Genomic DNA, 57,671 nt, shown 5'->3' with positions numbered 1-57,671 from the left:
CGCCATGGATTGCGCAGCTATTCGGTGTCCGGCCGGGTCAGGAACCCCGGCATGAAGCTTGCGCCGGCCGGCGTCACGGTGCGCGAGTTGATCGACGAATTTTGTGGCGGCATGGCCGAGGGCCATACCTTCCACGCTTATCTTCCGGGCGGCGCATCCGGCGGCATCCTGCCGGCATCGATGGACAACATTCCGCTCGATTTCGGCACTTTGGAAAAATACGGCTGCTTTATCGGCTCCGCCGCGGTGATTATCATGTCGCAGCAGGACAGCGTGAAGGGTGCGGCGCTCAACCTGATGCGTTTCTTCGAAGACGAAAGCTGCGGCCAGTGCACGCCCTGCCGCGTCGGCACCCAGAAGGCGGCGCTATTGATGGAGAGGCCGGTCTGGAACCGCGAATTGCTCGACGAATTGAGCCAGGCGATGCGGGATGCGTCGATCTGCGGGCTCGGCCAGGCGGCCTCGAATCCGCTAACCTCAGTCATTAAATATTTCCCGGAAGAGTTCCTGCCCAAGGAACCTGCGGAATGACCAAGATTCAGTTCGAGCTCGACGGCAAGCAGGTCGAGGCCAACGCAGGCGAGACCATCTGGCAGGTGGCCAAGCGTCAGGGTCGTGAAATTCCGCACCTGTGCTATTCGCCGGAGCCCGACTACCGGCCCGACGGCAATTGCCGCGCCTGCATGGTCGAAGTCGAGGGCGAGCGCGTGCTGGCAGCTTCCTGCAAGCGGCTGCCTAGCGTCGGCATGAAGGTGAAATCGGCCAGCGCCCGCGCGGTGGCGGCGCAGAAAATGGTGATGGAGTTGCTGGTCGCCGACCAGCCGGCGCGCGAAACGTCGCACGATCCGGATTCGAAGTTCTGGCATTGGGCCGAAAAGGTCGAAGTGACCGAAAGCCGTTTCCCGGCAGCCGAGCGCTGGCAGGGCGATGCCAGCCATCCCGCAATGCGCGTCAATCTCGATTCCTGCATCCAGTGCGGCCTGTGCGTGCGCGCCTGCCGCGAAGTCCAGGTCAATGATGTCATCGGCATGGCCTATCGCAGCCACGAATCCAAGATCGTGTTTGATTTCGATGATCCGATGGGGGAATCGACCTGCGTGGCCTGCGGCGAATGCGTGCAGGCCTGCCCAACCGGCGCGCTGATGCCGGCGGTGATGCTTGATGAGAACCAGACCCGCGTCGTCTATGCGGACAGGAAGGTGGACTCGCTGTGCCCGTACTGCGGGGTCGGCTGTCAGGCCACCTACCAAGTCAAGGATGAGAAGATCATCTACGCCGAGGGCCGCGACGGGCCAGCCAATCACAACCGGCTCTGCGTCAAGGGGCGCTTTGGATTCGACTACATCCACCATCCGCATCGCCTGACCAAGCCGCTGGTGCGGCTGCCAAATGCCAAAAAGGATTCCAACGACCAGGTCGATCCGGCCAACCCGTTCACGCATTTCCGCGAAGCCTCCTGGGAAGAAGCGCTCGACATCGCCGCCAGGGGCCTCGTCAGGATCCGCGACGAGAAGGGCGTCAAGGCGCTCGCCGGCTTCGGCTCGGCCAAGGGCTCGAACGAGGAAGCCTATCTGTTCCAGAAGCTGGTGCGCACCGGCTTCGGCTCCAACAATGTCGATCACTGCACCCGGTTGTGCCACGCGTCGTCGGTGGCGGCGCTATTCGAAGGCCTGAGCTCGGGAGCGGTGTCTGCACCGTTCGCGGCCGCTGCGGATGCTGAAGTCATATGGGTGATAGGCGCTAATCCTACGGTAAACCATCCGGTCGCTGCGACTTTCATCAAGAACGCCGCCAAGCGTGGCGCGAAGCTGTTCGTGATGGACCCGCGCGGGCAGGCGCTGTCGCGCCATGCGACCCTGCATCTCCAGTTCAAGCCCGGCAGCGATGTCGCGATGCTAAACGCGATGATGAACACCATCATCACGGAAGGGCTGACCGACGATCAATATATTGCCGGCTATACCGAGGGCTACGCGGACCTGAAGGCCAAGATCACGGAATTCACGCCGGAGAAGATGGCGCCGATCTGCGGTATCCCCGCGGAGACGTTGCGCGAGGTTGCCCGCACCTATGCGCGCGCGCGGTCCTCCATCATCTTCTGGGGCATGGGCATCAGCCAGCATGTGCACGGCACCGACAATGCGCGCTGCCTGATCGCGCTCGCGCTGATCACGGGCCAAATCGGCCGTCCCGGCACCGGGCTGCATCCGCTGCGCGGCCAGAACAACGTGCAGGGCGCTTCCGATGCCGGGCTGATTCCGATGTTTCTGCCGGATTATCAGCCTGTCGGCCGCGACGACCTGCGTGGCGCCTTCGAGAAACTCTGGGGCCAGGAGCTAGATCCCGTACGCGGACTTACCGTGGTCGAGATCATGAACGCGATCCACGCCGGTGAGATTCACGGGATGTACGTCGAAGGCGAGAACCCCGCGATGTCCGATCCCGATCTGCAGCATGCGCGGCAGGCGCTCGCCAAGCTCGACCATCTGGTGGTCCAAGACCTTTTCGTCACCGAGACCGCCTTTCACGCCGACGTGATTCTGCCGGCCTCCGCTTTTGCGGAGAAGTCCGGCTCCTTCACCAACACCGATCGCCGGGTGCAGTTGGCGCGCGAGGTCATCAAGCCACCGGGCGACGCGCGGCAGGATCTCTGGATCATCCAGGAGATCGGCAAGCGCATGGGCCTGCCCTGGAACTACGCGGGACCCGGCGAGGTCTTCACCGAGATGGCGCAACTGATGCCGTCTCTCAAAAACATCACCTGGGAGCGGCTGGTGCGCGAAGGTGCGGTGACCTATCCGGTCGACGACCCTCATCTGCCCGGCAACGAGATCATCTTCACCACCGGTTTTCCGACCGAGAGCGGCCGCGGCAAGATCGTGCCGGCGCACGTGCTGCCGCCGGACGAATTGCCCGATGACGAATATCCGATGGTGTTCTCGACCGGGCGCGTGCTCGAACACTGGCACACCGGCTCGATGACGCGGCGTTCCCATGTGCTCGACCAGATCGAGCCCGAGGCGGTGGCGTTCATGGCGCCAAAGGACATGCGGCGGTTGAAGGTGTGGCCCGGTGATGTCATCCGGCTGGAGACCCGACGCGGCGCGGTCGAGGTCAAGGTGCGCTCCGACCGCGACGTGCCGGAGAACATGGTGTTCATGCCGTTCTGTTACGCCGAAGCGGCGGCCAACCTGCTGACCAATCCGGCGCTCGATCCGTTCGGGAAAATTCCTGAATTCAAGTTCTGCGCCGTCAAGGCCGAGCGCGCCGAGATTCGCAGCGCCGCGGAGTGAATGGGACCAGCTACAACTACATAATACCGATGTTCAGTTCGTGCCCGCAGCCTGCTGCGGGACCTTGCTTTGCGCGACAAAGGCTTCCAGCCGCGCGATATTTTCCAGCAGGCGCTGGCTGGTCAGGACCAGGAAGTAATAGCCGAATTGCGGGTTCTGGAAGTAGATCTCGAGCAGCTTCTCGTAAGTGATAGTCAATACATGCCCGTCCTCGATGCATTCGATTGTCGCGGTCCGGCGGTTGTCGGGCGTGAGGAAACCGAGTTCACCCATCAGACGTCCCGGCGGCAGTTCGACGCTGATTTCCTTCACAAGAAACTTTCCGGTGACGGTGAGCAGCATTTCGTCGGCGGCATCGCCCTTCTTCATCAAAGTATCGCCCTTGCGGTATTTTCGCTCCGTCATGAACGGTTTGAGCCATTCCATCGAGGTGTCGCCCTGCGTGGCGCTACGCGCCTTCTTGACGAGAACGAGCATTTGGCGCAGGCGAAAAGCGTTGATGGGGACCAGCAGGAGATACAACAGAAAGGTCGTGATGGTTCCGCTGAGCGCGCCGAAGACGGCGAAGAAGGCGCAGCCGATCATGTTCGCGACCCGTAGCGGCACCATGGTCTGCGTCAGCAGGGTGGCGACAAAGAAGACGGCACCAACCAGGGCACACATGTTGGCCAGGGTGATGTTTTGCAAAAAGATTTCCAGCAGGCGATTGAAGATAGCGTCGTAGGTGATGTTGTTGGGGTCGAGCCCCAACTGGACCAGTATCTTTGCGACCCTGAGGTTATCGGCCGCCGTGTCGAGAATGCGGTCGAGCGTGTTGGACAGGTCTGCGTCGATGAGCATTTCAGTTTCGCCACTTCGGTTGGTTATTTTGAACGACTATAAAGAATATATATAGCATGGGCGACCGGCGCGAGCACAACACCGCCCGCAGGGGCCTGGGCAAAAGGCCCCGCTACCCTGGCACGGTTTTGGCAGCCCTTATATGCCGCGGCTATGACAGGGAACGGGAGGTCGTCTCGATTTCCTATGCCTGAGCGTGCATCTCTGGGGTTCCTGGCGCTTGTCGGCGCCGGATTCCGGAAGATGAACGATGACCCTGTTCTGTTCGCACCAGGATCGGCCCCATCGCCCGGTCGGCTTGAACCGATCCCCGATCGCCCTTCCGTCGCGCCGGATGCTCACAAAGCAGCTGCGCGTTTTCGCCCGCCGGGCTATGGGGCGAATAGGCGCGGGGTTCAAAATTCTTCACCAGGCGATCGTCACCGCAAAGACGCGTCGAATCCAGCGCGAGCAGATGTTTGACGAAATCCCGCAGCAGCCGATGATATTGGGCGACAAGTGGGATTTCTAGGCAACCCGATGCCGCTTTGACAGCTCGACGGCCTCGCCCTCTCCATCCACTCACCGTTTGATTTTGATGACCTTATCGGCAGTTTCGCCCGAGGCATCTTTGCCGCGGCGGAGCAACGTCAAGAGTGAGAGTGCGGGAGATAGACGAGGATTTTTAGCGCCATCATGGCAGCGAGGGCGCAGGTCGCCGCTACGACGGTAAAAGCCGAAATACAGAATCGCTTGATCATCGCAAAGTGAGCCCGCGCGGCACCCGCTCCAGCCTTGTCTGGCGATGTCGCATCCAGAGCTTGCCGCGGGCGAGCCCGCTCGGCTGCCGCTGCGGCCTGTCGCACCCGGTTGCTGACAAACGTATCGAGCATCTCGCGGTAGGTGGCGAAAGCGGTCTGGATCCGGTTTCGGATTTGCTCCTTCCGGGCTTCGGTATTGAACGTGATCGCGGCCATAGCGGCCTCCTTACGACTCTAACGGCCATGATGTGCCGACGATGTCATAGGAATGCGAGATGGATGAGCGTTGCATCTCATAGGAGAGATATAAAGTTAGCCCGCAGCGAAACTTACGCCGTCCAATCCCGGTGGGGAGTTTATGCCGCGGCTATGAGGGACCGCGGCAGGGCGTCTCGATTTCATATACCGTCGTGCGCATCTTCGCGGCAACAGCTCGCGATCCGGGCTTATGGCGGAGATGAGAGATGGTTCACTTTCTTACCAGCGATGAAAAATACCGGGAGTTGATCTACGACGATGATTATCGATCCTATCTCGTCGGCCGGCGCAATTCACCCGGTGACTATCGGTTCGGCAGGGTGCACGGCAAGCGGATTCGTGTCCGCGCCCGCAACGCGTTGAAGCGCGTTAATGGCTACCTAAAGGAGATGATCGAGGCGATCGCAGATGCCAAGCTTCGCCGCCTGAAGCGCGAGCTCAAACTCCGCGGCATCCGGTTCGACCGGTCGCGCGATAGATGACGCGCAAATGAGGGCCGCAGCGTTGACCAGGAGGCGGCGGGCCGCCAATTCCAATCTAACCTTGCAGAAAGGTCTGATGCCAAGGTTTGCATCCATCACATCCTTCCTTGCTTCCAGCCTGCGCGATACCCTTAGCGTCGTGCTGACGTTTCTGGGCCCCTCCTGGGACGGGCCGCGCCGGAAATACCGGCCGGAAGACCATTATATGCGCGGACCCGGACCGAAATGGCGCGAGAAGCACCTTCCTGATCGGCCTCTGCCGGCAGCCGGTAAGTCGGCGCAACAACGCCCCCTAAACAAGCGCCGCTTAGAGCGCATGGTTGCTCCCGGAGGATAGCCCTCTCCATAGGCCGTTGTCGCGCTTGACAGGTTTGCTGGCCGAAGAGGTATTCGGTTGCTCGGGTTGCATGGCCGCCGCGAAGCTTCGCTTGAGGCGCTCGTCATCGATCCGCGCAAGGTATTGCCGCAAGATTGCAGCGTTAAGTTCGTCCGGCTGCAGAATGGCAGCGCATAGCCCGGCACTGGTTCGCTGAAAGAAGTCGAAATCCAGCTTGGCCTCGTTCTGTGGGCCAAGCCTGTCGATCTCGCTTGCGATCGCCATCACGGCCAGCCTGTCGGCATTGTCCAGCGTCAAGGCAAAGCGCAGAATTGCGAGCTGCCAGGCGCGCAGGGTCTTGGCGTGCCATTCTTTTCCAGCAACGCTAGAGATCATTCGAGATGCCTCTACGACGTAGCGGCCGAACCCGTTGGAAAGCGGCGATCGTGCCAGCTCTCGATCGGACAGGCCAGATCTTCGTCGCCGATCCCGGCGATCGCGCTCGCGACATCGGCTTTCGCCGCATCGGCAAGTTCGACAAGGGGCAGGCGCGTAGTTGGCGACATGAAGCCGAGCAAACAGAGCGCGTATTTCAGGGCTGCGGGATTCTCTTTGGAGAGCGCGGCCACCAGGGGCGCAATCCGATTTTGCAGATACCTCGCCGTCTGCAGCCGTCCCTGCCGGCAGCTCGAGAACATCGTCAGGCATAGCTCCGGTGCGATGTTCGAGACTGTGGAGATGCAGCCATCCCCGCCGTTGGCAATGAATGCCAGCGCCGTTGCGTCGTCCCCGGACAGCAGGCGGAATCCATTCGGCAGCAGCGGACGCAGCCGCATCGGGCGGGTAACATCGCCGGTCGCATCCCTCAATCCAATGAACCGGTTCGATCCGGCGAGCCGCGTCAGCGTATCGTCCGACAATTCGCGGATGGTCCGGGCTGGAATGTCGTGCAGGATAATAGGCAGGGTAGTGGAGGCGGCGATCGCTTCAAAGTGCGCGGAGATGCCGGATTGCATCGGTTTGTTGTAATAGGGCACGACCGAAAGCACCGCATCGGCGCCGGCGGTCTCGGCGCGCCGGGTCAGGTCGACGGCCTGGCTGGTTGAATTCGATCCGGCGCCGGCAATGACGCGGCCGCGACGACCTGCGAGCTCGACTGCGGTACGCACGAGGCTGTCGTGCTCGGCGGGTGTCAGCGTGGACGCTTCGCCGGCGGTTTCGCCGACGACGACGGCCGAGGCGCCAGCCTCGATCTGGCGTTCGCAGAGCTTTGCGAATGCAGCCAGATCAAGCGCGCCGCTTTCATCGAAGGGCGTGGGAAGGTCGGCTATGTAGCCCGCCAGCCAAGTAGCGGGACGTGCAAGATCGGATTTCACGCTGCGTTTTCCATCTGGCCAAAGCCCTGCCGATAGGCGGAGAGCACGAGTCCCTGCTGGCATCTGACACCCGCCTCGATCCGAAAGCCCATTCGTTCCAGCCTGGTGCGGATTTTCAGGCAAACGCCGCTTTCGCGGGAGTCGATCAGAATAGCGATGGCTGCGCTGGGACCGAGGAATTGCGAGATCTGGATCAGCGCCGCCTCGATCGCTTGAACGGAATCCTGGCTCTTGATCAGGCCAACCGCGTGTTGTCGCTTTGGAATGCGGCAGGTCGCTGTAGTAGCCACGCGAATGAACCCGCGCTGCCGCAGCGCCAGGTAAAGTTCCAGGCAGTCGCTGCCGGCGACGATGGCGCGGTGCAGATTGGAAAGACGGGTGAGCTCGATCATCGTATCGACGACCTGCTCCTGGTTTGAAACGGAATGAGGCTCACCCAACTGGCGCTCCTGAATGACGGGTGCTCGATTTGTCACGCGACGCGGCGAGTGTCGGCGGCGGGGAGCGGGATCTTGCCGCCCATGTCGAGTTCGGGTTCGCGCGCCAGCTCGATGATGGTTTCGGGGTGATGGCCGTTCTCGAACAGCGCGTATTTGACAGCTTGCGCGCGGTTCACGAACAAGCCGCCATAGAGACCGTTCTGTTCCTGGGCGACCCACAGGCCGCGGCTGTTCTTGCCAATAAAGACGACGGTAGATGCTGCGCTGCACGAGGGAGGTTCGACGAGCTTCACGTTGGTATTCCTTCTATGGGCGAGTTGCGCTCTGCTCGCGGTTCATCCGCCGAGAACGCCTGCTCGTGCCGCCAATATCTTCCTGGTCGGATATGAATTCGAGGGCGACAAGTCAGCGATCTAATAGGAGCCGCATAGGATCGCGCGAGGCTGTCTCAAACCGCAATGGAATGATTGAAGCCGCTGACCAGAGCAAACAATGCCGTGAACGCGACCATTTCGTCCCAGTGATTGAGAGCGGCGTGGAACGGAGGCTCGCGCCTGATCGTGCCGATGACGGCGCAGAGGATGATGGCCATCCAGAGCAGGGCGGCAAGGCTTCTGCCGAAGCCGATGGTGCCAAATGCGGCAAAAATGACCAGAATGCTCGTTCGCAGGCAAAAGCGAACGAGCGCCCGGATCGTTGCTGGTTGCAGCGGCAAATTCGGAAGCGGCGCCAAGACTCAAGACTCCGGCATCGGTTCGTTCGCAGCCTTACGCGAAATTGTCGCAGACGACCGGCTCGTAGAGCGTGCTCGCTTCGTGCGGCACGGCGGGGACGCTGGTCTTGCTCGACGGTGCGGTAGTGCGCTGGGCGTCAACAAACGCGCATAACAGCGCCAGCGGCAAATCCGTGTGGCGGGCTTCGATCGATTGATCGAGCCATTCCGGGAGCTCGCGCTCGCGCGACAGCGCGCAGTACCACTCGCCCTCGTCATAGGCGATGCGGCGAACCTGCCATTGCGGCAGTTCCAGATCGATCAACGCCAGCGCGGCGTCCGTCCAGGCGCCCGACCGGATCAATCGCTCGATCCGTGCCGTCTTTTCGGTCTGTCCCGCGGATGGAAAGCGCCGGCATATCTCGCCGATCACTTCCAGTATCAGCTCTGTCGTCGTGGCCTGCGCCTCGCGCAGCCGATTGCTGAGTTCTTCTCGACTGGGGTGTTCTGAAAGTAGCGGCATGGCGTCGTCTCGCATCGATGCAGCCGCGATCCGCGGCCGTACCCAGCAAGATGAGCAAAGCGTCATTTGAAAACGAGACGGGGCGGGGCCTCGAAATATAGGAATCTCATAAGCGCGGTGCGCCTCCTGAATGCCACCCCCCAAGGCCACTTCCCAGGCAAGGGCGACGAAGAGGTCGCAAGGCCGCGTCACTATGGGATTCCTATAACTTTGCCGTTGCTCCCGTCTCGAAAACAAATGCGTGGAATGGCACTTCACGCCAGCCGATACGGGTAAGGCCGGGATCGCAATTCGATCCGCATATTGATCCATCGCAAACTGCCTCCCCGAAAACACGCAAGGTTGCGCACGGACACGGCGCGACAAGGAGATCGTCATGTTGGACATCGTCATGCTGGCTCTCGCCTTCGGCTTGTTCGCGGCGGGTATCGGCTACGCCTATGCCTGCGAACGGCTTTAGAGGAGAGCAGCCATGATCTTCGATTACTCACTCGCCGGCCTCGTTTCCGCGGGCCTGCTGTTTTACCTGACCTACGCGCTGCTGCGGCCCGAGCGGTTCTGACCGCTTCAGGCATCGATCCCGCGTCTTCAAAAGGCACACCACCATGACCGCCATCGGCTGGATTCAAATCATTCTGTACTGCGCCATCATCGTCGCGCTGACAAAGCCGCTCGGCGGCTACATGACGCGCGTCTTCAACGGCGAGCGAACCTTTCTGTCGCCGGTGTTGCGGCCGGTCGAGGCCTCGCTCTACTGGGTCGGCGGCGTCGACGAGAAGCGCGAGCAGCATTGGCTGACCTATACGGTTGCGATGCTGCTGTTCCACGTCGGGGGCGTCGTCATCATCTATGCGCTGATGCGGCTGCAGGCGCTGTTGCCGTTCAACCCGGCGGAACAATCCGCGGTCGCCGAGGATCTCTCGTTCAACACCGCGATCAGTTTCATCACCAATACCAACTGGCAGAACTACGGCGGCGAAAGCACGCTGTCCTATCTGGTGCAGATGCTGGGCCTGACCCATCAGAACTTCCTGTCGGCGGCAACCGGCATCGCGCTGGCGGTAGCCCTGATCCGCGGCTTCTCACGCTCCTCGATGCGCACCATCGGCAACTTCTGGGTCGATGTAACGCGCTGCACGCTCTATGTGCTGATGCCGATCTGCGTGATTTACACGCTGTTTCTGGTCTGGCAGGGCATGCCACAGACGCTGGGGGCCTACGTCGATGCCACCACGCTGGAAGGCGCCAAGCAGACCATCGCGGTCGGGCCGGTTGCCTCGCAGGTCGCCATCAAGATGCTCGGCACCAATGGCGGCGGCTTCTTCAATGCCAACGCGGCGCATCCGTTCGAGAACCCGACGGCGCTGTCGAATTTCGTGCAAATGATTTCGATCTTCGCGCTCGGCGCCGCACTGACCAACGTCTTTGGCCGCATGGTCGGCAATCAAAAGCAGGGCTGGGCGATCCTGGGCGTGATGGGCGTGCTGTTCATATCAGGCGTCGCCGTCACCTATTGGGCGGAAGCCAACGGCACCACGGCGCTCGACGCGCTCGGTCTGACCGGCGGCAACATGGAAGGCAAGGAGGTCCGCTTCGGTATCGTTGCGTCCTCGCTGTTCGCCGTCATTACAACGGCGGCTTCCTGCGGCGCGGTCAACGCCATGCATGACAGCTTCACCGCGCTTGGCGGCATGATCCCGCTGATCAACATCCAACTCGGCGAGATCATCGTCGGCGGCGTCGGCGCCGGCCTCTACGGCATGCTGATCTTTGTCGTGATCTCGATCTTCGTCGCCGGGCTGATGGTCGGCCGCACCCCCGAATATGTCGGCAAGAAGATCGAGGCCCGCGAAGTCAAGATGGCGATGCTCGCGATCCTGGTGCTGCCGTTGATGTATCTCGGCTGGACCGCGGTCGCGGTGGTCTATCCGACCGCCGTGGCCTCGATGGCCAATGCCGGTCCGCACGGCTTCACCGAGGTGCTCTACGCCTATACGTCGCAAACCGGGAATAACGGCTCGGCGTTCGCCGGGCTCACCGGCAATATCCTGTTCTACAACGTGACGGGTGCCATCGCGATGTTCGTCGGCCGCTTCTTCATGATCGTTCCGGCGATGGCGATGGCGGGTTCCCTGGCCGGCAAAAAGTCGATCCCGCCGTCATCAGGCACGCTACCGACCACCGGCGGCCTGTTCGTCGGCCTCGTGGTCGGCGTCATCCTGATCATCGGCGGACTCACCTTCTTCCCGGCGCTGGCGCTGGGCCCGATCGTCGAGCATCTCGCCGGCAACGCCAATACCCTGTTCTGATCGAACTCATTTCGGAGTTACGTCCATGGAAGTCGTGCAAAAATTGAACAAGCGCATGCCGGTTTCGGCGATGCTCGATCCGAAGATCGTGATCCCCGCGATCGGTTCGGCTTTTGCCAAGCTCGATCCCAGGGTGATGATCAAGAGTCCCGTGATGTTCGTGGTCGAAGTCGTCGCCGCACTGACCACGGTGATCTTCCTGCGCGATCTCGTGACCGGCGGGGAGAATCTGGCCTTCACCTTCCAGATCATCCTGTGGCTGTGGTTCACTGTGCTGTTTGCGAACCTCGCCGAGGCGGTCGCGGAGGGCCGCGGCAAGGCGCAGGCCGAGTCGCTGCGGAAAACCCGCACCGAGAGCCATGCCAAACTGGTGACGGGTTCCGGCAAGTCCTACCGGCTGGTATCCGGGACCAGCCTCAAGGTTGGCGATATCGTTCTGGTCGAGGCCGGCGACAACATTCCCTCCGATGGCGAGGTGATCGAAGGTGTTGCGTCGGTCAATGAGGCCGCGATCACCGGCGAATCCGCGCCCGTGATCCGCGAATCCGGCGGCGACCGATCGGCGGTCACCGGCGGCACCCAGGTGCTTTCCGACTGGATCCGCGTCCGCATTACCGCAGCGCAAGGCTCGACCTTCATCGACCGCATGATCAAGCTGGTCGAGGGTGCTGAGCGGCAGAAGACGCCGAACGAGATCGCGCTCAATATCCTGCTGGCGGGCCTGACCATCATTTTCGTATTCGCGACCGTGACGATTCCAAGCTACGCCGCCTATGCCGGCGGTTCGGTTTCAGTGGTGGTGCTGGTGGCCCTGTTCGTGACGCTGATCCCGACCACCATCGGGGCGCTGCTGTCGGCGATCGGCATCGCCGGCATGGACCGGCTGGTGCGGTTCAACGTGCTTGCGATGTCGGGCCGGGCGGTTGAGGCCGCCGGCGACGTCGATACCTTGTTGCTCGACAAGACCGGCACCATCACGCTCGGCAACCGGCAGGCCACGGCTTTTCGGCCGGTGCGCGGCGTCACCGAGCAGGAATTGGCGGACGCGGCGCAACTGGCCTCGTTGGCCGACGAGACCCCCGAGGGACGCTCGATTGTCGTGCTCGCCAAGGAAAAATACGGCATCCGCAGCCGCGACATGGCCGAGTTGGCCGCCACCTTCATTCCGTTTACGGCGCAAACCCGCATGAGCGGCGTCGATGCCGGTGCGTCGTCGGTCCGCAAGGGCGCGGTCGATGCCATCCTCAACTACATCGGGGGTGAAGCGTCGCAAACCGTGGCTACCGGCAACACCGTTCGCGCGATTCAGACCAGCGCGACTTCCGACGTCGCGCGCGAGATTCAGGCGATCTCCGACGAGATCGCCAAGGCCGGCGGCACCCCGCTTGCCGTCGCCAAGGACGGCCGCCTGCTCGGCGTCGTTCAGCTCAAGGACATCGTCAAGGGCGGCATCCGCGAACGCTTCGCCGAACTGCGCCGCATGGGCATCCGCACGGTCATGATCACCGGTGACAATCCGATGACGGCGGCGGCGATTGCGGCCGAAGCCGGCGTCGACGACTTTCTTGCCCAGGCTACTCCCGAGGACAAGCTGAAACTGATCCGCGACGAACAGGCCAAGGGCAAGCTGGTCGCCATGTGTGGCGACGGCACCAACGACGCGCCAGCGCTCGCACAGGCCGATGTCGGCGTCGCCATGAACACCGGCACGCAGGCCGCCCGCGAGGCCGGCAATATGGTCGATCTCGACTCCAACCCGACCAAGCTGATCGAAGTCGTCGAAATCGGCAAGCAGCTATTGATGACCCGCGGCGCGCTTACCACGTTCTCGATCGCCAACGACGTGGCGAAGTACTTCGCCATCATCCCCGCGATCTTCCTGACATTCTATCCGCAGCTTGCCGTACTCAACATCATGCACCTGGCGAGCCCGCAAAGCGCCATCCTGTCGGCGATCGTCTTCAACGCGCTGATCATCATCGCGCTGATTCCGCTGGCCTTGAAGGGCGTGGCCTATCGCGCCATCGGAGCCGGCGCGCTGCTGCGCCGCAACTTGATGGTCTACGGCGTCGGCGGCATCATCATTCCGTTCATCGGCATCAAGGCCATCGACATTATCGTCAATGCCTTGCACCTGGCCTGAGGAGACATTCCATGCTTCGAGAAATTCGCCCCGCCATCCTCATCCTGATCGCCCTCACGCTGATCACGGGCCTCGCCTATCCCCTGGCCATGACCGCGATCGCCGGCGTGATCTTTCCAAAGCAGGCGCAGGGCAGCCTGATCGAGAAGAACGGCGTTGTAGTCGGCTCCGCCCTGATCGGGCAGGAGTTCAAGGACGACAAATACTTCCATAGCCGGCCCTCGGCGACGACGGCGCCGGACCCGGCCGATGCCACCAAGACCGTCCCGGCCCCATATAATGCGGCCAACTCGGGTGGTTCAAACCTTGGTCCGACCAGCAAGGCCCTGAACGACCGGATCAAGGAAGACGTCGACAAGTTGAAGGCCGAGAACCCGTCCGTGCCCGTCCCGGTCGATCTCGTCACCACCTCCGGCAGCGGCCTCGATCCCGATATTTCACCGGAAGCCGCGCTATTCCAGCTGCCGCGGGTCGCCAAGGCGCGCAACATGCCGGAGGACCGCGTCCGCCAACTGGTCACCCAGAACACGGCAGGCCGCCTTGCCGGATTGTTCGGCGAACCGCGCGTTAACGTCTTGGCACTGAATTTGGCGCTGGACGCCGCCGCATCGAAATAGCGCCGCTAGGCTGTCGGAGGTCCAGGGACTATATTGCCGTATGGCAAATCAAGGCCGCGATCCCCAGAAAAGACCCTCGCCGGATGCGCTGCTGGAGGCCGCGCGGCGGGAGCACGATCAGGCCGGCCGGCTCAAGATTTTCGTCGGCGCGGCCCCCGGCGTCGGCAAGACCTATGAGATGCTGCAGAGCGCGCATGCCAAGCTTAAGGCCGGCGTCGATGTCGTCGTCGGCGCCGTCGAGACCCACGGCCGGGCCGAGACAGAGGCGTTGCTGAAAGGTCTCGAAGTCCTGCCGCGCAAGCGGATCGACTACAAGGACCAGATCATCGAGGAAATGGATATCGACGCGCTGATCGCGCGCCATCCAAAGATCGCGCTGGTCGACGAACTCGCCCATACCAACGCGCCCGGCAGCCGCCATCCCAAGCGCTACCTCGACGTCGAGGAATTGCTGTCCCACGGCATCGACGTCTACACCGCGGTCAACATCCAGCACATCGAAAGCCTCAACGACGTGGTCGCGCAGATCACGCATGTGCGGGTGCGCGAGACCGTGCCGGATTCGGTATTCGACCGCGCCGACGCCATAGAGTTGATCGACCTCACGCCCGACGACCTCATTCAGCGATTGAAGGAGGGCAAGGTCTATGTCCCCAAGCAGGCCGAGCGGGCGCTGGAGCACTATTTCTCGCCGGGCAATCTGACCGCGTTGCGCGAGCTGGCGTTGCGGCGCACCGCCGAGCGCGTCGACGAGCAGCTGTTGACCCACATGCAGGCGAACGCGATTGCCGGCCCTTGGGCCGCGGGCGAGCGTATCCTGGTTTGCCTCAGTGAGGATCCGCGGGCGGCGGGGCTGGTACGCTACACCAAGCGGCTAGCGGATCGCCTGCACGCGCCCTGGACCGCCATCAGCATCGAGACGCGGCGGAGCCTGCAATTGACCGACGAGCAGCGCGACCGGCTTGCCGATACGTTGCGGCTGGCCGAGGCGCTGGGTGGCGAGGCGCTGACCATTCCCGGCGTCGGACGCCGCATCGCCGATGACGTGATCAGTTATGCGCAAGCCAACAACGTCACCCAGATCATCATCGGAAAGGCGACCCGCTCGTGGTGGTTCGAAATAATGCGCGGCTCGGTGGTGCATGACCTGGTGCGGCGCGCCGGCAATATCAGCGTCAACGTGATCGCCGGCGATGAACTGCCTGCCGGGGGCGTTGCCAAAACTGCGGTGCAGACGGCGGCGCGGCCGGAGCCTTTCGATCCCTGGCCATATCTGATGGCGCTTCTGATCGTGGCCATCGGTCTTGGCGCTGCCGAGCTGATCCAGCCGGTGTTCGGTATCGAGAATGTCGATCTGGTGTTCCTGACGGCCGTGGTGACCGTGGCGGTTCGCTTCGGTCTGTGGCCCTCGCTGCTGGCCAGCGTCGCGGCGTCGCTGTGTTACAATTTCTTCTTCTTGCCGCCGGTCTATACCTTCACGATTACCGACCCGACCAATATTGCGGCGTTCTTCTTTTTCATGCTGATCGCGATCCTGGTTTCCAACGTCGGCGCGCGCGTGCGCACCCAGGCCGTTACCGCGATCGGCCGGGTCCGGACTACGGAATCGCTTTACGCCTTCAGCCGCAAGCTCGCGGGCACGGCAACGCTGGACGACGTGCTATGGGCGACCGCCTACCAAACCGCGTTGATGCTGAAAGTCCGCGTGGTCCTGCTGCTGCTCGAGGACGGCGTTCTGACTGTGAAGGCGGGCTACCCGCCGGAAGATGAACTCGACAAGGCCGACCTCGCCGCGGCGAACTGGGCGTGGGGCAATGACCGTCCGGCCGGGCGTGGCTCCGATACGCTGCCGGGCGCCAAGCGCCTGTTCCTGCCGATGCGAACCGGACGCGGACCAATCGGCGTCATCGGTATCGATGACGACAAGTCGGGACCGTTGCTCACCCCGGATCAGCGCCGGCTGCTCGATGCCCTGATGGATCAGGGCGCGCTGGCGATCGAACGGGTGCAACTGGTCGAGGACATGGACCGCGTCAAACGCACGGTGGAATCCGACCGGTTGCGCGCTGCGCTCCTGACCTCGATCTCGCACGACCTCAAGACGCCGCTGGCTTCGGTGCTCGGTGCCGCCAGCACCATGCGCGATCTCTCCAGCGGCCTGACCGACACCGAAAAGCGCGACCTGTTGGCAACCGTGATCGACGAGTCGGAAAGGCTCAATCGCTTCATCGCCAATCTGCTCGATATGACCAAGCTGGAATCCGGCGCCATCGTGCCGAATACCGCGCGGCACGATCTCGGCGAGATCGTCGGCAGCGCGTTGCGGCGCGCCAGCAAGATTCTGGTTCATCACAAGGTCTCGCTCGAGCTTGCCGCCGATATTCCGATGCTGGAGATCGATGCGGTGTTGTTCGAGCAGGTGCTTTTCAATCTTTTGGATAATGCCGCCAAATATGCGCTGGCGGATACCACGATATCGATACGGAGCATGCGGAACAAGGATTCGGTTTCGCTGCAAATCATCGATGAAGGCGCGGGCATTCCGCCGCTGGAACTGGAGAGCGTGTTCGACAAGTTCTACCGCGCGCAAAAGGGCGATCACGTCCGCCCCGGCACCGGCCTCGGGCTTGCGATTTCCCGCGGTTTCGTCGAGGCCATGCATGGCACGATCACAGCCGCCAACCGTACCGATCGAAGCGGTGCGGTGCTGACCATCCGGTTGCCGATCCCGGCGGCATCCGCGGCACTGGACACCGCCGCATGAGCGCTGCCCCGATCAAGGTTCTGGTCATTGACGATGAGCCGCCGATCCGCAAATTACTGCGGATGGGACTAAGCACGCAGGGCTACGAAATACTGGAAGCTTCCAACGGCAAAATGGCTCTGGAATTGCTGGCCCAGGATCCTGCATTGATTATTCTCGATCTTGGCCTGCCGGATATCCAGGGCCATGAATTGCTGCGCATGATCCGCGGTCGCAACGACAGCGTCCCCGTCGTGGTGCTGTCGAGCCGCGGCGATGAGGCCGGCAAGGTCGAGGCACTCGATCTCGGGGCCGATGACTACCTCACCAAGCCGTTCGGGATGGACGAACTGCTGGCGCGGATGCGCGCGGCGTTGCGGCATCAATTGCAAGTCCACGGCGAACGCCCGGTGTTTCGGTCCGGCGATCTCTCGGTCGACCTGGTGCGTCGCATCGTCAAGGTCGGCGACAAGGACGTGAAACTGTCGCCCAAGGAATACGAATTGCTGCGGGTGCTGGTACAGCACGCCGGCAAGGTGCTGACCCACCGGTTTCTGCTCAAGGAACTGTGGGATGAACTGACCGACGCGCAATATCTGCGGGTCTATGTACGGCAACTCCGGCAGAAGATCGAAGCCGATCCGGAGCGCCCGCAATTCGTTTTGACGGAGACCGGAATCGGATATCGGCTGCGCGCGCCGGATTAGGGCTTCGCATCCGTCATCCTGAGCATGACGAGCGGCGTGTGACGCAAAAGTTGGAACTTTCCCAAGCCGCGAAGATTATTTTGCCGCAACTGGGAGAGTACTCATGGCACGGAAATATTCCAAAAAAGCGTCCGCCGATGTCGAGCGCGCAATGAAGAAACGCAACGCTGGGACCCTGAAAAGCGGCCGGGCCGGCCGGAAAGTCACTAGCCGCAAGCAGGCGATCGCGATCGGGCTTTCCGAGGCGAGGGCGAAGGGCAAGAAGGTCCCGAAGGCGAAGGGCAAGAAGGTCCCGAAGAAGGCAGCCAGCAAGCGCTAGGCGAAGAAGTGGTGAGACGATCCAATCGACTTTCGCCATGCCCGGGACCAGCCCGGGCATGGCGAGCGCTAACTCGCCTTTCGCGCTCGTGCCGCCGACCGATGCACCTTCTTCGCGGGACGATGTGTCGTCCGCCGGACTGGGGAATGAGGCCGCCGTTTGGCCGATACCTTGGCCTTCAGGCTTTGCTTGAGCGCATCCATCAGGTTGATGACGTTGTCAGGGCGCTCCTCGTGCTCGGCCGATTTGACCGGCTTGCCGGCGGCCTTGCGCCTGACCAGCGTCTTTAATGCATTCTCGTACTCGTCCCTGAATTTAGACGGATCGAAATGCGCAGCCTTGGTGTCGAGGATGTGGCTGGCGAGTTCGACCATGTCTTTCGATATTTTGGGATTCCTGATGTCGTCGAAATAGTCGTCTTCATTGCGCACCTCATACGGATATCGCAGCGTGGTGCCGAGCAGGCCCTTGCCGAGCGGCTCGATTGCAATGACGTGCTCGCGGTTGGTAAGGACGATGCGCGCCAAGGCGACGCGGTCCTGGTCCTTCATGGCGTCGCGGATGACCGCGAAGGCGTCCAGGCCAGCCTTGCCGTCGGGCGCGATATAATAGGGGTGGTTGAGATAGCGCTTGTCGATCTCATCCTTCGGCACGAAGCTGTCGATGTCGATGGTATGATTGCTTTCGATCTGGACCGCCTCGAGTTCGTCCTTATCGATCTCGACGTATTCGCCCTTTTTCAGTTCGTAGCCGCGGCCCTTCTGATCGCTTTCGACGACGTCGCCGGTCTCGGCGTCGACCATTTGCTGCTTCAGCCGATTGCCGGTTTCCCTGTTGATCATGTGGAAACGGGTTTTGTCGACACTGGTCGAGGCCGGATAGAGCAGGACAGGGCAGGATACGAGGGAAAGCTTCAAGGAGCCTTTCCAATAGGCGCGAACGGCCATTACAATCTCCGGCATGGTATGAGTTAAGGGAATCCGGGAACTTGAACGGATATTGAGGGTTTTGGTTCCGGGTTCGCTGTCGCGTGGGAAATGGCCGTGTCGTTGAGAAATCTCTCCACCTACCGGAAAAAGCGCGATTTCGAAAAGACCGCCGAGCCGAGCGGCGAGGCCGCGGTATCGCCCTCGGCACGGCGGCGCTTCGTGATCCAGAAGCACGATGCGACCCGACTGCACTACGACCTGCGGCTGGAATTCGACGGCGTGTTCAAGTCCTGGGCGGTCACCCGTGGCCCTTCGCTCGATCCGCACGACAAGCGGCTGGCGGTGGAAGTGGAAGGCCATCCGCTTGATTATGGGGATTTCGAAGGCACAATTCCCAAGGGAGAATACGGCGGCGGCACCGTGCAGCTTTGGGATCGCGGCTACTGGGAAGCCGACGATCCGGAGCGCGGTTTCAGGAAAGGCGACCTGAAATTCACGCTGCACGGAGAGAAGCTGCACGGCAGCTGGGTGCTGGTGCGGATGCGGCACGATCGCAATGGCGGCAAGCGCACCAACTGGCTCCTGATCAAGCATCGCGATGAATTCGCCCGAGAAGGCAAAGCCAACAACATCCTGGATGAAGACGAGTCCGTCGCATCGGGACGCACGATGAGCGCCATTGCCGAAGGTAAGGGCAACGCGCCGAAGCCGTTCATGACCAGGAAATCCGCCGGCGCGAGCGCCAAGGCGGTCTGGAATTCGAACCGCGGCGATGCGGCGGAAGCACGCGCGAACAACAAGGCGACCGCATCGCAACCCGCCCCGGCCGCCAAGGGCAAGAAGGTTTCGGCGATACCCGATTTCGTCGCGCCGCAGCTCTGCATATCGGTCGATCGTCCACCCGCCGGGGACGGCTGGTGCCATGAGATCAAGTTCGACGGCTACCGCGTGCAGTTGCGGGTCGAGGATGGCAAGGCCAGGCTGAAAACCCGGAAAGGACTTGACTGGACCGAGAAGTTTCAGGCCATCGCCAAGGAAGGCAACTCGCTTCCGGATGCCCTGATCGATGGCGAGATCGTCGCGCTCGACCACCACGGCACGCCGGACTTTTCGACGCTGCAGGCGGCGATCTCCGACGGCAAGACTGGCAATCTGATTTTCTACACGTTCGATCTGCTGTTCGCGGACGGAATGGACATTCGCTCGTTGCCGCTCCGCGAGCGCAAGCAGCGATTGAAGCAGTTGCTGGAAACGCGAAACGGGAAAAACGCCCGGCGCAAAGCGGGGTTGATCCGCTATGTCGAGCATTTCGAGACCGGCGGCGACGCCATTCTGCAATCGGCGTGCAAGTTGTCGCTGGAGGGCATCGTCTCCAAGAAGCTCAGCGCACCCTATCAATCCGGCCGTTCGGAGAACTGGACCAAAGCCAAATGCCGCGCCGGGCATGAGGTGGTGCTGGGCGGTTGGAAAACCACCGCCGGCAAGTTCCGTTCGCTGATGGCGGGCGTCTATCGCGGTGACCATCTGGCTTTCGTTGGGATCGTGGGCACTGGATTCGGACAGGATACGGTCAGGCGCATCATGCCGGCGCTGAAAGCGGCGGCCTCGGACAAGAGCCCGTTCGGCGGCAAGGACGCGCCGCGCAAGACATCCGACGTGCATTGGCTGAAGCCAGAACTCGTTGCGGAGATCGAATTCGCCGGCTGGACCGAGGGCGGCAACATAAGGCAGGCAGCATTCAAGGGATTGCGCCAGGACAAGCCAGCGGATGAAGTAAAGGCGGAGACACCGGTCATGACGAGGATCGCCAAACCAACCGCGAAGGTTGCGCGCCAGTCCGGCAAGTCGGCAAATGGCAAATCCGTCGCGGTGATGGGCGTGATCATTTCCAAGCCCGACAAGGAGCTGTGGCCCGACGGCGGTGACGGCAAAGGCGTGACCAAACTCGATCTCGCCCGCTATTTCGAAGCGGTGGGCGGCTGGATGATCGGTCATCTGAAGGGGAGGCCATGTTCGGTGGTCCGTGCGCCCGACGGCATCGGTGGCGAGAAATTCTTTCAGCGTCACGCCATGCCGGGCGTCTCGAACCTGCTTGAGCTGGTCAAGGTCTCCGGCGACCGCAAGCCTTATCTGCAGATCGATCGGGTCGAGGGACTGGCTGCGGTGGCGCAAATCGGCGGCCTTGAACTGCATCCATGGAATTGCGCGTCGGATAGGCCTGACGTGCCGGGAAGGCTGGTGTTCGATCTCGATCCCGCGCCCGAGGTTGGATTTGCCGATGTGGTCGAGGCCGCCAGGGACATGCGGGAGCGATTGGCGAGCCTCGGCATGGCGAGTTTCTGCAAAACCACCGGCGGCAAAGGGCTTCACGTGGTGACGCCGCTGCTCTACGGCGCCAGGGACAAAACGACCTGGAAAGAGGCCAAGGCCTTCGCGCAGGGCGTTTGCCAGTGGATGGCCCGCCAAGACCCCGAGCGCTATCTGCTCAACATGTCCAAGAAGTTACGCAAGGGAAAGATCTTCCTCGATTATCTTCGCAACGACCGCATGGCGACCGCCGTCGCCGTGCTATCGCCACGGGCGCGCGATGGCGCGCCGGTGTCGATGCCGCTGACATGGACCCAAGTGAAGGGCGATCTCGATCCGAAACGCTACACCGTCCGCACCGTGCCGGCGCTGCTGGCTAAAACCAAGGCGTGGGACGGCTATGACGAGGCGGCGTCGCCGATAAAGGCGGCGATCAAGAAGCTCGCTGGAAAGTAAGGTGGGTACGGCCCAAGCGTGGCTTTGCCCACCTTGCAATTTTTCGATCCAGCTGGAATTACAATTTCCCGAGGAGCAGCAGGATCAACAGGATCACAACAATGAGGCCGAGACCGCCGCCACCGTAGTAACCGGTGCCATAGAACGGTCCGCCGCCGATGCCGCTGAAACCGCCAAGCAGGGCGATAATGAGAATAATAAGAATGATGGTTCCGAGTGACATGTAATTTCTCCTCCAGCCCGGCAGCCGGCATGTATTGCTCTGCCTGTCCAGCCGTAAAAACGAACGGAAACCCATAAAGTTCCATTTTTGAAACATCATAAATTCAGCGAGCTCTTCTTTTCGAACGAGGTGCAATTACATGCAGTTGCGTCAGGGAAAGGTCCAAAGATGTCCGCGCCTCTCGTTGTTTCGATTCCGCATCGCCTCGGCCGTGAGGAAGCCACGCGCCGCCTGAAGGCGGGATTGACGCGCGCGGCCTCCAGCATCCCGGTGTTGAAAGTCGATGAGGAGAGATGGGAAGACAACCGCATGATCTTTCGCGTTCGCGCGTTGGGGCAGGCGGCGTCGGGCCATATCGATGTAGCGGACGATCATGTCCGGCTGGAAGTCACATTGCCCTGGCTGTTGCAACGGTTTGCGGAAGTAGCCCAGGTCGCGATCAAAAATCGCGGCAATCTGCTGCTGACCAAGCGTGGCTGACGATCAACTCCTGCGCGGGGAGGCGCGCTTAACCCTGGCCCTCAGCACGGCGACGAGCAGGTGATTGAAAATATCGGAGAGGCGTATCTCCGCGCTGCCGACCCCACCGCGGGAGCCCGCCACGGAATAGCCATCGACACGGATCGCGCCATCATAGCTCTCGGCGCGGGGCCACGCCCGGCCGCCTTGCGACAATGCCGCCAGTGATTTTGTAACGACTGTTATGGCGGCGTCACGGCCACGGCGCCGGGCGAAGGCGATGACATGGCCGCGATGCGGGCCGATAACATCGATCGGCTGATAGTCGCCATGCGTAAATACGTCAGCAAGCTCGGTGCGAAGTTTCAATAGATGCCTGGTCCAGGCCAGCTTGATACGGCCGTCAGGCCAATGTCGCGCCAGGTTTTCCCAATCAGGATCTCCCGCTGCCGCCAGTGCGGCGGCGCGCTGCGCAAAATCCACCGGCCGGCGGTTGTCGGGGTCGACCAGCGACAAATCCCAGAACTCCGTCCCTTGATAGAAATCGGGCACGCCGGGCATCGTCGCCTTGAGCGTGATCTGGCTGAGCGAATTCAGTGCGCCCAGCAGCGACGTTCGCTGCGCCAGCATCTCCAGCGATTCCAGGAATTCAGCCGAGGCCCGACGATCCAGAATCCGTTCCAGGAACGTCCGCAACCCTGACTCATAGGCTTCGTTGGGATTGAGCCAGCTGGTTTCCTGCTTGCCCTCGCGCGCTGCCTTTAACGCATAGGCCTGCATCCGCTCCAGAAACGCAGCGTCGCGTTCGCCTGACGGCCAGGCGCCGAGCAGGGTTTGGTACAGCATGTATTCAAACGTCGCCGACGGCGCGCGCATCCCGCTTTCGATCACCAGATGCGGAGCGTTCAGGATTTTCCACCGAGCGACGGCGCTGGTCCATTCGCCGGGAAGCTCCGTCAGCGCCATCAATCGGGCGCGGGCGTCTTCGCCGCGTTTGGTATCGTGTGTCGCGGTCGTGGTCATGCCATGCGGCCAATCCTTTGCGCGTGTCTTCATCGCCGCGTGAAAGGCTTCGACCGGAAGCGCTTTGGCCGAAGGATCGCCGCCGACCTCGTTGAGCGCGAGCAGGCGGTGGTAGCGATAGAAGGCGGTGTCTTCCAGCGACTTTGCCATCAGAGGCCCGGTGAACTGTTGCACCTTCAATGCGAATCGGCGCACGCGCGGCGCGCTGTGCAAGGCGCGGCCGGGCTTGATCAAATCCATCGTCAGGGTGTCGCGCAGGAAATCGAAAATGCCGTCGTCGGCGGCAAACCAGTCCGCGCGCGCCTTTTCGATCGTCTGACAAATCAGCGCATGGTCGTGTCCGGTCTGAACCGCTGCGGTCAAATAGGTGCGGTAGACCGGGAAATGCAGCACGTAGAGTTCGAGCGCCTGCCGCAGGCTATCGGCGGAATAGTCGCGGGTGGAGTAATGGCCGCCGGCGATCCGCGCCAAAAGGCGTCTGAGCACCGTGAATTCGCTGGTCAACAAGGTCTCGAGCACCCGGCGTTTGGCGTCCTTCAGGACAGGCTCCAGGGTCGGCGACAGATTGCTGATTTGCCGCCATACCTCGTCGAGTGGGCCGAGCCCGTCGCCGTCGACCAGGACCTGCGTGATGGCATTCAGCCACTCATAGCCGGTGGTGCCGTGGACCCCGCTAAAGGCATGCAGTTTTTCGTGCTCGCCAAGGATTTTCTCGACCACCGTGTAGAACGGTTTTGTCGTTCGGCCCTGGGCGTTCCGGATCAGGCGGCGCAGACGCTGGAAATATTGCGCGGGATCATGCAGGCCGTCGATGTGGTCGAGCCGCAGGCCCTGTATCGTACCTTCCGCCACCAGCCTTTTGACGAGGCGATGAACCGCGTCGAACGTTCCGGAATCCTCGACCCGCAATCCGGCGAGCGTATTGACGTCAAAGAAGCGCCGATAGTTGATGTCGCTGGAAGCGAGTCGCCAATGGCCGAGCTTGTAATGCTGCCGTTCCAGCAGATGGTGCAGCGTCAGGACCTGGGCGGCACGATCCGGTGCCGCCCGATAGGCGTCGAGCCCCCGTGCGATAATTTCCGCGCCGCCGGCAATGCTTTTCAGCTCGGCCTTGAGAGCGGGAGCCTCCTTGCGGTTGGGATGATGCAATCCCTTGTAACGCGACGCGAGGTCGAGCATCCGTTTTCCCGCCGTGCCATCGTCAGCGCTGGCTTCCTTGACAATGCTGCGCAATATCTCGCCGTAACGCTCGGGCGCGATCGGCAGGCGGTGCTCGAAATACCAGGCCGAAAAGCTGCCTTCACCGGCATCGTAGCGAAGCTCGATCTCCCCTTTTTCAAGCGCTTCGCCATAGGACGAGCCGAGGATCGGCAGCAGCACGCCGGGCCGGGTCCGGTACGGCAAGATGTCCCAGTCGATATCGAACGACACCGCATGCGGCGAGGCCGGACCCCATTCCAGCACGTCGAGCCACCACGGATTATCGGCGAAATGCACGCCAACGTGGTTGGGTACGAAATCGAGAATGAGGCCAAGGTCGTGCTGCTTTAGCGCTTGGCTCAACCGCTGCAGGCCGGCATCGCCGCCGAGCTCCGGATTGATCCGGGTGTGATCGACGACATCATAGCCATGGGTGCTTCCCTTGCGCGACTTCATGAAAGGCGAGGCATAGAGGTGGGTAATGCCAAGTGCTTTCAGGTAGGGGACGATCGCCGCCGCCGCGTCGAAATCGAAGTTCGCCGTAAGCTGGATGCGATAGGTCGCGACCGGAATAGCCGGAGACATCAGCGCGCTTCCAGACGCCAGAAGACCGACCATGGCGCGAGCGAGCGGCCGGCATCGCCGCCCCAGATGCTGATGCCCGACGTGTCGGTTTGATGCGTGCGCGCTTGCTCGGACAGATTGGCCAGCAGGCGAAGCGTGGCGTCGCCGCCCATCCGCCAATGGGCCGTCAGCAAGCCATTTTCCGCTGCATGGGCGTCGCCAAAGGTAGCGCCAGCAAGCCGCGGCACGATCTCGCGCTGGCGTATCGCAAGGAGTTCCCGCACCAGCATCAGCCGTTGGCGCCCCGCCGTCTCGTTGCGGGCATCCCAATCCAGCACCGCGGATTGAAACGTCGCGACATCCAGCGGGTCGGGGACCTCGTCACCGTATTTGGCATAGGCCCAGGCGTATTCCCTGCGTCGGCCGTTACGCACGGCTTGCGCGAGATCGCCTTCGAAATCGCAGAAGAACAGGAACGGCGCTTTCGAACCCCATTCTTCGCCCATGAACAGCATCGGGATCGCCGGCGCCAGCAGGGTAATGGCGAGGGCGGCTTCGATCGCCTTGGCGCTTGCACTGCCTTCGAGCCGGTCGCCGAGCGCGCGGTTGCCGATCTGGTCGTGGTTTTGCAGAAAATTGACAAAGGCGGTCGGAGAGAGCGCGCCGCTCGGTTCGCCGCGCAATTGCCCGCCGCGATATTCGGAGGCTTCGCCCTGGTAGACAAAGCCGGACGCCAGTGCCCGCGCCACATCTTGCAGCGGCGACTTCGCGTAGTCGCCATAATAGCCTTGCGTCTCTCCGGTCAGCAAAACGTGCCAGCCATGATGATAATCGTCGTTCCACTGCGCACGGTATTTGCCGCATGCCGGATCTTGTCCGGGATCCAGCAAGCTTGCGATATTATCACCGTTTTCGAGCACCAGATGGATGTGACGGCCGGTCGCCGTGGCAAGCTTGCCAACGGCATCGCTGAGATCGTGCAGCATCGGGATTTCACCCGGCTCAAAGATAGTGTTCACCGCATCCAGCCGCAGCCCGTCGAAGCGGTATTCTGTCAGCCAATACAGGGCATTCTCGATAGCGAAAGCGCGGACCTCTTGCACCCGATAATCGATCGCGCTGCCCCAGGGCGTCTGCGCATCGGTAAAGAAGCCCGGCGCATAGCGGCCGAGGTAGTTTCCTTCGGGGCCGAAGTGGTTGTAGACCACGTCGAGAAATACCGTCAGCCCGCGCAGATGCGCTTCGTCGATTAGGGCCTTGAGATCGTCGGGACTTCCATACGCGCTGTCGGGTGCATACCACAACACGCCGTCATAGCCCCAGTTGCGCCGGCCCGCGAAATCCGCAAGCGGCATCAATTCCAGCGCGGTGATTCCAGTGTCCACGAGATGATCGAGTCTTCCGATCATGGCGCGATAGGTGCCTTCCGGCGTGAAGGTGCCGACATGGGTTTCGATCAAGACGGTTTCCTGCCACGGACGCCCGCGCCAGCCCTCGGCGCGCCAGGGATAAGCGGCGTGATCGATCACTTCGCTTGGGCCTGAGACGTCTTCGGGCTGGAATGCCGAGGCCGGATCGGGCACATCGATCTCGTCGTCGATGCGGAATTGATAACGGGCGCCGGCCTTGACGCCGGCGATCTCGGCGGAAAACCAGTCGTCAGCACCACGCCGAAGGGCATAGGGCTTGTCCAGCAGCACTTCGACACGTTTTGCCGCCGGCGCCCATAGACGAAATGACGCTCCGGTTGTTGTCAGTCTTGCGCCAAATTGCCGTTCATTCATGCCGAGCCCGCAAAGGCAAGGACCGAGCGGGGAGGAGCCTTGGCATCGGCTCCCGACGCGAAGTCCGCGGTTGTCTGTTTGCTGTCCGCGGTATTCAATACTTGTTGCCAGGCTTTGTATTCCCGCATCTTCGGCAATTTGAACGCGATTGCTTCAGTGGCGGCGTTCAGTACGATGAAAATCGGCGCGTGACCTTGTTCGGCTGGACCCAGTACATACGACAGAAAGCGGCCTTCCGGAAAATTCCAGTCCTGCTCCTTCATCTCTTCGGCGGCCGGCGTCAGCCACAGCACGCCGTAGGATCCGTCCGCGCGCCGCCCATCGAGCCAGTGATGCGAGCGGATTTGTGCAAAGCGCCGCCGCAACCCGGTCATGTGGCCGACGAAGTCGGTGAGGTCGTCGCCCTCGCGGTTGAGCCCATCCCAGCCGATCCAGCCGATTTCGTTGTCCTGGCAATAGGCGTTGTTGTTGCCGTTTTGGGTGTTGCCGACTTCATCGCCGGCCAGGATCAGCGGCAGGCCCTGCGCCAGCAGTAGGCATGCGAACTGGTTTTTTCGAAGCTGGCGCCGCACCGCGACAATTTTTTCGTCGTCGGTCGGGCCTTCATGGCCGCAATTGTTGCTGTGGTTGTCGCTCGAGCCATCGCGATTGTCCTCGCCGTTGGCCTCGTTGTGCTTCTGGTTGTAGCTGAACAAATCCGCCAGCGTGAAGCCGTCATGCACCGTGATGTGATTGACGCCGGCGCGCTGGGTCCGGCCGTCGTGATTGAACACGTCGGAAGAGCCGGTCATGCGGCTCGACACTTCGCCAATCAGGCTGCCTTCGCCGCTCCAGTAGCGTCGCATCGCACTGCGATACTTGTCATTCCATTCCGACCATTGCGAGGGAAACGCGCCGACCTGGTAGCCGCCCATGCCGAGGTCCCAGGGCTCGGCGACCAGCTTCACCGAAGCGAGTACCGGATCCTGGCGGATCGCGGTGAGAAATGCGGAATTGCGGTCGAAGCCGCCCGGCCCGCGCGCCAGCGTGGTGGCGAGATCGAACCGGAAGCCGTCGACATGGCAGACTTCGACCCAGTAGCGCAGCGAATCCATCACCATCTGCAGCACGCGCGGATGGGTGAGATTGACCGAACTGCCGCAGCCGGTGAAATCATCGTAGAACCGCGGATTTTCCGGCTTCAGCCAGTAGTAGGAGGCGTTGTCGATGCCACGGAAGGACAGCGTCGGGCCCATATGGTTACCCTCGGCGGTGTGGTTATAGACGACGTCGAGCATCACTTCGATCCCGGCGTCGTGCAGCCGCGCCACCGTGGTGCGAAAGGCGTCGAGCGGATTGTCCTGCGAGTAGCGCGGCTCCGGCGCGAAAAACGACAGCGTATTGTAACCCCAGTAGTTCACCAGCTTCTGTTCGACGAGTCTTCGGTCGTCGACAAGCCCGTGAATCGGCAACAGCTCGATGGTGGTGACGCCGAGCCGCTTGAGATGCTCGATCATGGTCGGCGAGGACAGTCCGCCATAGGTACCGCGCAGGTTGGGCGGCACGTCTTCGCGTTTCTGCGTCAGGCCCTTGACGTGCGCCTCGTAGATAATGGTGTCTTCCCAGGGGATGTTCGGTCGCATTTCGCGGCGCCCCCAGTTGAAGGTCTCGTCGACGACGACGGCCTTGGGCATGCCGCGGGCATTGTCGCGCCGGTCGAACGAGAGGTCCTCGCGTGCGCTGCCGGTGCGATAGGCAAAATGTGCGTCGCTCCATACCAGTCGGCCGGCGAGGCGCTTGGCATAGGGATCGAGCAGCAGCTTGTTGGCGTTGAAGCGGTGGCCGCGGTCGGGCTCATAGGGCCCGTGAACGCGATAGCCGTAAAGCTGCCCCGGCGAAACGTCGTTGAGGTAGCCGTGCCAGACGTCCTCGGTGCGCTCGGGCAGTTCGATGCGCTCAAGTTCGCGACGCCCCTGGGGGTCGAACAGGCAAAGCTCGACCTTTTGCGCATTGGCGGAGAACAGCGCAAAATTGGTGCCCCGGCCGTCCCAGCTTGCACCGAGACGTGAAGACGTTCCGGCGGTCAGTCGCATGCTTAGCTTTCCGGTACGAGAAAAATCGCGGCCAGCGGCGGAACGGTGAGATTGAGTTCGGGCGCCGGACCTTCCAAGGTCCGGACCTGGCCGACATTGCCGACATTGGTGCCGCCGTAATGCGCGGAGTCCGAATTGAGAACCTCGCGCCAGGTGCCGGCGAACGGCGCCCGGACGCGATAATTGTAATACACGTTCGGTGAAAAATTCACGACGACGAGGCAGCGCGCGCGGGCATCTTTGCCCTTGCGGATCCAGGCGAAGACGTTGCCGCCGGCATCGTCGGTCACCAGCCACTCGAAGCCGGATGACTCGCAGTCCAACTGGTGCAGCGCCGGCAATTTGCGATAAAGCCCGTTGAGGTCGCGGATCAGCGACTGAATGCCGGCATATTTCTTTTGATCGAGCAGGTGCCAGTCGAGCGAACGGTCATGGCTCCATTCGCGTTCCTGGCCGAATTCGCAACCCATGAACATCAGCTTCTTGCCAGGGTGTCCGAACATGAAGCCGTAATAGGCGCGCAGGTTGGCGAAGCGTTGCCAGTTGTCGCCGGGCATCCGTCCCAGCAGCGAACGTTTGCCGTGGACCACTTCGTCGTGCGACAGCGGCAGGATGAAATTTTCCGAGAACGCGTAATGCAGACCGAACAGGATGTCGCCGTGATGAAATCTGCGGTGGATCGGATCCTTGCTGATGTAGTTCAGCGTGTCGTGCATCCAGCCCATGTTCCATTTGTAGCCAAAGCCGAGCCCGCCATATTCGACCGGGCGCGATACCTGAGGCCAGGCGGTGGATTCTTCCGCCGCCGTGGTGGCTTGCGGAAAGCGGGCGAACACTTCGGTGTTGAAACGGCGCAGGAAGTCGATGGCTTCAAGATTTTCGCGGCCGCCGTGCTTGTTCGGTATCCAGCCTCCCGCGGGCCGGCTGTAGTCGAGATACAGCATGGAGGCGACCGCATCGACGCGCAGGCCATCGATGCCATAGCGCTCCAGCCAGAACAGCGCGTTCGACACCAGGAAATTGACGACTTCGGTGCGCCCGTAATTGTAGATCAGCGTGCCCCAGTCGAGGTGACGGCCCTGCAGCGGGTTGGCGTGCTCGTAAAGCGAGGTGCCGTCGAAGTGACCGAGGCCATGCGGATCGTCAGGGAAATGTCCGGGTACCCAGTCCAGCATGACGCCGAGACCTTCGCGATGACAGGCATCGACCAATGCGGAAAAATCTTCCGGCGGCCCGAACCGGCTGGTCGGCGCATACATCCCGGTCGGCTGGTAGCCCCAGGAGCCGTCGAACGGATGCTCGCTGATGGGGAGAAATTCAACATGGGTAAAGCCGAGATCGCGGGCATAGCGCGGCAACTGCTCGGCGAGGTCGCGATAGGTGAGCCACTCGTTGTTGCCCTTGCGCCGCCACGAGCCGAGGTGGACCTCGTAGATCGAGACCGGCGCGCTCAGCGCATTGACGTCCGCAGGCGCCGGACGCGGATGCGGCAGCCTGGTCTCGTCGAAAACGATCGAAGCGGTGTTCGGACGCATTTCGGTGGCGAACGCCATCGGATCGGACTTCAGCGGCAAATGCTCGCCCCGTGGGCCGACAATATCGAATTTGTACCGATCGCCAGGGGTGGCGTGGGGCACAAACAGTTCCCAATAGCCCATACCGCGCACCCGCATCGGATGCCGCCGCGCATTCCAGAAATTGAAATCGCCGACGACGCTGACCCGCCGCGCATTGGGCGCGAACACCACGAAAGCCACGCCGTCGACGCCGTCCAGCGTCATCGGGTGCGCGCCGAGCTTGTCGTAAATCCGCTGATGGGTTCCTTCACCGAGCAGATACAGGTCGAAGTCGCTCAAAACAGGCGGAAAGCGGTAGGGGTCGTCGAGATCGACCACGGTATCGCCGAAGCGGGCACGCAGCTGATAGCGTTTGGCGCCGTTCGGGAGCGCGCCGGCAAACAACCCGGCATCATGAATCCTCACCAATGCGGCCGCCTTGCCGTGCTCGTCGATCGCATCGACCTTCGAGGCCTCCGGCAGGAATGCGCGCACCACGGTCCTGCCGCCCTCGGTGTGGAGACCGAGATAATGAAAGGGGTCGGCGTGGCGGCCCTCCACAATCGCATAGGCCTCCGCGGATAGTTTGGTCATGCGGCCTCGTTTGGTCGCTGGGACAATATTCGAAGCATCCTCGTCAGCGGGACGCGCGGCCATTCAGGCAGGTGGGTCAACTCGTATTCGACCTCATGAAGCGTTTTTTCAAGCAGAAAGAAATTGAGCATCTGCCTGGCGGCCTGCGGATCGGCCGGCCACAGCGCTGAATTTGCCATGGCCTCGCGATAGGCTGCGAGGAACGCCATCACCGAGCGATCGCGCCAACCCGCCAGCGCCCCGGCCAATCTGCCTTGCTCGTCGGGCGCCACCTTGAGGGCGCGCTCGAACGCGGCCGTGACCGAATGGTCGATCGAACGGATCAGGCTGGCGACGTCGCGCGCCGCGGGGGCCTTGCGCCGCCGCTCGGCCAGCGGCCGGCTGGGTTCACCTCCGAAATCGATGATGAAGATGTCATCCTTGACGATCAGCATCCGCCTCAGATGGAAGTCGCCATGGCAGCGGATGTTGAGGCCTCCGATGTCAGGCGGAAGCAGCGTATTGAAGCGATCAAGCAACGTCGCGTGCTGCGCCAGCACTTGATCGATCAGCAGGCGATCGGCTTGCCCGATCATGTTCCGCCGCTGCTTCAATGCGTCGAAGGCCTGGTCAGCGCGGGCGGTTGCGTCTTCGATCCAGAGACGCACGTCGGCGGGTTGGGTCGGTTCCGGCCTGAAATCGGCGAATTCGTCGCTGCCGGCGAGCGCAAGATGCATCTCGGCGACGCGCCTTCCGGTTTGCGACATGTAGCGAAGATAGGAGGTCTGCTGCTCGCTTTCGCCGGCGCGGTCGCCTGTTCCCAACAGGCGTTGTTCTTCGACAAACCGGTCGAGATAGGCGGACGTCACGGTCCAGGCGTCGCCCTGATTTTCGACAAGCGCATGCAAGACGGCGATAGCGCTCCGCATCTCGCCTTCGACCAGTTCGACGGTTCCGAGCAGCGCCGGCGTATTGGCAAAGCCTGCGGTCTCGGTCAGAAACCGACCGATCTCGATCTCGGGATTGATGCCGGGTTCAAGCTTTCGATAGAGCTTCGTGACATAGTCATTGTCGACCAGCGCCGTGGTATTTGGCTTTTCGGCTTCGATGGCGCGAATATGCTCGGGTGGCTTGATCGGCTTGTCCGGAAACCCGGCGGTCGGCCTGAATTCAAGGCGCGCGCCCTGTTCTTCGACGGTCAAGGTTTCGCGGAGATTGCGCAGCAGCAGCGAAATGAAGATCGGGTCGGTCGCAACATCCAGCAGCGTGCCTTCCCGCGCGCCCTGGCGTACGGCTGCAAACGCGCGGGGATTATAGCGTTCGCGGTCGAACCGCACCCATTCGATCCGCATCGGCAGCACGTAGCGCGCGGCTGTGCCGTGTTTTGTCGTCGCTTCGAAGAAAGCGAGCCAGGGACGGTTGTCGCCGATATCGCAGAACGGAATCGCCGAGGTCAGCACCGGGTGAATTTCCCGTGCCGAACGTTCCGGATACCAGTGGGTTCGCGCCAAGAACTCCGGCAATACATCGCGTTCGAACACACCGCGGGTACGCGCCAGCGACATCCAGGTCGCGCCCAGCGGCACCACCAGGGTCTCGAATTCGGGAACGGCCGTCGGCTCGACGCGCTCCGACTCGAGGGGCCTGCGAAGCTGAAACCAGTAGAAACCATAGGGCGCCAGCGTGATCATATAGGGCAGTTCACCGATCGCCGGGAAACGGGTGCGGCCCAGCATCTCCAGAGGAATGCGATCCTTCCAGGCGGAAAGATCGAGTTCGGTGGCTTGCGCCGATCGCGACAGGTTGGCGACGCAGAGAATGACCTCGTCGCCATACTGCCTGACATAAGCGAGTACCGAGCGGTTGACCGGCCGGATGAAGGTCATCGAACCGCGGCCGAACGCCAATGTGGATTTGCGCACTGCGATCAGGCGTTTGGTCGCGCTCAGCAGCGAGGAGAGGCTGTGCGACTGGGCCTCGACGTTGACCGCCTCGTAGCCATAGACCGGATCCATGATGGTCGGCGCGTAAAGCCGCGCCGGATCGGCGCGGGAGAACCCGCCATTGCGGTCGGGCGTCCATTGCATCGGTGTCCGCACGCCGTTGCGGTCACCGAGATAGATATTGTCGCCCATTCCGATTTCGTCGCCGTAATAGATGATCGGCGTTCCCGGAAACGACAGCAGCAGCGAATTCATCAGTTCGATCTTGCGCCGGTCGTTGTCCATCAGCGGCGCCAGCCGCCGGCGAATGCCGACATTGATGCGGGCGCGGGGATCGTTGGCGTAGGTCGACCACAGATAGTCGCGCTCGACGTCGGTGACCATTTCGAGCGTCAGTTCGTCATGGTTGCGCAGAAACAGCGCCCACTGGCAATTGTTCGGGATATCCGGCGTTTGGCGCAGGATGTCGGTAATCGGAAAGCGATCCTCCTGCGCGATCGCCATGTAAATCCGCGGCATCAGCGGGAAGTGATAGGCCATATGACATTCGTCACCGCTGCCGAAATATTCCTGCACATCTTCCGGCCATTGATTGGCCTCCGCCAGCAGCACCTTGCCCTTGGCGTAGGCGTCGAGCTCGGCGCGCAGCTTCCTGACGATGGCGTGGGTTTCCGGCAGGTTTTCATTGTTGGTGCCGTCGCGCTCGCACAGATAGGGGATGGCATCGAGACGGAAGCCATCGACGCCGGTGTCGAGCCAGCGCTTCATGACTTGCACCAGCGCGCTGACCACGCGCGGGTTGTCAAAATTAAGGTCCGGCTGATGCGAGAAGAAGCGATGCCAGTAAAACTGGCCGGCTTCCGGGTCCCAGGTCCAGTTCGATTTCTCGGTGTCGGTGAAGATGATCCGGGTGCCCGGATATTTCTGGTCGGTGTCGCTCCACACATACCAGTTGCGTGCGCTGGAGTTCGGCACGCTGCGGCGGGCGCGCTTGAACCAGTCGTGCTGGTCGGAGGTGTGATTGACGACGAGTTCGGTGATGACCCGCATGCCGCGCCGCTTGGCTTCGACGATGAAGCGCTTGAAATCCTTCATGGTCCCGAAATCGGGATTGATGGCGCCGTAGTCGGCGATGTCGTAGCCGTCATCGCGGCCGGGCGACGGATAAAACGGCAGCAGCCATAGCGCGGTGACGCCGAGGTCCTGCAGGTAGCCGAGTTTTTCGGTCAAGCCGGCGAAATCGCCGATCCCGTCATTGTTGCTGTCGGCGAAAGCTTTGACGTGGAGCTGATAGATGATGGCATCCTTGTACCAAAGCTCGCCGCCGTCGAGGGCGGTGACCGGCAACTCGGTTGCATCGTCGATGGATGACATCAGGTGCATCACGCCCTCACGTCAGACCGCGAAAGAGCATGGTAGGTAGGGCCCCGCCGAAGACGGCGCTATCGACAGTTCGAGTGGTTTTGTTCACGGTGATGCCATTGGCGTCGAAATGGCGTCCCATTTCGTTTGCGGGAAAGGAGACGTTCCGGGCATATATACAAAGCCGTTCGGCAGGCGTTGGTTCCCGGGGGAACGCCGCGGACGGCAGCGAGTTAAACACAGCTATCCTATTCCTGCATTTAGAGAATTTCGTGACGTTCCCCAACCGTTGCGTGCAAATGGCGTGCCGAATGGACCTTTTCACCAAAGCCAAAGAACTGGGCATCCAGACCGAGTTTATCGATGGTCAGGGCCACCGCCACGTCACAGACGCCGCGGCGTTAAAAATCATCCTGGACGCCCTGCCGGTCCGGATACCGCACCGGTTTCTCGAGGGGGCGGTGGTGGTCCGGTCGGGCCAGCCCTCGCGCATCGAGCTCAAGGCTGCCACGTTCCCGTTACGCTGGAAAATCGTGACGGGTCTTGAGGTTATCGCGCAAGGCGAGACCCGCGACCGCGTCATCGTCTGGCCATCCGATTTACCCGTCGGCACCTACCGGCTGCACCTGACCGATGCTTCCGCCTTGACGGAAGAAGCGCCGTTACTGGTTGCGCCACCAAAGGCCTTCGGCGGCGATTTCGACCGCTGCTGGCTGTTGGCGGTCCAGCTCTATGGCGTCCGGTCGGCGCGCAACTGGGGGATCGGGGATTTCACCGATCTCGAAGGGCTGATCGAACTGGCCTCCGATCTGGGAGCCGAGGGCGTCGGTCTCAACCCGCTGCACGCGTTATTCGACGACCGGCCGGGCGATTGCAGCCCCTATTCGCCGAACAGCCGGCTGTTTCTCAACCCGCTCTTTATCGACGTCGAAAAACTAAAGGAGTTTCTGCCCGGCGGATTCGCTGAAGACAGCGACACCATCGCCCGGCTGCGACAAAGCGATATCGTCGATTATGTCGCCGTCGCCGGGCTGAAATGGCGCGCGCTGCGATTGGCGTTCGATGCCTTCAGGGCCAAGCCCAAAGCCAGGGACCGTGCCGCTTTCGCCAGATTTCGCACCGAGCGTGCGCCGCTGCTGTCGCGGTTCGCCTGCTTCGAGATGCTTCGGCACAAGTTCGACAAGCCGTGGTGGGAATGGCCGGACCAATGGCGGCAGCCCGACGAGGCCAGATGCGCGGAGTTGCGTCAGGGCCCGGACGCGGCCGAGATCGAATTCGTCGAATTCGTGCAATGGATCGCCGACCGGCAATTGCAGGCCTGCCAGAACCTCGCGACCAGCCTTGGCATGAAGGTCGGTCTTTATCTCGACGTGGCCGTTGGCGTGCAGTCCGATGGGTTCGACGCCTGGAACGAGCAGACAGCGATTTCCCGTTACCTCGGCGTCGGCGCGCCGCCGGACCCGCTGAACACCGCAGGCCAAAGCTGGGGCCTTGCCGGCTTCAACGCCGCCGGGCTGGAAATGAAATCCTTCGAGCCCTATCGGGAAATGCTGCGGGCTTCGATGCGCTACGCCGGTGCGATCCGGCTCGATCATGTGCTCGGCCTGAAGCGGCTTTATCTCGTGCCGCACGGGTTTGCCGCCAACAACGGCGTCTATGTACAGATGCCGTTCGAGCCGCTGCTGGCGGCGACCGCGCAGGAAAGCGTGGCGCGGCGCTGCGTGGTGATCGGTGAAGATCTCGGCACGGTGCCGGAGGGCTTTCGCGAGCAAATGGCCGATTGGGGCATCTGGTCGTACAAGGTGATGATGTTCGAGCGCGACGACAGCGGTGTGTTTCGCGGCATCGATTATTATGCGCCTAACGCCCTCGTCACCTTCAATACCCATGATCTGTCGACCTATGCCGGCTGGCGCTCGTTCAGCGATCTCAAATTGAAACGCTCGCTCGGCATCGATCCCGGCGAAAGCGACGACGCGCGCTGGCACGCCCTGGCCATGCTGTCCGACGCGCTGCGCCATCATGCGATCGACCGTCACGATCTCTATGCGGTCGCAAGCTTTCTGGCGAAGACCCGTTCGCGCCTGATGGCGATCTCGCTGGAGGATCTGCTGGACGTGATCGATCAGCCCAACATTCCCGGCACCGTGAACGAGCATCCGAACTGGCGGCAGCGGCTTCCAATTGCGCTCGACAAGATCGCATCGTCGATCGACGTTGCCGCGCTCAAGGCAGCGACGGTGGAACGAACCCGCGCCAAGACACGGCGTGCGGATATTTTCAGCGAGTGATGGAAATTTGCCCGGCAGAATCGAAGACTATGGGCTGATCGGCGACTGCGAGACCGCGGCATTGGTCGGCCGCGACGGCTCGATCGACTGGCTGTGCTGGCCTGCATTCGACTCCGACGCCTGTTTCGCAAGTCTGCTTGGCACGCGCGAACACGGTCGGTGGCTGATCGCGCCTGCGGAAGAGATGAAACAAACGTCCCGCCGTTATCTGGGCGATACGCTGATCCTGGAGACGCGCTTTGAAACGGCGAAAGGGGCGATCACCCTGGTCGATTTCATGCCGCCGCGCGGCAACGCCTCCGACATCGTACGGCTGGTGCGCGGCGTCAGCGGCCGGGTAAAGTTGCGGATGGAGTTGATCATCCGCTTCGGCTTCGGCACCGATATTCCCTGGGTCAGGAAAACCGAGGACGGCGCGCTGCTAGCCATTTGCGGGCCGGACATGACGGTGCTGCGAACGCCCGTGGAGACCCGCGGCGAGGACCTGACCACCGTGGCCGATTTCGAGGTCGGCGAAGGCGAAACCGTTCCCTTCGTGCTCACTTATGGGCCTTCGCACCTGCCGGTACCCGACGCCATCGATCCTCTCCAGGCGTTGAAGGAGACCGAGGACTTCTGGAGCGGCTGGAGTAGTCAATGCATGTATCAGGGCGAGTGCCGCGACTTGGTGATGCGATCGCTGATCACGTTGAAGGCGCTGACCTATGCGCCGACCGGCGGCATCGTCGCCGCACCCACGACCTCGCTGCCGGAAAAGCTCGGCGGCGCGAGAAACTGGGATTATCGTTTCTGCTGGTTGCGCGACGCCACCTTTACGCTGTTGGCGCTGGTGAATTCCGGCTACACCGAGGAGGCGTCGGCCTGGCTGAGCTGGTTGCTGCGCGCCGCGGCCGGTTATCCGGCAAATATGCAGATCATGTACGGCATCATGGGACAGCGGCGTCTGCTGGAATGGGAAGCGGACTGGCTGCCCGGCTACGAGGGCGCACAGCCCGTCAGGGTCGGCAACGCCGCGCACGCCCAGCTGCAACTCGATGTCTATGGAGAGCTGGTTGACGCGTTTTACCAGTCGCGAGTCGCGGGGCTCGAACTCGACGAAGACAACTGGCGGCTGGGACTCGCGGTGATCGAGCATCTGGCGGAAATATGGGACCGGCCGGATCACGGCATCTGGGAGCGCCGCGGCGACCCCCGACATTATGTCCTGTCGAAAGTGATGACCTGGGTCGCGTTCGACCGCGGTATTAAAAGCGCCGAGAAGTTCGGGTTCGACGCGCCGCTCGACCGTTGGCGGAATTTACGCGATTCCGTTTGCCGCGACGTCTGCGAAAGAGGATTTGACCGCGAGCAGAATGCCTTCGTCGAGTCTTATGGATCGCAAGTGCTCGACGCCAGCATCCTGCTGTTGCCCGCAGTCGGTTTTCTGCCCGCTTCCGACCCGCGGGTCCGCGGCACGATTGCCGCCATTGAAAGACACATGATGCGGGACGGGTTTGTGCTGCGGCACGATCCGCGCGAGGTTACCGACGAAATTCAGCCGATCGAAGGCGCGTTTCTCGCCTGCAGCCTCTGGCTCGCCGACGCCTGGGTGCTGGCTGGCGAAATCGAAAAAGCTCAGGCGCTGTTCGACCGTGTCGTCGGTGTCGCCAACGATCTTGGCCTGCTGGCCGAGGAGTACGATTCCGGCGCGGGCCGCCAGACCGGCAATTTCCCGCAGGCGCTGACCCATATCGCGCTGATCAATACCGCGCATAATCTCTGCGAGGCGACCAGGACGGTCGAGAAGCCGGTCGTGCAGCGGTCGAAGTAACCAACTCCTGTCGTCCCGCGGGTGCTCGGCTTGGCCGGAACGATGAGGCACTATTATCCTGATTATCCAGCCGCGTTAATCTTCAAAATCATCTCGATCGCGCCTGCAAAACCCTCATCCTCATTCGAGGTCGTGACTTGCGTCGCCTGTTTCTTGACGTCGTCGGTGGCATTGCCCATCGCGATCGAGAAGCCGCTGGTTCTGAACATCGCGAGGTCGTTCTGCATGTCGCCGATAGTGGCGACCGCGTCGGTCGGGATGCCCTGACGCTTGGCCATCGCCTGCACGAAGGTGCCCTTGTCGCATCCGGGCGGCGTGACATCGAGATAGTAGGTCTGCGACCGGACCGCGGTCGCTTGCGTGCCTAGGGCTTTCTGCATCGCGGCTTCGCAACGCTGCAGCAGCGCCGCATCCGAACTGGCGCCCACGATCTTGCAAGCGGCCGACACATAGGGTGTAAAATCCCGGACAATGGTCGGATCGGTCCGGATCGCCCGCTTTTCATTCGGAACGTATTCGCCGTCGCCGTTGCGGGTGAACCAGCAATCGTTGGTGAACAGCCAGATATCGACGCCGAATTCCTTCAATACATCGAGGCTGCGCTCCGCCGCCGACACCGGGATCAAATGTTGTTCGATCGGATTTAGTTGCGGGTCGACAATCGAGCTTCCGTTGAAAGGTCCGACCGGCAGCGTGATTCCGAGCGGCTCGATCAAAAAACGCATGCCGATCGCCGGGCGGCTGGAAGTGATGGTGAAACTGATGCCGGCGTCGCGCAGCCGCCGCACCGCGCCGATGGCGCGGTCGGTCAGGGTCTTGTCCTTGGTCACCAGCGTGCCGTCGACATCGGAAACCACAAGCGCGATGCGGGTCATGCGCGAACCCTGCCGGTAGATTGGCCGTCGTCCGGACTTAAGCCGAGTTGGCCGATGATGTTATCGACGATGGCGTCAACGGGCGCGTCAATCGACACCGTCACCGGATTTTCTCGGGAGTCCGGCGGCTCGAGCGTCTTGAATTGGCTGGCCAATAGTCCCGGCGGCATGAAATGTCCCTTTCGTTCGGCGAGACGCTTTGCGATCAACGGCTCGGTGCCCTCGAGATAGATGATACGGACATCGGTTCGTCCATGCACGAGAACATCGCGATAGGTTCGTTTCAGCGCGGAGCAGGCGATCACGGCGTGTTCGCCGGCCTTGCAAACCCTGTCGATCTCGTCGGCGATCGCCCGCAGCCAGGGCCAGCGATCCTCGTCGGTCAAGGGTTGACCGGCGCTCATCTTGGCGACGTTGCTGGCGGGATGAAATCTGTCGCCATCCTCGTAGGTCCAGCGCAAACGTTGGGCCAGCCTTTCGGCAATGGTGCTCTTGCCGGAGCCGGACACGCCCATCACCACCAGCGCGCACGGGATTGTACCGACGTCATCGCCCACGGAAATTCTCCGGCAGCGCCGCCGCATCCACCAGCCAGACCGTCTCGCCGCTGGAGCGTGCGCGGTTCGCGGGCAGGTTCTCGCCCGCCAGCACGCGCGTCAAGATCGCGCGCTTGTCCGAGCCGCTGGCTTCGAACAGCATCTCCCGGCAGGAGTTCAGTGCCGGCAGCGTCAGGGTGACGCGCGGCACGAATGGCTCGACATGGGCCTCGGGGACACCGACCACCCAGCGTTTGGTTTCCTCCATTGCGGGATAACCCGGAAATAGCGAGGCGGTATGGCCATCGGGGCCGACGCCCATCAGCACGACATCGAACAGCGGGCGGGCGGAATCCAGCGCGTTCGCACCGTAGAACAATTGCAACTCGCGTTCATAACGGCTTGCCGCTTGCTGGGGATCGGCAGTGTCGGTCGGAATCGGATGGATGTTGCCAGCCGGCGCGTAGCGATCCAGGAAGATCCGCCGTGCCGCGCCCATATTGTTGAGCGGGTCATTCGCCGGGACAAAGCGCTCGTCGCCGATAAACCAGTGCACCCGGTCCCACGGGATCCGGCTTCGACAGGCATCGGTTGCAAGCAGTTGATAGAGTTGTCTCGGGCTCGATCCCCCGGTCAGGCAGATCGCCACGCGTCCACGATTGGCCGCGATTCTTGTCATAATACGTTCGGCAGCGCTGTTGGCGAGCGCGACCGAATCGGAAACCGTGATCAACTCGAAGTTTGCTTGATTGTCCGAAGCCATCTTAGCCGAGCTTCCGCCAGCTTCGGCCGTCGCGCTTCAGCAGTTCGTCGGCTTGCGCAGGGCCTTCGCTGCCGGCCTGGTAAGTCTCAAGGTCCCTATCGCCCGCCTGCTTCCACGCGTCCAGGAACGGCTGCACGGCCTGCCAGCCGGCCTCCACGCTGTCGGCACGCTGAAACAGGATGTTGTCGCCGATCATGCAGTCGTAGATCAGCGTCTCGTATCCGGTGGCCGGCGCCGCCTTGAAATAATCCTTGTAGCGGAATTTCATCTCGACGCCGTCGATGTTGATCGACGGTCCCGGCACCTTGGTATTGAACTGTAGCGTGATGCCCTCGGTCGGCTCGATGCTGATGACGAGATAATTCTGCGACAGCCGATCCACCGGCGTGTCACGGAACATCGCGAACGGAGCCTGCTTGAATTTGATTGCAACTTCGGTGCGCTTGATCCCGAGCGCCTTGCCGGTGCGCAGGTAGAAGGGCACGCCGGCCCAGCGCCAGTTGTCGATGGTGAGCTTGAGCGCAGCATAGGTTTCGGTTGTGCTGTCGGGTTTGACATCCTCGGTCTTGCGATAATCCGCGATCTCGGTGTCGCCGACCTTGCCGCCGCGATATTGGCCGCGGACGGAATTCTTTAAAGCATCCGCTTCGCTCTGGGTCTGGATCGCCGCCAGCACTTCGGCCTTTTCGGAGCGCACCGCATGCGCATCGAACCGGGCCGGCGGCTCCATCGCGACCAGCGACAGCAGTTGAAACAGGTGGTTCGGCACCATGTCGCGCAACGCGCCGGTCACGTCATAGAAGCTGCCGCGGTGGCCGACGCCGAGCTTCTCGTCGACGGTGATCTGGATGTGGTCGATGTGATTTCGGTTCCAGATCGGTTCGAACATGCCGTTGGCAAAGCGCAGCACCAGGATGTTCTGGACCGTTTCCTTGCCGAGGTAGTGATCGATCCGGTAGATCTGATGTTCATCGAGGATCTTCAATAACTCGCCGTTGAGGGTCCTTGCAGAAGCAAGATCGGTTCCGAACGGTTTTTCGACCACCAGCCGCCGCCATGCGTTGTCTTCTTCCTTGAGCAGGCCGGTGCGTCCGAGCTGGCGGCTGATCGTCGGAAAAGCGCCGGGCGGCGTCGCCAGATAAAACAGCCGGTTGCCGCCGGTGTTTCGCGCGGCTTCCAGCTTTTCGAGCTGCGCTTTCATCTGGTCGAACGAGGCCGGGTCTTTCGGATCGGCCTCAAAGCAGCTGACGCATTCCAGCAAACGGCTGGCTATGCTGTCGTCGACGGGACGGGTGGCGAATTCGCGCAAACCCTTCATCAGGCTGTCGCGTAGTGCATCACCGGTCATACCTTGGCGGGCGATGCCGACGATGCAGAAGTTGTCGGGTAACAGGCTGGTAGCGGCCAGGTTATAGAGCGCGGGGAAGACAAGCCGATGCGCGAGATCGCCGGTGACGCCGAAAATGACAAATGAACAGGAGTCCGGCTTCTTTTGCTTCGCTGGAGCGTCGGTCATCGACACTAGGCTTTCGGCTTGACAATGTCGGGTGCGTTCGGCCGCGCCGGATCCGGATGCTGGGCCGGCTCCTTATGGCCGCCGAAACCGGCGCGCATGGCGGAAAGAATCTTTTCGGCGAAGGTGTGCTCCTTGCGGGAGCGGAAGCGGGCATACAGCGCCGCCGTCAATACTTCGGCGGGTACGGCCTCGTCGATGGCCGCATTCACGGTCCAGCGGCCTTCGCCGGAATCCTCCACGAAACCTGAATACTCATCCAGCGCATGATTTTCGGCGAGCGCCGAGGAGATAAGGTCGAGCAGCCAGGACGGGATCACGCTGCCGCGACGCCAGACCTCGGCGATGTCGGCAATGTCGAGATCGAAACGGTGGTCGGGGGGCAACGCCTCGATATTGGCGTTCTTCAGGATATCGAATCCCTCGGCATAGGCCTGCATCAATCCGTATTCGATGCCGTTGTGGACCATTTTGACGAAGTGCCCGGCGCCGACCGGACCGGCGTGAATATAGCCCTGCTCGATGCGCGGATCGCGGCCGTCGCGTCCGCGGGTTTTCGGGATGTCTCCGATGCCCGGCGCCAATGCCGCGAAGATCGGATCGAGGCGGTCGACCACCGCCTTGTCGCCGCCGATCATCATGCAATAGCCGCGGTCGATGCCCCAGACGCCGCCTGAGGTGCCGACGTCGAGATAGTGGATGCCGTGTTGTTTCAGCGCCTTGCCGCGGCGGACGTCATCCTGCCAGAAGGTATTGCCGCCATCGATGATGACGTCGCCGGTCTGCATCAGTTTTGCCAGTTCGTCGATGGTCGCTTCGGTGATCTTGCCTGCAGGGAGCATGACCCAGACCGTCCGCGGCTTTTCCAGTTTGTTGACAAAATCCACCAGCGTGCCGGCGCCGACTGCGCCGTCGGCTGCGATCGCCGCGATGGCTTTCGGATCCTTGTCGTAAACGACGGTGGAGTGTCCGTGCTTCATCAGCCGGCGGACGATATTGCCGCCCATCCGGCCAAGGCCGATCATGCCGAGCTGCATTTTCTTATCCCTGGTTCAATGCGTCCGCGATGGCGGCGTCGAGCATCTTTAGCCCCGATTTCAGGTCGCCCTTCAAATGAACGCGCAATGCCCGCCGGCCGCGGTCGGTGAGCACGTCGAAATCGCCGCGCGCCTGCGCCGCCTTGATCACGCCGAAACTCGCCTTCTGGCCAGGTACCGCCAGATCCTTGGCGTCGTCGGCGGTGATCTGCAGGAAGACGCCGCTGTCGGGGCCGCCCTTGTAGGCCTGTCCGGTCGAATGCAGGAAACGCGGGCCGAATTCGGCGCAGGTTGCGACATGGCGCTTGTCGCGCACCGCAAGCCGCATGTGCTGCAAGGTTTCGATATGGGCATGATCGCGCTCGATATAGGCGAGCAACGCCACATAGTCCCCGGCGCCGGAACGGGCCAGATGCGCCTTCAGCCATGAGCCGAGATCGCCATCGGCGCCGGCCTTGCGCAGCGCAGCGGCATTGGTGCCATCGGTATAAAGGTCGGCTTGCGCGGTAGATATCACCGGTCTTTCGGCCGGCAGCGCGCCGGACTTTTCGAATGCCGCGGTCAACTCGCGGGTCTTGATCTTGGCGTCTTCCACATCGGGCTGGTTGAACGGGTTGATGCCGAGCACGGAACCGGCGACCGCAGTCGCCATCTCGAAGCGGAAGAATTCCTGGCCAAGATGGTCGATCGATTTCATGGCAATGCGGACCACCGGATGCCCGGCCTTTTCCAGCGCAGTCAATTTGCCGTCATGCGCCGCATCGCTTTCACCCTCAGTGCTGATGCCGATGAAGAAACGGTCATCGACGTAAAGTGACGGGTCGCCAAGCGGCTCGCCGTCGATCGGAATCAAGCCCTTGCCGTCCTTGCCGGTGGATTCGGCGATCAACTGCTCGGCCCAGGCGCCGAAATCGGCGATCTTTTTTGACGACAATATCGTCACCTTGTCGCGGCCCTCAAGCCCGGCGAGGCCCATGGCAAGGCCGAGCTGCACGCCGGGATTTTCGTGCGGCGGCACATCCGGCCCGCAGGAGCGCACCATCGAAAGCGTGTGCTTGAGGAGGCTGCGAACGTCGATGCCTGCGGTTGCGGCCGGCACCAGCCCGAACGGCGACAGCACGGAATAGCGCCCGCCGATGGTGGGATCGCCGTGGAAGATGCGCGCAAAACCCTGCTTGGTCGCGACCTTCTCCAGCGATGAGCCCGGATCGGTCACCGCGATGAAACGATGGCCGGCCTTGTCGGCGCCGATGGCCTTGGACACTTCGGCGAAGAAATAATCCTTCATCACATTCGGCTCGGTGGTGCCGCCGGATTTGCTGGAGACGATGAACAGGGTTTTGGCGATGTTGATCGAAGCCCGCATCGCGCGGACCTGCGCCGGATCGGTCGAATCCAGTACATGCAGTTTCGGGAAGCCGGCTTTCTTCGCAAAAGTTTTCGCCAGCACTTCCGGACCCAGGCTCGATCCGCCCATGCCGAGCACGACAGCGTCGGTGAAATTCTGCCCCTTTACCTTCTGCGCATAGTCCTCGTAGTCGGCAACATCAGCGGTCGCGGCACTGTTCAGCCAGCCTAGCCACTTGTCCTCGTCGGTTGCGGTCCACACCGATTTGTCGTGTTGCCAGAGCCGCCGTATCGTGGCCGACGCGCGCCAGTCCTCGGTGCTGTTCTCGACGGCCTTGCCGAGGCCGTCTCCGAGCATCAATTCCTGACGGTCGATGCCATGGCCCAGCACCGCCGCGCGCTTGTGCGCGACCGCGCCGTAAAGCTTGTCGGCGGCATCGGCAAACAGCTTAACGCCGTCCTTGACGAGGTCAGCGGTGATCGCATCGAGCGAGATGCCTGATTTCTCCAGTTCGGCGAGCACGTGCCTCGCTTCCTCGACATTCTCTTCAAGGCTGTCGCGCGGCTTGCCGTGATCGCGGAAGGCGTCGAGCGTCGCCGGCGGCACCGTGTTGACGGTGTTGGGGCCGATCAATTCCTCGACATAGAGCACGTCGCTATAGTCTTTATTTTTGGTGCCGGTCGAGGCCCATAGCAATCGCTGCGGCCTGGCGCCCCTGGCGGCGAGCCTGTCCCAGCGTGTGCCGGAAAACAGCCGCTTGTATTCCTGGTAGGCGAGCTTGGCGTTGGCGATGGCGACCTTGCCTTTCAGCGCGGTCAGCCGTTCCTTTTCGGTTGGGTCGTTGGCTTTTGCGATCTTCTCATCGAGCTGCTTGTCGACCGCGCTGTCGATGCGGCTGACGAAGAAGCTGGCGACGCTGGCGACATGGGAAGGATCGCCGCCGCCGGCGACATATCTTTCGAGTCCCGCGAGATAGGCCTCGGCGACCTGCACATAGACCTTTTGCGAAAACAACAGCGTGATGTTGATGCTGATGCCTTCGCCGATCAGGTGCTGGATCGCGGGCAGGCCCTCCGGCGTTGCCGGGACTTTCACCATCAAATTCCTGCGCCTGACGTCCTTCCAGAGCCGCTCGGCTTCGGCAATCGTGGCTTTGGTATCCATCGCCAGATAGGGCGACACTTCGAGGCTGACGAAACCGTCGTTGCCCTTCAAATGGTCGTAAACCGGGCGCAGCACGTCGGCGGCATGCTGGATATCCTCGATTGCTAGATGCTCGAACAGTTCGGCAACCGGGCGATCGCCTCTTTTCAGGGCATGGCCGATCGCGCCGTCATATTCGTCCGAACTGCCGATAGCCTTCTCGAAGATCGACGGATTCGACGTGACGCCCTTGACGCCATCGGTATCGATCAGCTTTTTCAGATCGCCCTTGGCGACGAAGCCGCGGGCCAGGAAATCCAGCCAGACCGCCTGGCCTTGGTTCTCGAGTGCTTTGACAGGATTCATGATGCCTTGTTCTGTTCGAGGTGGTCCAATCCGGGTTCCCTGCACCTTCTGGCGGGAAGCCGAATTTTGTCAACAAGTCCTTGAGGGGTGCTGACAGGGAATATCGCCGGGATAACGTTATTCACGACAGTTCGATCCCCCGAGAATCAATGGTTTGGCGCTTGTCTCAACGCGATTTTGTGATGTCGGCAAGTAGCCGGCGTGTCCGCCGGTCGATGCGATTGGCATGGCATTTGGGCTTGCGGCAGCGACGCCCTTGAGGAACTGCGGCGACGTGTGGGCGTTACGATGACAAGGCCGCTTCTTGACGCGCGGGACGCTTGAGGAGGGTGCAATGTCCAAACTTAACGTCGTTGCCGCGATCGCCCTGGCGGCGCTGCTTTCCGGTTCAACCCATTCTGCGGCTGGCCGAGGAGGCGGCCATGGTGGTGGTCACTTCGGCGGCGGTATGCGCGCAGGCGGCGTCCATTTTGGCGGCGTACGTCACTTCGGCGGCAGGTCCGCGATATCGCGACCGAGTTTCCGCGGATCCCGCTCCTTTGCCGTCCGCCATGCCCCCAGCGGTTCGGTCGGCCGCAGAACCACATTCAATGACAGCGCCAATCCGGCGCTCGGTCAGAGCCGGAGCGCGAGCTTGAGGTCCACCGCGGTACGCAGCGCGCTGAACTCGCGCGCGGTGGCCGGCGCATTGCGCAACAGGAGCGCTTTGCACGATCCGGCCGCCCGCGCCCGTATCGTTGCAACCGCGGCGACCGCCGGATGGCATGGCCACGGCCGAAACGGCTGGTGGCGACACGGCCATGGCGGATACGGCTGGGTCGGTCCGCTGTTCTGGCCGTTCGCCTATTACGACCTTTACGACTACGCGTTGTGGGGCGATGCCTACGACGACTCGTTCTGGGGGTACGGCTATGACGACATCTATGCCGGCCTGTTCGCGCCTTACGGCTATGATGACCTCATAGGGTATTTGCCGCCGGGCACCGGCGGCAGCCCGGCTGGCCCGGAGCCAGCTTCGCCCGCAGGTACGACGCCGAGCCAGTTGTCGCAAATGTGCGGCGACGACAGCCGCGACATCGCCGGTCTGCCGATCGATCGGATCCAGCAGGCCGTTCAGCCCAACGACGAACAGCGCGCGGCGCTCGATGGCCTTGCCAACGCCTCGGTAAATGCCGCGCAGGACATCAAGGCGGCGTGTCCGACCCAGGTGGCGCTGACGGCGCCAAGCCGGCTCGCAGCTATGCAAGCGCGCATCGAGGCGATGATCGCGGCGGTCGGCACCGTGCAGCCGCCGCTCGATCATTTTTATGGCCTTCTGAACGATGAGCAGAAGGCCGCGCTCAACGCGCTCGGCCAGGATCAGCGCAAGGATCGCCGTCAGGCTCGGCGCAGGCATGAAGCCGGGCAAAGCGAGATCGCTCAGGGCTGCGGCACCGCGCAACCAGGCGTGACGGATTGGCCGGCCGCCGAGATCGACGCGAGGCTGCATCCGACCGACGCGCAGCGGGCCAGCCTGACCGCGCTCCAGGATGCCGGCAGCAAGGTGGCGGACATGCTCAAAACCGCTTGCCAGGTCGATACGGCGGTGACGCCGCCGGCCCGGCTCGCCGCCGTCGGCAAACGGCTGGACGTGATGCTGCAGGCGGTCAAGACCGTGCGCACCGCACTCGACGACTTCTACGGACAGCTGACCAACGAGCAAAAGGCGCAGTTCGAAGCCATCGGCCCCCGCCACACGATGTCGGAACAGCCAGCCACCGCGCAGTCGCACTACCACCGGCACCACGCCAGCATCGGCGGAATAGTCCGTCGGTTGATTTCAATGGTCCAATGAACCGAGACGCGGATGACCCGGCCGGGGGCCATCCGCTTCGACCCTTAACCTTGCTTCTTCATTCCTCCTGCTGCGGCTTTTACCCGCGGCAAGCGCGGTAGCGTCGCGAGCGTGCATGCCGTAATATCCAAGGGAGCCGGCGAGCCCACAGGCGGCCCGTCCAGGAGAGACCGTGACGGTTTCATGATGAAACGTGCGACTTTTATCGTGCTTTGCGTGGGTGGCCTGGTCTTCGCCGCGGCATTGATCGGTCTTTTGTTCTTTAGCTGGAGGCCGGCCACCTTGCGTATCGCCGTCGGGCCACCCGGCAGCGACGACGTGAAGGTGGTCCAGGAGATCGCCCAGGCCTTCGCGCGCGAGCGGCATTACGTTCGCTTGCGAGTGGCGGTTACCGCGGGCGCCGAAGAAAGCGCCACCGCCATCGGGCATCATGAGGCCGATCTTGCGGTCGTGCGCGCCGACCTCGGCCTTTCGCCCGACGCGCTTTCGGTGGCGATCTTTCGCAAGAATCTTGTCGTACTCTGGCTGCCCAATGGCGGCGGCGCCAAGGGCCAGAAGAAAGAATCCAGCATCACCAAGGTTGCAAACCTGGCCGGACGCAAGGTCGGCATCATTGGAAAGACTCAGGCAAACGTCGACCTCCTCAAGATCATCCTGACTGAGTCCGGCGTTGCCCCGGACAAGGTCGAGATGGTCCAGTTCGGCACAACCGATTTGCCCGAGGCGCTTCGTAATCAGAAGGTGGACGCCTTCATGGCTGTTGGTCCGATCGACAGCAAGATTACCGCCGATGCGATCGCGGCGACCACCAAGCCAAACAGTGCTGTAACATTCCTGCCGATCGATGCCGCCGAGATCGTCGCGCGCAAGCACCCCGTCTACGAATCCGCGGAGATCGCCGCGGGCGCGCTTGGCGCCACTCCGGCCCGTCCGGATGACGACGTAACGACCATTGACGTCAATCATCTGATTGTCGCCCGCAAGACGCTGTCGGAGTTGACCGTCACCGCCTTCACCAAGCAGCTTTTCGCGATCCGCCATTCCCTGCAGAGCGACTTTCCGGGGGTGGCGAACATCCAGGTTCCCGACACCGACAAGGCCGCCGCGATTCCGGCTCATCCGGGAGCCGCCGCCTATATCGACGGCAACGAGCGCAGCTTTCTCGACCGCTATGGCGACTTCATGTGGTTCGGGCTGATGATCTTGTCGGGGCTGGCCTCGGGAGGCGCGTGGCTGCGCAGCTACATGCGGCGCGACGAACGGATCCATAACACCGAATTGCGCAACCGCCTGGTGGACATGATCGTCGCCGCGCGTGAGAGCGGCTCGATCACCGAGCTCGACCTGATGCAAAAAGAAGCCGACGAAATATTGCGCGACACGCTGAATTGTTTCGAAGATGGCGCGGTCGCCGAGGATACGCTGTCGGCGTTCAACATCGCGCTCGATCAGTTTCACAATGCGGTGGCCGACCGCAAGGCGTGGATTGCGGACCCCGTGTCGAGCAGGCGACGATCCGCCGCGGTTTGAGCCGCCGCGTTCGCGATTTCCTCTGATTCTATCTAGCGCAGGCTGGCGTTGATCTTGTCCAGCGCGGCCGAGCCCGGGCACAGCGCTTTCTCGCCGAGCTGGTTGAGCGGCGTTTCCACGGTGTTGAGGTGGGCGTGAAGGTCGTCTGAATCAGGATCGACATAGAGCAGGCCGGTGACGATCTGGCCTTTGGCGGCGTGCTTTTGCAGGAACGTCATCGCCCCGACGCGATCATGCGGGTCATAATCCGCGTCGATCTTGCGCAGCGCTATTTTGGAGCCATCGTGCTGCTCGACCACCTGCACGGTGCCCGGCGCGTAATCGACCGTGATCGGGTCGCGGCCGGTGATGACGTCGAGGCGGTTCACCGCGTCATTGTGCTCGCGCACGTAGTCGAAGCTCTTGGTCGAGCCGGCGTGGTTGTTGAAGGCGACGCATGGGCTGATCACGTCGATGAATGCCGCGCCCTTGTGCTGGATCGCAGCCGCGATCAGCGGCACCAGCTGGGTCTTGTCGCCGGAGAAGCTGCGCGCCACGAAGCTCGCGCCAAGCTGAAGCGCGATCGCCACCAGATCGATGGCGTTGTCGGTGTTCATCAGGCCGCGCTTGTTCTTCGAGCCGCGGTCGGCGGTAGCCGAGAACTGGCCCTTGGTGAGGCCGTAAACGCCGTTGTTCTCGACGATATAGGTCATGTTGACGCCGCGCCGGATCGAATGCGCGAACTGGCCGAAGCCGATCGAGGCCGAGTCGCCGTCGCCGGAGACGCCAAGATAGATCAGGTCGCGGTTGGCGAGGTTGGCGCCGGTCAGCACCGACGGCATCCGGCCATGGACCGAATTGAAGCCGTGCGAATTGCCGAGGAAATAGTCCGGCGTTTTCGAGGAGCAGCCAATGCCGGAAATCTTGGCGACGCGATGCGGTTCGATCGAAAGCTCGTAGCAGGCCTCGATGATCGATGCCGTGATCGAATCGTGGCCGCAGCCGGCGCACAGCGTGGAAACCTTGCCCTCATAATCGCGGTGGGTGAAGCCGAGATCGTTCTTCGGCAACCCCGGATGCTGGAATTTCGGTTTCGCAATATAGGTCATGACTTCACCTTGCGGAGCGGGGTCACCTTGAGCTGGTCCTGGTGGTCGCCGATGGCGTCGGCGATGAAGCGCGCGGTAATCGGCGTGCCGTCATAATGCAGGATCGGAACCAGCCGGACCGGATCGATGCCGTTCTCGTTGACGATCAGGGAACGGAGTTGGGCGTCGCGGTTCTGTTCGACCACGTAAACAAAATCATGGTCGGCGATGAAGCTCGCCACGCTGGAATGGAACGGGAAAGCGCGGATCCGCAAGCGGTCGAGCTGATGCCCGCGTGCTTCCAGCAGGCCGATCGCCTCATCCATCGCGGGCGCGGTCGAGCCGAAATAGATCACGCCGTATTTGGTGGGCTTGGCGGCATTGGCCTGCAGCGGACGCGGCACCATGTCCTGCGCGCTCTCGAACTTGCGCACCAGCCGCTGCATGTTGTCGGCATAAACCGAGCCCTCCTCGGAATAGCGCGCATAACGATCGCGCGAGGTGCCGCGGGTAAAGAACGAGCCCTTGGTCGGGTGCGTGCCAGGATAGGTGCGGAACGGAATGCCGTCGCCATCGACATCGAGGTAGCGCCCGAAGTCGCGTCCGTCGCTGAGCATCTCCGCCGTCATCACCTTGCCGCGGTCGTATTGACGCGCGTCGTCCCACTTCAGCGGACGACTTAGCCGATGGTTCATGCCGATATCAAGATCGAGCATGACGAAGATCGTGGTCTGCAGGCGCTCGGCGAGATCGAAGGCCTGGGCTGCGAATTCGAAGGCTTCGGCCGGGTCTTCCGGAAACAGCAAGACATGCTTGGTGTCGCCGTGCGAGGCGTAGGCGCAGGCAATGATGTCGCATTGCTGGGTCCGCGTCGGCATGCCGGTCGACGGCCCGGCGCGCTGCACATTCATGATCACGGCCGGTATTTCAGCGAAGTACGAAAGGCCGATGAATTCCTGCATCAGCGAGATGCCGGGACCCGAGGTTGCGGTGAAGGCGCGCGCGCCGTTCCATGACGCGCCGATCACGATGCCGATCGAAGCCAGTTCGTCCTCGCCCTGGACGATGGCGTATTTGGCCTTGCCGGTTTCGGGATCGTGCCGCAGCCGCTTGCAGTGGCTGGTGAAGGCGTCGGCGAGCGACGACGACGGCGTGATCGGATACCAGGCACATACCGTGGCGCCGCCATAGACCGCACCGAGCGCGGCCGCGCTGTTGCCTTCGATGAAGATGCGATCGCCGACCTTGTCGGCTTTCCGGACCCGCAGGCCGATCGGGCATTTGAGATTCTGCAGCGCCCAGTCGCGGCCGAGATGCAGCGCGTGGACGTTCGACGACAGCAGCTTTTCCTTGCCCTTGTATTGCTCGCCGATCAGTTGCTCGACCAGTTTCGGATCCATGTCGAGCAGGGCGCACAACGAGCCGAGATAGATGATGTTCTTGAAAAGCTGGCGCTGGCGCGGATCGGTATAGGTCGAATTGGTGATGGCGGTGAGCGGCACGCCGATCACGGTGATATCGGCGCGGAATTTCGACGCCGGCATCGGCTTGGTCGAGTCGTAGAACAAATAGCCGCCGGGCTCGATCGAAGCGAGGTCCTTGTCCCAGGTCTGCGGGTTCATCGCCACCATCATGTCGACGCCGCCGCGCGCGCCGAGATGGCTGTCCTCGGTGACGCGCACCTCGTACCAGGTCGGCAGGCCCTGGATGTTGGACGGGAACACGTTGCGCGGCGACACCGGCACGCCATGGCGCAGGATCGAACGGGCGAACAGTTCGTTGGCGCTCGCCGAACCCGAGCCGTTGACGTTGGCGAAGCGAACTACGAAGTCGTTTACGCTGCTGATCGGGCTTTGGACTGGCATGATGTACCCGCGAGAGTCATGTCGATGAGATATTTCTGCATGTCCCAGGCGCCGGTGGGACAACGTTCGGCGCATAGGCCGCAATGCAGGCAGACGTCTTCGTCCTTGACCATCACCCGCCCGGTCTTGAGGCCGTCGGCGACGTAAAGGTCCTGGTCGAGATGCGGCGAGGGCGCCTTCAGCCGCCCACGCAGGTCGGCTTCCTCGCCGTTCTCGGTGAAACTGATGCAGTCCATCGGGCAGATATCGACGCAGGCGTCGCACTCGATGCACAGAGGCGCGCTGAATACCGTCTGGATGTCGCAGTTCAGGCAGCGCTGGGCTTCGCCGAGCGCCAGCTTGAGGTCATAGCCGAGTTCGACTTCGGCGCGGATATCCTTCAGCGCGATCACCTTGTCGCGGTGCGGCACCTTGTAGCGCTTGTCGCTGGAGACGTCGTTGTCGTAGCTCCACTCATGGATGCCCATCTTCTGCGACGATATCTGCACCTCCGGCAGCGGCCGCTCGGTGATGTCCTCGCCGGAGAGAAGCTTGTGGATCGAAAGGGCGGCGTCGTGACCGTGCGCCACCGCCCAGATGATGTTCTTCGGGCCGAATGCCGCGTCGCCGCCGAAGAACACCTTTGGATTGGTCGACCCCATCGTCGTGGTGTCGACCTTGGGCATGTTCCACTTGTCGAATTCGACGCCGCAGTCGCGCTCGATCCAGGGAAAAGCGTTCTCCTGGCCGACCGCCACCAGGACATCGTCGCATTCGACGGTCTGGTCCGGTTCGCCGGAAGGCACCAGGTTGCGCTTGCCCTTGGCGTCGTACTCGGCCCTGACCTTCTCGAAGGTGACGCCGGTGAGCTTGCCGTTGTCGTGGGTGAACGCGTTCGGCACCATGAAATTGAGAATCGGAATGTCCTCGTGGAGGGCGTCTTCCTTTTCCCAGGGGCTCGCCTTCATCTCCTCGAAGCCGGAACGCACGATCACCTTGACGTCCTCGCCGCCAAGCCGGCGCGCGGTGCGGCAGCAATCCATCGCGGTGTTGCCGCCACCCAGCACGATCACGCGGTTGCCGATCTTTTCGACATGACCGAACGAGACGCTGGAGAGCCAGTCGATGCCGATGTGGATATTCGCAGCGGCTTCCTTGCGGCCGGGAATCTCGAGCTCGCGGCCGCGCGGCGCGCCGGAGCCGACAAAGACCGCGTCGTAGTTCTCGCCGAGCAGCTTCTTCAAGCTGTCGATACGCTGACCGCCCTTGAACTCGATACCGAGGTCGAGGATGTAGTCGGTTTCTTCGTCGATCACCGAATCCGGCAGCCGGAATTTCGGAATCTGCGTCCGCATCATGCCGCCGGCTTTCGGGTCGGAATCGAATACCGTGCAGTGATAGCCCAGCGGCGCCAGGTCACGCGCAACCGTCAGCGAGGCCGGACCGCCGCCGACGATCGCGATGCGCTTGCCGTTTTTCGGCGAGGGCCTTGGCATGCGGTGTTTGACATCATCCTTGAAGTCGGCGGCGACGCGCTTCAGCCGGCAGATCGCGACCGGCGTCTCCTCGACGCGGCCGCGGCGGCATGCGGGCTCGCACGGACGATCGCAGGTGCGTCCCAGGATTCCGGGAAACACATTCGATCTCCAATTGATCATGTAGGCGTCGCTATAGCGGCCTTCAGCGATCAAGCGGATGTATTCCGGAACTGGCGTATGCGCGGGACAGGCCCATTGGCAGTCGACCACTTTATGAAAGTAGTCGGGCGCCGAGATATCAGTCGGTTTCATTCCTACCTTGTCCGCGTCAATTCCAGGAATAACGCGGCCTTGCTTTCCTGCGAACGCTCAGGTGGCGTTCTTGTGGTTTTTGAATTGGATCATAGGGTTACCTTATTAGAGACATTCGACATGATGCACAAAGGCATTTTTGGCTATTCACCATTCGTTGTCGGTCCGCTCGCGCAGTTTTAATGTCGAACCGGTTAAATGCGGCGCTGCAGCATAAGGGTTGGTGCGGTCAGGACGGGGGAATATCGCTCTTTGCGAGGTCCCACATCAGCTTGTAGACGCCGGTTGAGACCATGACGGCGGATTGGAATGCTGCGTTGTTCGCAAAGCGCGTCGCGAGCGCCGCACCAACCGCATTCACATCGGTTCCGTCGATCAGCACAAACCAGTCGCCGGAACCCGAATCGGAAACCGGGGGATCGGCGGTGATCGGCCGCGACAGCTTTGGGTCGCTTTCGATCAGGTGCATGGAGATGATCCCATCCAGCGCCTTCGGATCGAGTAGGTCGTGCAGCGCAGCTCGCAGTTTGTCCTTGCCGTCGGCGAGGGGACGAAAGCGGATGATGCCGAGCGCCGCTCCACGGCCAGGTCCGCGGCTGATCGTGATGCGCGCGATCGCGCGGATCATGTTCTTGAAGCGCGCCATGCAGGTCTTCGACCAATCGGTGGGATTGGCCAGTACCGCGCGATAGGCCGAGCTGTCGAGGACCTCGAAGGTCTCAGTCGAGTAAAGGCAAAGATATTTCGGCGAGCCCTGGTGCGCGACGTAGCGACGGGCTTCGAGAAAGCCGTCGATGGCGACGCGCTCCAGAAGATGCTCGCGGTCGTACCATCGATTGAATTCGGCTTCGTCCGAGGAATCGATGTTCATCGATGTCAGCAGCATGCCTTTTCCGGCGATCGGCATTTGTGAAGGTCCTCTATTCGTTGATTTTGGACGCCAGATCCGCAATCGCTTTCATCACGACGTCCCGGATGCCGGGATCGTACAACGAATGGCCGGCGCCTTCGATGACGCGAATTTCGGAACGGGGCCAGACTTCGCCGAGTGCATGCGAAGTCGCCGGCGGACACAAGAGATCGTAGCGGCCCTGGATGATGATGCCGGGAATGCTCGCCAGTTTTCCGGCTTCCGCCATCAACTGGTTGGGCTTCATGAAGCAGTCGTTCTGGAAATAATGCGCTTCCATGAACGGGGTCGCGGGCAGGGTGCGCGCCGAATCCAGTGCGGCGATGTCCAACCTTGTGCGTCCCGGCCTGTGCTCGGAAAGAATGCTTTCGGTGACATTCCAGGCGCGGGCGGCCGGGCCGTGGATCGCGGGATCCGAATCGAGGATGCGCCGGAAATAGGCGTCGAGCGGCCGCGCGCGTTCCTCCGGCGCCAACGCATGGATGAAATCATGGCTGAGACCGGGATAGAAACGCGGCAGCACGTCGAGAAATGCGTTCTCGAGCTCCGCGCGGGTGCCAAGGAAGGTCGCGCGCAACACGATACCCGCGACCCGGTCCGGGTGCGCCTGCGCATAGGCCAGCGCCAGCGTCGCGCCCCAGGAGCCGCCGACCACCATCCAGCGTTGGAAACCGAGTTTGTCGCGGATCATCTCCATGTCCGCAATCAGGTGAGCCAGCGTATTGTGCTCGCGGCGGCCCTTCGGGCGGCTTCGCCCGGCGCCACGCTGGTCGAACAGTACGGCATGGAAACGCTCGGGATCGAACAGCCGCCGGTGGTCGGGCTGGCAACCGCTGCCGGGTCCGCCGTGCAGATAGACCGCCGGGATGCCGTTGGTCCGGCCAACGGTTTCGACGTAAATCTCGTGGCCTTCGCCGACCGGCAAAAGGTACGACGTCAGCGGCGCGAACGGATCGGCACGGTTGACGGTGGATTTCCCCGCCTCGGCGTCAGGCGCCATGCTCGCCGCCCGTCTCCAGCGTGCCCCCGGAAAAATTGCGGTAGATGAAACGGCTGTTGTTGCCGGCGGCTTCGGTCTCGGCCATCCTGAAAATCTGTTCGTGCATCGGCGACAGCGTGCAGGCCGGGTCGGTATTGCCGGCATCGCCGGTCAGCGCGAAGGCCTGGCAGCGGCAGCCGCCGAAATCGACTTCCTTGAACGCGCAGCTTTGGCACGGCTCCGGCATCCAGCCGGTGCCGCGGTAGCGATTGAAGGCTTCGGAATTCTGCCAGATCCAGGCGATCGAATGGTTCGACCGCACCGACAGGAATTCCAGGCCGGTGATGGTTTCGGCGGCGTGGCAGGGCAGGATCTTGCCCGCGGGCGAGATGTTGAAGAACTGCCGGCCCCAGCCGCCCATGCACTTCTTCGGCCGCAGCGCATAGTAATCCGGCACCACATAGTCGATCGCCAGCACGCCCTTCAGCCGCGCCTGGGCTTGTTCGACGAGGCGGCTGGTTTCCTCGATCTGCTGCATCGTCGGCATCAACGCCGCGCGGTTCTTCAGCGCCCAGCCGTAGTACTGCACGTTGGCGACTTCGAGCCGGTCGGCGTCGAGATCGACCGCCATTTGGATAATGTCGGGAAGCTGATGCAGGTTCTGCCGGTGCATGACCGCGTTGACCGTCAGCGGCATGTCCAGCTCGCGCACCCACTTTGCGACTTCGAGCTTCCTGGCGTGTGCGTTCTTCAAGCCGGCGACGCGGTCGGCGACAACAGGCTCGTTGCCCTGGAAACTGATCTGCACATGGCACAGCCCGGCATCGGCCAGCGCCGAGAGCTTCTCGCGGGTCAGCAGCACCGCTGACGTAATGAGATTGGAATATAGTCCGACATCGCTGGCGTGCTGGACCAGTTCGACCAGGTCCTTGCGCGCGGTGGGTTCGCCGCCGGAAAAATGAATCTGCAGCACGCCGATCTCGGCGAGCTCGGCAAGGACTTTCTTCCATTCCTCGGTCGTCAGCTCGCTGCCACCACGGTCGAGTTCGATCGGGTTGGAGCAATAGGGGCATTGCAGCGGGCAGCGGTGCGTCAGTTCGGCGAGCACCGCGAGCGGAATGCCGAAGGTCTCCGCCGTCGAGCCGCGCTGCTCCAGCACCGCGAGCCCGTCGGAGGGATCGCTGGCTGCCTGATGAGCGTCGGTCAGGGTCGGACTCATGATGTCTTCTCGCGCGCTTCCGTCAAAAATCCCTTGTCGGCAAGATCCTGCAGCATGGCGACCACGTCGGTTGCGATCGCGCCACGTTCGGCGGCGTATTTTTCCGCAAGCTGGTCGACGATCTGGCCGACGCTGCGCACGCCGTCGCAAAGCTGAAGCACTTCCACGGCGATCTCGTCCGGCGCCAGCACACGCTCCGGCGCCAGAATGACCCAGCGCTGCCGCGTCTCGTCGAATTTCAGTTTTGCATGCCGCGGCAGAACCGGCCGGCTGGCCTCGCTGACGCTGATGTTGCGGCTTGCTGCCATCGGTTCGCTCTGGTTTCGTTCTGTTTTGCTCTAGCTTGCCCCGGGAACAAACGCTCCCGGCGGCACATGGTCATCGACATAGGCATGATACAGCGCGTCAAGCTGAACCCATAGCACATTGGTCTTGAAAAGCAGCGCATTGCAGACTGCTTCGCGCTCGGCCGGCGTCTTCGCATGGGTCTTGACGAAGTCGAGCGCGAAGTTGGCGTCGCGCGGCGCCTGCTCCATGCGCCGGCTGA

Annotated in this window: 45 protein-coding genes and 1 pseudogene (1 of these 46 running past the window's edge); 17 read left to right on the top strand and 29 right to left on the bottom strand. The window is 62.2% G+C overall.

What is annotated here, in order from left to right:
* On the top strand, positions 1 to 531 hold the end of the coding sequence (locus tag E7813_RS05550) for an NADH-ubiquinone oxidoreductase-F iron-sulfur binding region domain-containing protein (RefSeq protein WP_291571674.1). Its footprint begins 1,179 nt before the window's first position; only the last 531 of its 1,710 coding nucleotides appear in the window; its start codon lies off the left edge, out of view; it ends in the stop codon at positions 529 to 531.
* Positions 528 to 3,293: a formate dehydrogenase subunit alpha gene (gene fdhF, locus E7813_RS05545; protein WP_291571672.1), complete on the top strand. Its 2,766-nt coding sequence runs from the start codon at positions 528 to 530 to the stop codon at positions 3,291 to 3,293. Before E7813_RS05550 ends, fdhF begins: the two co-directional genes overlap by 4 nt.
* A gap of 33 nt (positions 3,294 to 3,326) precedes the next feature.
* On the opposite strand, the gene E7813_RS05540 is transcribed toward fdhF, so the two are convergent.
* Entirely contained in the window at positions 3,327 to 4,133 is an 807-nt protein-coding gene (locus E7813_RS05540; RefSeq protein ID WP_291571670.1) for a cyclic nucleotide-binding domain-containing protein, read from the bottom strand.
* A gap of 250 nt (positions 4,134 to 4,383) precedes the next feature.
* Here E7813_RS05540 and E7813_RS05535 point away from each other — a divergent pair, with 250 nt between their 5' ends.
* Positions 4,384 to 4,644 (top strand): hypothetical protein, encoded by a 261-nt coding sequence (locus tag E7813_RS05535; protein WP_291571668.1) that lies wholly within the window; start codon positions 4,384 to 4,386, stop codon positions 4,642 to 4,644.
* Between the two features lie 118 nt (positions 4,645 to 4,762).
* Here the strand turns inward: E7813_RS05535 and E7813_RS05530 are convergent, their stop codons facing one another.
* A complete protein-coding gene (locus E7813_RS05530) occupies positions 4,763 to 5,089 on the bottom strand; it encodes a hypothetical protein (RefSeq protein WP_291571666.1) in 327 nt (108 codons plus the stop codon).
* 248 nt (positions 5,090 to 5,337) lie between these two features.
* On the opposite strand from E7813_RS05530, the gene E7813_RS05525 reads away from it, so the two are divergent.
* Positions 5,338 to 5,613, top strand: coding sequence for a hypothetical protein (locus E7813_RS05525; RefSeq protein WP_291571664.1), 276 nt, complete (start codon positions 5,338 to 5,340; stop codon positions 5,611 to 5,613).
* Between the two features lie 307 nt (positions 5,614 to 5,920).
* On the opposite strand, the gene E7813_RS05520 is transcribed toward E7813_RS05525, so the two are convergent.
* The 6 genes from E7813_RS05520 to E7813_RS26115 all read right to left on the bottom strand — a co-directional run bounded on the left by E7813_RS05520 (position 5,921) and on the right by E7813_RS26115 (position 9,373).
* On the bottom strand, positions 5,921 to 6,325 hold the full coding sequence (locus E7813_RS05520; protein ID WP_291571662.1) for a hypothetical protein: 405 nt from the start codon (positions 6,323 to 6,325) through the stop codon (positions 5,921 to 5,923).
* Between the two features lie 11 nt (positions 6,326 to 6,336).
* On the bottom strand, positions 6,337 to 7,305 hold the full coding sequence (gene dapA / locus E7813_RS05515; protein WP_291571660.1) for a 4-hydroxy-tetrahydrodipicolinate synthase: 969 nt from the start codon (positions 7,303 to 7,305) through the stop codon (positions 6,337 to 6,339).
* Complete coding sequence (locus E7813_RS05510) at positions 7,302 to 7,745, bottom strand: hypothetical protein (RefSeq protein ID WP_291571658.1); 444 nt, start codon at positions 7,743 to 7,745, stop codon at positions 7,302 to 7,304. Before E7813_RS05510 ends, dapA begins: the two co-directional genes overlap by 4 nt.
* 32 nt (positions 7,746 to 7,777) lie before the next feature.
* Positions 7,778 to 8,038, bottom strand: a complete 261-nt coding sequence (locus E7813_RS05505; RefSeq protein WP_291571656.1) for a hypothetical protein — start codon at positions 8,036 to 8,038, stop codon at positions 7,778 to 7,780.
* 155 nt (positions 8,039 to 8,193) lie between these two features.
* Complete coding sequence (locus tag E7813_RS05500) at positions 8,194 to 8,478, bottom strand: hypothetical protein (protein ID WP_291571654.1); 285 nt, start codon at positions 8,476 to 8,478, stop codon at positions 8,194 to 8,196.
* Positions 8,479 to 8,512: 34 nt separating this feature from the next.
* A complete protein-coding gene (locus tag E7813_RS26115) occupies positions 8,513 to 9,373 on the bottom strand; it encodes a hypothetical protein (protein WP_363331153.1) in 861 nt (286 codons plus the stop codon).
* A 79-nt stretch (positions 9,374 to 9,452) separates the two neighbouring features.
* Between E7813_RS26115 and E7813_RS05490 the strand changes: the two genes are divergently transcribed.
* The 7 genes from E7813_RS05490 to E7813_RS05460 all read left to right on the top strand — a co-directional run bounded on the left by E7813_RS05490 (position 9,453) and on the right by E7813_RS05460 (position 17,818).
* Positions 9,453 to 9,542 carry a K(+)-transporting ATPase subunit F gene (locus tag E7813_RS05490; protein WP_291571652.1) on the top strand — a complete coding sequence of 30 codons (90 nt, stop codon included), beginning with the start codon at positions 9,453 to 9,455 and terminating at the stop codon, positions 9,540 to 9,542.
* 43 nt (positions 9,543 to 9,585) lie between these two features.
* Positions 9,586 to 11,289, top strand: a complete 1,704-nt coding sequence (gene kdpA, locus E7813_RS05485; RefSeq protein WP_291571650.1) for a potassium-transporting ATPase subunit KdpA — start codon at positions 9,586 to 9,588, stop codon at positions 11,287 to 11,289.
* 25 nt (positions 11,290 to 11,314) lie between these two features.
* The gene (gene kdpB / locus E7813_RS05480; protein ID WP_291571648.1) at positions 11,315 to 13,432 is read left to right on the top strand and encodes a potassium-transporting ATPase subunit KdpB; all 2,118 of its coding nucleotides are present in this window, start codon (positions 11,315 to 11,317) and stop codon (positions 13,430 to 13,432) included.
* A gap of 11 nt (positions 13,433 to 13,443) precedes the next feature.
* A complete protein-coding gene (locus E7813_RS05475; protein ID WP_291571646.1) occupies positions 13,444 to 14,049 on the top strand; it encodes a K(+)-transporting ATPase subunit C in 606 nt (201 codons plus the stop codon).
* Positions 14,050 to 14,089: 40 nt separating this feature from the next.
* A complete protein-coding gene (locus E7813_RS05470; protein ID WP_291571644.1) occupies positions 14,090 to 16,813 on the top strand; it encodes a sensor histidine kinase KdpD in 2,724 nt (907 codons plus the stop codon).
* Positions 16,810 to 17,499, top strand: a complete 690-nt coding sequence (locus E7813_RS05465) for a response regulator transcription factor (RefSeq protein WP_291571642.1) — start codon at positions 16,810 to 16,812, stop codon at positions 17,497 to 17,499. The genes E7813_RS05470 and E7813_RS05465 overlap by 4 nt, the downstream gene beginning before the upstream one ends.
* 103 nt (positions 17,500 to 17,602) lie before the next feature.
* Entirely contained in the window at positions 17,603 to 17,818 is a 216-nt protein-coding gene (locus E7813_RS05460) for a DUF6496 domain-containing protein (protein WP_291571640.1), read from the top strand.
* Between the two features lie 68 nt (positions 17,819 to 17,886).
* Here the strand turns inward: E7813_RS05460 and E7813_RS05455 are convergent, their stop codons facing one another.
* Positions 17,887 to 18,765, bottom strand: a complete 879-nt coding sequence (locus tag E7813_RS05455) for a Ku protein (protein ID WP_291571638.1) — start codon at positions 18,763 to 18,765, stop codon at positions 17,887 to 17,889.
* Between the two features lie 96 nt (positions 18,766 to 18,861).
* Here E7813_RS05455 and ligD point away from each other — a divergent pair, with 96 nt between their 5' ends.
* Positions 18,862 to 21,510, top strand: a complete 2,649-nt coding sequence (gene ligD / locus E7813_RS05450) for a DNA ligase D (RefSeq protein WP_291571636.1) — start codon at positions 18,862 to 18,864, stop codon at positions 21,508 to 21,510.
* Positions 21,511 to 21,568: 58 nt separating this feature from the next.
* Here ligD and E7813_RS05445 read toward each other — a convergent pair whose 3' ends face one another.
* A complete protein-coding gene (locus tag E7813_RS05445) occupies positions 21,569 to 21,733 on the bottom strand; it encodes a DUF3309 family protein (protein ID WP_291571634.1) in 165 nt (54 codons plus the stop codon).
* Positions 21,734 to 21,901: 168 nt separating this feature from the next.
* Here E7813_RS05445 and E7813_RS05440 point away from each other — a divergent pair, with 168 nt between their 5' ends.
* Positions 21,902 to 22,213 carry a polyhydroxyalkanoic acid system family protein gene (locus E7813_RS05440; RefSeq protein WP_291571633.1) on the top strand — a complete coding sequence of 104 codons (312 nt, stop codon included), beginning with the start codon at positions 21,902 to 21,904 and terminating at the stop codon, positions 22,211 to 22,213.
* Between the two features lie 3 nt (positions 22,214 to 22,216).
* Here the strand turns inward: E7813_RS05440 and treY are convergent, their stop codons facing one another.
* Genes treY through treS form a run of 5 tightly spaced genes read right to left on the bottom strand, consistent with a single transcriptional unit; the run spans position 22,217 to position 34,290 of the window.
* Positions 22,217 to 25,000 carry a malto-oligosyltrehalose synthase gene (gene treY, locus E7813_RS05435; RefSeq protein WP_291571629.1) on the bottom strand — a complete coding sequence of 928 codons (2,784 nt, stop codon included), beginning with the start codon at positions 24,998 to 25,000 and terminating at the stop codon, positions 22,217 to 22,219.
* Positions 25,000 to 26,763, bottom strand: a complete 1,764-nt coding sequence (treZ, locus tag E7813_RS05430; RefSeq protein ID WP_291571627.1) for a malto-oligosyltrehalose trehalohydrolase — start codon at positions 26,761 to 26,763, stop codon at positions 25,000 to 25,002. Before treZ ends, treY begins: the two co-directional genes overlap by 1 nt.
* Positions 26,760 to 28,835, bottom strand: coding sequence for a glycogen debranching protein GlgX (glgX, locus tag E7813_RS05425; RefSeq protein WP_291571625.1), 2,076 nt, complete (start codon positions 28,833 to 28,835; stop codon positions 26,760 to 26,762). Before glgX ends, treZ begins: the two co-directional genes overlap by 4 nt.
* A 2-nt stretch (positions 28,836 to 28,837) precedes the next feature.
* Positions 28,838 to 30,985: a 1,4-alpha-glucan branching protein GlgB gene (glgB, locus tag E7813_RS05420; RefSeq protein WP_291571623.1), complete on the bottom strand. Its 2,148-nt coding sequence runs from the start codon at positions 30,983 to 30,985 to the stop codon at positions 28,838 to 28,840.
* On the bottom strand, positions 30,982 to 34,290 hold the full coding sequence (treS, locus tag E7813_RS05415) for a maltose alpha-D-glucosyltransferase (RefSeq protein WP_291571621.1): 3,309 nt from the start codon (positions 34,288 to 34,290) through the stop codon (positions 30,982 to 30,984). The genes glgB and treS overlap by 4 nt, the downstream gene beginning before the upstream one ends.
* A gap of 290 nt (positions 34,291 to 34,580) precedes the next feature.
* Between treS and malQ the strand changes: the two genes are divergently transcribed.
* Both malQ and E7813_RS05405 read left to right on the top strand, forming a co-directional pair.
* A complete protein-coding gene (malQ, locus tag E7813_RS05410) occupies positions 34,581 to 36,560 on the top strand; it encodes a 4-alpha-glucanotransferase (RefSeq protein WP_291571619.1) in 1,980 nt (659 codons plus the stop codon).
* Positions 36,561 to 36,567: 7 nt separating this feature from the next.
* On the top strand, positions 36,568 to 38,370 hold the full coding sequence (locus E7813_RS05405; protein WP_291571617.1) for a glycoside hydrolase family 15 protein: 1,803 nt from the start codon (positions 36,568 to 36,570) through the stop codon (positions 38,368 to 38,370).
* Between the two features lie 62 nt (positions 38,371 to 38,432).
* On the opposite strand, the gene E7813_RS05400 is transcribed toward E7813_RS05405, so the two are convergent.
* The 6 genes from E7813_RS05400 to E7813_RS05375 are packed head-to-tail and all read right to left on the bottom strand — an operon-like array spanning position 38,433 to position 45,951.
* Positions 38,433 to 39,245, bottom strand: coding sequence for a Cof-type HAD-IIB family hydrolase (locus E7813_RS05400; RefSeq protein ID WP_291571615.1), 813 nt, complete (start codon positions 39,243 to 39,245; stop codon positions 38,433 to 38,435).
* Complete coding sequence (locus E7813_RS05395) at positions 39,242 to 39,760, bottom strand: gluconokinase (protein WP_291571720.1); 519 nt, start codon at positions 39,758 to 39,760, stop codon at positions 39,242 to 39,244. Before E7813_RS05395 ends, E7813_RS05400 begins: the two co-directional genes overlap by 4 nt.
* Before the next feature lie 31 nt (positions 39,761 to 39,791).
* Entirely contained in the window at positions 39,792 to 40,544 is a 753-nt protein-coding gene (gene pgl, locus E7813_RS05390) for a 6-phosphogluconolactonase (protein ID WP_291571613.1), read from the bottom strand.
* Position 40,545: 1 nt separating this feature from the next.
* The gene (gene zwf / locus E7813_RS05385) at positions 40,546 to 42,060 is read right to left on the bottom strand and encodes a glucose-6-phosphate dehydrogenase (protein WP_291571612.1); all 1,515 of its coding nucleotides are present in this window, start codon (positions 42,058 to 42,060) and stop codon (positions 40,546 to 40,548) included.
* Between the two features lie 5 nt (positions 42,061 to 42,065).
* A complete protein-coding gene (gene gnd, locus E7813_RS05380; protein ID WP_291571610.1) occupies positions 42,066 to 43,094 on the bottom strand; it encodes a phosphogluconate dehydrogenase (NAD(+)-dependent, decarboxylating) in 1,029 nt (342 codons plus the stop codon).
* 4 nt (positions 43,095 to 43,098) lie between these two features.
* Entirely contained in the window at positions 43,099 to 45,951 is a 2,853-nt protein-coding gene (locus tag E7813_RS05375) for a bifunctional transaldolase/phosoglucose isomerase (protein ID WP_291571608.1), read from the bottom strand.
* Positions 45,952 to 46,585: 634 nt separating this feature from the next.
* On the opposite strand from E7813_RS05375, the gene E7813_RS05370 reads away from it, so the two are divergent.
* Both E7813_RS05370 and E7813_RS05365 read left to right on the top strand, forming a co-directional pair.
* A complete protein-coding gene (locus E7813_RS05370) occupies positions 46,586 to 47,785 on the top strand; it encodes a Spy/CpxP family protein refolding chaperone (RefSeq protein ID WP_291571606.1) in 1,200 nt (399 codons plus the stop codon).
* A 186-nt stretch (positions 47,786 to 47,971) separates the two neighbouring features.
* Positions 47,972 to 49,315: a TAXI family TRAP transporter solute-binding subunit gene (locus tag E7813_RS05365; protein ID WP_291571605.1), complete on the top strand. Its 1,344-nt coding sequence runs from the start codon at positions 47,972 to 47,974 to the stop codon at positions 49,313 to 49,315.
* A 32-nt stretch (positions 49,316 to 49,347) separates the two neighbouring features.
* On the opposite strand, the gene E7813_RS05360 is transcribed toward E7813_RS05365, so the two are convergent.
* From E7813_RS05360 to E7813_RS05325, 8 genes and pseudogenes are all read right to left on the bottom strand, one after another.
* Positions 49,348 to 50,403, bottom strand: a complete 1,056-nt coding sequence (locus tag E7813_RS05360; protein WP_291571604.1) for a 2-oxoacid:ferredoxin oxidoreductase subunit beta — start codon at positions 50,401 to 50,403, stop codon at positions 49,348 to 49,350.
* Positions 50,400 to 52,247: a 2-oxoacid:acceptor oxidoreductase subunit alpha gene (locus E7813_RS05355; RefSeq protein WP_291571602.1), complete on the bottom strand. Its 1,848-nt coding sequence runs from the start codon at positions 52,245 to 52,247 to the stop codon at positions 50,400 to 50,402. Before E7813_RS05355 ends, E7813_RS05360 begins: the two co-directional genes overlap by 4 nt.
* Positions 52,217 to 54,016 (bottom strand): FAD-dependent oxidoreductase, encoded by a 1,800-nt coding sequence (locus E7813_RS05350; RefSeq protein ID WP_291571600.1) that lies wholly within the window; start codon positions 54,014 to 54,016, stop codon positions 52,217 to 52,219. The genes E7813_RS05355 and E7813_RS05350 overlap by 31 nt, the downstream gene beginning before the upstream one ends.
* Before the next feature lie 229 nt (positions 54,017 to 54,245).
* Complete coding sequence (locus tag E7813_RS05345) at positions 54,246 to 54,923, bottom strand: DUF4286 family protein (RefSeq protein WP_291571598.1); 678 nt, start codon at positions 54,921 to 54,923, stop codon at positions 54,246 to 54,248.
* Positions 54,924 to 54,936: 13 nt separating this feature from the next.
* Positions 54,937 to 55,926 carry a prolyl aminopeptidase gene (gene pip, locus E7813_RS05340; protein ID WP_291571596.1) on the bottom strand — a complete coding sequence of 330 codons (990 nt, stop codon included), beginning with the start codon at positions 55,924 to 55,926 and terminating at the stop codon, positions 54,937 to 54,939.
* Positions 55,916 to 57,124, bottom strand: a complete 1,209-nt coding sequence (pqqE, locus tag E7813_RS05335) for a pyrroloquinoline quinone biosynthesis protein PqqE (RefSeq protein WP_291571595.1) — start codon at positions 57,122 to 57,124, stop codon at positions 55,916 to 55,918. The genes pip and pqqE overlap by 11 nt, the downstream gene beginning before the upstream one ends.
* Positions 57,121 to 57,432, bottom strand: a complete 312-nt coding sequence (pqqD, locus tag E7813_RS05330; RefSeq protein ID WP_291571593.1) for a pyrroloquinoline quinone biosynthesis peptide chaperone PqqD — start codon at positions 57,430 to 57,432, stop codon at positions 57,121 to 57,123. Before pqqD ends, pqqE begins: the two co-directional genes overlap by 4 nt.
* Positions 57,433 to 57,462: 30 nt before the next feature.
* Positions 57,463 to 57,671: pseudogene (locus tag E7813_RS05325) on the bottom strand (pyrroloquinoline quinone biosynthesis protein C); the annotation flags it as partial.

Origin of the sequence: Bradyrhizobium sp., assembly GCF_004799405.1 — a bacterium.
Classification (GTDB): domain Bacteria; phylum Pseudomonadota; class Alphaproteobacteria; order Rhizobiales; family Xanthobacteraceae; genus Bradyrhizobium.
Note: the sequence above shows the minus strand (reverse complement) of the source record. Positions and strands in the feature narration are given on the sequence as shown.

Bases quoted from the DNA above. Each gene is read 5' to 3' on its own strand.
- E7813_RS05525 (WP_291571664.1), top strand. From the start codon at position 5,338: ATGGTTCACTTTCTTACCAGCGATGAAAAATACCGGGAGTTGATCTAC.
- fdhF (WP_291571672.1), top strand. From the start codon at position 528: ATGACCAAGATTCAGTTCGAGCTCGACGGCAAGCAGGTCGAGGCCAAC.
- kdpB (WP_291571648.1), top strand. From the start codon at position 11,315: ATGGAAGTCGTGCAAAAATTGAACAAGCGCATGCCGGTTTCGGCGATG.
- pqqD (WP_291571593.1), bottom strand. From the start codon at position 57,432: ATGGCAGCAAGCCGCAACATCAGCGTCAGCGAGGCCAGCCGGCCGGTT.
- E7813_RS05350 (WP_291571600.1), bottom strand. From the start codon at position 54,016: ATGAAACCGACTGATATCTCGGCGCCCGACTACTTTCATAAAGTGGTC.
- treZ (WP_291571627.1), bottom strand. From the start codon at position 26,763: ATGAATGAACGGCAATTTGGCGCAAGACTGACAACAACCGGAGCGTCA.
- E7813_RS05345 (WP_291571598.1), bottom strand. From the start codon at position 54,923: ATGCCGATCGCCGGAAAAGGCATGCTGCTGACATCGATGAACATCGAT.
- E7813_RS05535 (WP_291571668.1), top strand. From the start codon at position 4,384: ATGACCCTGTTCTGTTCGCACCAGGATCGGCCCCATCGCCCGGTCGGC.
- E7813_RS26115 (WP_363331153.1), bottom strand. From the start codon at position 9,373: ATGACGATGTCCAACATGACGATCTCCTTGTCGCGCCGTGTCCGTGCG.
- glgB (WP_291571623.1), bottom strand. From the start codon at position 30,985: ATGACCAAACTATCCGCGGAGGCCTATGCGATTGTGGAGGGCCGCCAC.
- treY (WP_291571629.1), bottom strand. From the start codon at position 25,000: ATGTCTCCGGCTATTCCGGTCGCGACCTATCGCATCCAGCTTACGGCG.
- E7813_RS05395 (WP_291571720.1), bottom strand. From the start codon at position 39,760: ATGGGCGTGTCCGGCTCCGGCAAGAGCACCATTGCCGAAAGGCTGGCC.
- E7813_RS05455 (WP_291571638.1), bottom strand. From the start codon at position 18,765: ATGGCCGTTCGCGCCTATTGGAAAGGCTCCTTGAAGCTTTCCCTCGTA.
- pgl (WP_291571613.1), bottom strand. From the start codon at position 40,544: ATGGCTTCGGACAATCAAGCAAACTTCGAGTTGATCACGGTTTCCGAT.
- E7813_RS05360 (WP_291571604.1), bottom strand. From the start codon at position 50,403: ATGACCTATATTGCGAAACCGAAATTCCAGCATCCGGGGTTGCCGAAG.
- E7813_RS05470 (WP_291571644.1), top strand. From the start codon at position 14,090: ATGGCAAATCAAGGCCGCGATCCCCAGAAAAGACCCTCGCCGGATGCG.
- pqqE (WP_291571595.1), bottom strand. From the start codon at position 57,124: ATGAGTCCGACCCTGACCGACGCTCATCAGGCAGCCAGCGATCCCTCC.
- E7813_RS05530 (WP_291571666.1), bottom strand. From the start codon at position 5,089: ATGGCCGCGATCACGTTCAATACCGAAGCCCGGAAGGAGCAAATCCGA.
- malQ (WP_291571619.1), top strand. From the start codon at position 34,581: ATGGACCTTTTCACCAAAGCCAAAGAACTGGGCATCCAGACCGAGTTT.
- zwf (WP_291571612.1), bottom strand. From the start codon at position 42,060: ATGACCGACGCTCCAGCGAAGCAAAAGAAGCCGGACTCCTGTTCATTT.
- E7813_RS05365 (WP_291571605.1), top strand. From the start codon at position 47,972: ATGAAACGTGCGACTTTTATCGTGCTTTGCGTGGGTGGCCTGGTCTTC.
- E7813_RS05520 (WP_291571662.1), bottom strand. From the start codon at position 6,325: ATGATCTCTAGCGTTGCTGGAAAAGAATGGCACGCCAAGACCCTGCGC.
- E7813_RS05400 (WP_291571615.1), bottom strand. From the start codon at position 39,245: ATGACCCGCATCGCGCTTGTGGTTTCCGATGTCGACGGCACGCTGGTG.
- pip (WP_291571596.1), bottom strand. From the start codon at position 55,926: ATGGCGCCTGACGCCGAGGCGGGGAAATCCACCGTCAACCGTGCCGAT.
- E7813_RS05490 (WP_291571652.1), top strand. From the start codon at position 9,453: ATGATCTTCGATTACTCACTCGCCGGCCTCGTTTCCGCGGGCCTGCTG.
- E7813_RS05440 (WP_291571633.1), top strand. From the start codon at position 21,902: ATGTCCGCGCCTCTCGTTGTTTCGATTCCGCATCGCCTCGGCCGTGAG.
- E7813_RS05375 (WP_291571608.1), bottom strand. From the start codon at position 45,951: ATGAATCCTGTCAAAGCACTCGAGAACCAAGGCCAGGCGGTCTGGCTG.
- E7813_RS05540 (WP_291571670.1), bottom strand. From the start codon at position 4,133: ATGCTCATCGACGCAGACCTGTCCAACACGCTCGACCGCATTCTCGAC.
- E7813_RS05445 (WP_291571634.1), bottom strand. From the start codon at position 21,733: ATGTCACTCGGAACCATCATTCTTATTATTCTCATTATCGCCCTGCTT.
- E7813_RS05355 (WP_291571602.1), bottom strand. From the start codon at position 52,247: ATGCCAGTCCAAAGCCCGATCAGCAGCGTAAACGACTTCGTAGTTCGC.
- E7813_RS05475 (WP_291571646.1), top strand. From the start codon at position 13,444: ATGCTTCGAGAAATTCGCCCCGCCATCCTCATCCTGATCGCCCTCACG.
- kdpA (WP_291571650.1), top strand. From the start codon at position 9,586: ATGACCGCCATCGGCTGGATTCAAATCATTCTGTACTGCGCCATCATC.
- E7813_RS05460 (WP_291571640.1), top strand. From the start codon at position 17,603: ATGGCACGGAAATATTCCAAAAAAGCGTCCGCCGATGTCGAGCGCGCA.
- E7813_RS05465 (WP_291571642.1), top strand. From the start codon at position 16,810: ATGAGCGCTGCCCCGATCAAGGTTCTGGTCATTGACGATGAGCCGCCG.
- treS (WP_291571621.1), bottom strand. From the start codon at position 34,290: ATGCACCTGATGTCATCCATCGACGATGCAACCGAGTTGCCGGTCACC.
- glgX (WP_291571625.1), bottom strand. From the start codon at position 28,835: ATGCGACTGACCGCCGGAACGTCTTCACGTCTCGGTGCAAGCTGGGAC.
- gnd (WP_291571610.1), bottom strand. From the start codon at position 43,094: ATGCAGCTCGGCATGATCGGCCTTGGCCGGATGGGCGGCAATATCGTC.